The 57,671-nt window shown below is 38.5% G+C and carries 55 protein-coding genes (2 of these 55 cut by a window edge); 26 read left to right on the top strand and 29 right to left on the bottom strand.

Going from position 1 to position 57,671, the window contains the following annotated elements:
• A protein-coding gene (locus M2408_RS22815) for a hypothetical protein (protein ID WP_259186912.1) crosses the window boundary here: on the top strand, positions 1-37 show its 3' end. 416 nt of this gene lie to the left of the window's left edge; 37 of the gene's 453 nt are visible here — the last part of the coding sequence; the start codon falls outside the window, past its left edge; its stop codon occupies positions 35-37.
• Between the two features lie 13 nt (positions 38-50).
• The gene (locus M2408_RS22820) at positions 51-1,424 is read left to right on the top strand and encodes a S9 family peptidase (RefSeq protein WP_259186913.1); all 1,374 of its coding nucleotides are present in this window, start codon (positions 51-53) and stop codon (positions 1,422-1,424) included.
• A 320-nt stretch (positions 1,425-1,744) separates the two neighbouring features.
• Here M2408_RS22820 and M2408_RS22825 read toward each other — a convergent pair whose 3' ends face one another.
• The 3 genes from M2408_RS22825 to M2408_RS22835 form a co-directional block, all read right to left on the bottom strand.
• On the bottom strand, positions 1,745-2,452 hold the full coding sequence (locus tag M2408_RS22825) for an SDR family oxidoreductase (protein ID WP_259186914.1): 708 nt from the start codon (positions 2,450-2,452) through the stop codon (positions 1,745-1,747).
• 2 nt (positions 2,453-2,454) lie between these two features.
• A complete protein-coding gene (locus tag M2408_RS22830) occupies positions 2,455-3,369 on the bottom strand; it encodes a lysylphosphatidylglycerol synthase transmembrane domain-containing protein (protein WP_223584539.1) in 915 nt (304 codons plus the stop codon).
• Positions 3,370-3,457: 88 nt separating this feature from the next.
• Positions 3,458-3,790, bottom strand: a complete 333-nt coding sequence (locus tag M2408_RS22835) for a hypothetical protein (RefSeq protein ID WP_120261712.1) — start codon at positions 3,788-3,790, stop codon at positions 3,458-3,460.
• A gap of 54 nt (positions 3,791-3,844) precedes the next feature.
• Between M2408_RS22835 and M2408_RS22840 the strand changes: the two genes are divergently transcribed.
• The 3 genes from M2408_RS22840 to M2408_RS22850 all read left to right on the top strand — a co-directional run bounded on the left by M2408_RS22840 (position 3,845) and on the right by M2408_RS22850 (position 6,788).
• Positions 3,845-4,408 (top strand): lipocalin family protein, encoded by a 564-nt coding sequence (locus M2408_RS22840; RefSeq protein ID WP_223584541.1) that lies wholly within the window; start codon positions 3,845-3,847, stop codon positions 4,406-4,408.
• A gap of 198 nt (positions 4,409-4,606) precedes the next feature.
• Positions 4,607-5,758, top strand: coding sequence for a GDP-mannose 4,6-dehydratase (gene gmd, locus M2408_RS22845; protein ID WP_120261711.1), 1,152 nt, complete (start codon positions 4,607-4,609; stop codon positions 5,756-5,758).
• Between the two features lie 103 nt (positions 5,759-5,861).
• Positions 5,862-6,788 carry a hypothetical protein gene (locus tag M2408_RS22850; protein WP_259186915.1) on the top strand — a complete coding sequence of 309 codons (927 nt, stop codon included), beginning with the start codon at positions 5,862-5,864 and terminating at the stop codon, positions 6,786-6,788.
• A gap of 621 nt (positions 6,789-7,409) precedes the next feature.
• Here M2408_RS22850 and M2408_RS22855 read toward each other — a convergent pair.
• The 5 genes from M2408_RS22855 to M2408_RS22875 all read right to left on the bottom strand — a co-directional run bounded on the left by M2408_RS22855 (position 7,410) and on the right by M2408_RS22875 (position 15,563).
• Positions 7,410-11,156 carry a HAMP domain-containing sensor histidine kinase gene (locus M2408_RS22855; protein ID WP_259186916.1) on the bottom strand — a complete coding sequence of 1,249 codons (3,747 nt, stop codon included), beginning with the start codon at positions 11,154-11,156 and terminating at the stop codon, positions 7,410-7,412.
• A gap of 87 nt (positions 11,157-11,243) precedes the next feature.
• Positions 11,244-12,017: a succinate dehydrogenase/fumarate reductase iron-sulfur subunit gene (locus M2408_RS22860; RefSeq protein WP_199768744.1), complete on the bottom strand. Its 774-nt coding sequence runs from the start codon at positions 12,015-12,017 to the stop codon at positions 11,244-11,246.
• Positions 12,018-12,031: 14 nt separating this feature from the next.
• Complete coding sequence (locus M2408_RS22865) at positions 12,032-13,966, bottom strand: fumarate reductase/succinate dehydrogenase flavoprotein subunit (RefSeq protein ID WP_259186917.1); 1,935 nt, start codon at positions 13,964-13,966, stop codon at positions 12,032-12,034.
• A 58-nt stretch (positions 13,967-14,024) separates the two neighbouring features.
• Positions 14,025-14,795 (bottom strand): succinate dehydrogenase cytochrome b subunit, encoded by a 771-nt coding sequence (locus tag M2408_RS22870; protein ID WP_120261707.1) that lies wholly within the window; start codon positions 14,793-14,795, stop codon positions 14,025-14,027.
• A 171-nt stretch (positions 14,796-14,966) separates the two neighbouring features.
• Positions 14,967-15,563: a porin family protein gene (locus tag M2408_RS22875; protein ID WP_223584546.1), complete on the bottom strand. Its 597-nt coding sequence runs from the start codon at positions 15,561-15,563 to the stop codon at positions 14,967-14,969.
• Between the two features lie 88 nt (positions 15,564-15,651).
• Between M2408_RS22875 and M2408_RS22880 the strand changes: the two genes are divergently transcribed.
• From M2408_RS22880 to pruA, 6 genes are all read left to right on the top strand, one after another.
• Entirely contained in the window at positions 15,652-15,861 is a 210-nt protein-coding gene (locus tag M2408_RS22880) for a hypothetical protein (RefSeq protein WP_120261705.1), read from the top strand.
• On the top strand, positions 15,858-16,199 hold the full coding sequence (locus tag M2408_RS22885; protein WP_259186918.1) for a tRNA-binding protein: 342 nt from the start codon (positions 15,858-15,860) through the stop codon (positions 16,197-16,199). Before M2408_RS22880 ends, M2408_RS22885 begins: the two co-directional genes overlap by 4 nt.
• 9 nt (positions 16,200-16,208) lie before the next feature.
• Complete coding sequence (locus M2408_RS22890) at positions 16,209-16,676, top strand: nucleoside deaminase (protein ID WP_259186919.1); 468 nt, start codon at positions 16,209-16,211, stop codon at positions 16,674-16,676.
• A gap of 101 nt (positions 16,677-16,777) precedes the next feature.
• On the top strand, positions 16,778-17,386 hold the full coding sequence (locus M2408_RS22895; protein WP_120261702.1) for a superoxide dismutase: 609 nt from the start codon (positions 16,778-16,780) through the stop codon (positions 17,384-17,386).
• Positions 17,387-17,587: 201 nt separating this feature from the next.
• A complete protein-coding gene (gene msrA, locus M2408_RS22900; RefSeq protein WP_259186920.1) occupies positions 17,588-18,241 on the top strand; it encodes a peptide-methionine (S)-S-oxide reductase MsrA in 654 nt (217 codons plus the stop codon).
• A 90-nt stretch (positions 18,242-18,331) separates the two neighbouring features.
• The gene (pruA, locus tag M2408_RS22905; protein ID WP_259186921.1) at positions 18,332-19,969 is read left to right on the top strand and encodes an L-glutamate gamma-semialdehyde dehydrogenase; all 1,638 of its coding nucleotides are present in this window, start codon (positions 18,332-18,334) and stop codon (positions 19,967-19,969) included.
• Between the two features lie 113 nt (positions 19,970-20,082).
• Here the strand turns inward: pruA and M2408_RS22910 are convergent, their stop codons facing one another.
• The 6 genes from M2408_RS22910 to M2408_RS22935 form a co-directional block, all read right to left on the bottom strand.
• Entirely contained in the window at positions 20,083-21,264 is a 1,182-nt protein-coding gene (locus M2408_RS22910) for a metallophosphoesterase (RefSeq protein ID WP_259186922.1), read from the bottom strand.
• A 6-nt stretch (positions 21,265-21,270) separates the two neighbouring features.
• Complete coding sequence (locus tag M2408_RS22915) at positions 21,271-22,038, bottom strand: endonuclease/exonuclease/phosphatase family protein (RefSeq protein WP_259186923.1); 768 nt, start codon at positions 22,036-22,038, stop codon at positions 21,271-21,273.
• Positions 22,039-22,240: 202 nt separating this feature from the next.
• Positions 22,241-23,266: a recombinase RecA gene (gene recA / locus M2408_RS22920; RefSeq protein WP_259186924.1), complete on the bottom strand. Its 1,026-nt coding sequence runs from the start codon at positions 23,264-23,266 to the stop codon at positions 22,241-22,243.
• Between the two features lie 67 nt (positions 23,267-23,333).
• The gene (nth, locus tag M2408_RS22925) at positions 23,334-24,011 is read right to left on the bottom strand and encodes an endonuclease III (RefSeq protein ID WP_259186925.1); all 678 of its coding nucleotides are present in this window, start codon (positions 24,009-24,011) and stop codon (positions 23,334-23,336) included.
• A 215-nt stretch (positions 24,012-24,226) separates the two neighbouring features.
• Complete coding sequence (locus tag M2408_RS22930; RefSeq protein WP_147420472.1) at positions 24,227-24,418, bottom strand: hypothetical protein; 192 nt, start codon at positions 24,416-24,418, stop codon at positions 24,227-24,229.
• Between the two features lie 83 nt (positions 24,419-24,501).
• Positions 24,502-26,127 carry a S8 family peptidase gene (locus M2408_RS22935; protein ID WP_259186926.1) on the bottom strand — a complete coding sequence of 542 codons (1,626 nt, stop codon included), beginning with the start codon at positions 26,125-26,127 and terminating at the stop codon, positions 24,502-24,504.
• A 295-nt stretch (positions 26,128-26,422) separates the two neighbouring features.
• On the opposite strand from M2408_RS22935, the gene M2408_RS22940 reads away from it, so the two are divergent.
• The gene (locus tag M2408_RS22940; protein ID WP_259186927.1) at positions 26,423-28,513 is read left to right on the top strand and encodes a S9 family peptidase; all 2,091 of its coding nucleotides are present in this window, start codon (positions 26,423-26,425) and stop codon (positions 28,511-28,513) included.
• 46 nt (positions 28,514-28,559) lie between these two features.
• Here the strand turns inward: M2408_RS22940 and M2408_RS22945 are convergent, their stop codons facing one another.
• Positions 28,560-28,823 (bottom strand): hypothetical protein, encoded by a 264-nt coding sequence (locus tag M2408_RS22945; RefSeq protein ID WP_120261693.1) that lies wholly within the window; start codon positions 28,821-28,823, stop codon positions 28,560-28,562.
• A 575-nt stretch (positions 28,824-29,398) separates the two neighbouring features.
• Between M2408_RS22945 and M2408_RS22950 the strand changes: the two genes are divergently transcribed.
• From M2408_RS22950 to M2408_RS22975, 6 genes are all read left to right on the top strand, one after another.
• Positions 29,399-30,115 carry a GNAT family N-acetyltransferase gene (locus M2408_RS22950; protein WP_120261691.1) on the top strand — a complete coding sequence of 239 codons (717 nt, stop codon included), beginning with the start codon at positions 29,399-29,401 and terminating at the stop codon, positions 30,113-30,115.
• Positions 30,116-30,257: 142 nt separating this feature from the next.
• Positions 30,258-31,442 (top strand): argininosuccinate synthase, encoded by a 1,185-nt coding sequence (argG, locus tag M2408_RS22955; RefSeq protein WP_259186928.1) that lies wholly within the window; start codon positions 30,258-30,260, stop codon positions 31,440-31,442.
• Positions 31,443-31,521: 79 nt separating this feature from the next.
• On the top strand, positions 31,522-32,535 hold the full coding sequence (gene argC, locus M2408_RS22960) for an N-acetyl-gamma-glutamyl-phosphate reductase (RefSeq protein WP_259186929.1): 1,014 nt from the start codon (positions 31,522-31,524) through the stop codon (positions 32,533-32,535).
• Between the two features lie 343 nt (positions 32,536-32,878).
• Positions 32,879-33,376 (top strand): DUF1648 domain-containing protein, encoded by a 498-nt coding sequence (locus M2408_RS22965; protein WP_259186930.1) that lies wholly within the window; start codon positions 32,879-32,881, stop codon positions 33,374-33,376.
• Between the two features lie 22 nt (positions 33,377-33,398).
• Positions 33,399-34,130, top strand: a complete 732-nt coding sequence (locus tag M2408_RS22970) for an AAA family ATPase (RefSeq protein ID WP_259186931.1) — start codon at positions 33,399-33,401, stop codon at positions 34,128-34,130.
• A 197-nt stretch (positions 34,131-34,327) separates the two neighbouring features.
• Positions 34,328-35,623, top strand: coding sequence for a DUF3472 domain-containing protein (locus M2408_RS22975; RefSeq protein WP_259186932.1), 1,296 nt, complete (start codon positions 34,328-34,330; stop codon positions 35,621-35,623).
• Positions 35,624-35,711: 88 nt separating this feature from the next.
• On the opposite strand, the gene M2408_RS22980 is transcribed toward M2408_RS22975, so the two are convergent.
• Positions 35,712-36,548, bottom strand: a complete 837-nt coding sequence (locus tag M2408_RS22980) for a hypothetical protein (RefSeq protein WP_259186933.1) — start codon at positions 36,546-36,548, stop codon at positions 35,712-35,714.
• A 380-nt stretch (positions 36,549-36,928) separates the two neighbouring features.
• Between M2408_RS22980 and M2408_RS22985 the strand changes: the two genes are divergently transcribed.
• Genes M2408_RS22985 through M2408_RS23000 form a run of 4 tightly spaced genes read left to right on the top strand, consistent with a single transcriptional unit; the run spans position 36,929 to position 39,284 of the window.
• Positions 36,929-37,444, top strand: coding sequence for an RNA polymerase sigma factor (locus M2408_RS22985; protein ID WP_259186934.1), 516 nt, complete (start codon positions 36,929-36,931; stop codon positions 37,442-37,444).
• Between the two features lie 38 nt (positions 37,445-37,482).
• Positions 37,483-38,172: a hypothetical protein gene (locus tag M2408_RS22990; RefSeq protein WP_259186935.1), complete on the top strand. Its 690-nt coding sequence runs from the start codon at positions 37,483-37,485 to the stop codon at positions 38,170-38,172.
• A gap of 6 nt (positions 38,173-38,178) precedes the next feature.
• Positions 38,179-38,700 (top strand): DUF4252 domain-containing protein, encoded by a 522-nt coding sequence (locus M2408_RS22995; protein ID WP_259186936.1) that lies wholly within the window; start codon positions 38,179-38,181, stop codon positions 38,698-38,700.
• Between the two features lie 5 nt (positions 38,701-38,705).
• Positions 38,706-39,284, top strand: coding sequence for a DUF4252 domain-containing protein (locus M2408_RS23000; RefSeq protein WP_120261680.1), 579 nt, complete (start codon positions 38,706-38,708; stop codon positions 39,282-39,284).
• An 87-nt stretch (positions 39,285-39,371) separates the two neighbouring features.
• On the opposite strand, the gene hemL is transcribed toward M2408_RS23000, so the two are convergent.
• From hemL to M2408_RS23025, 5 genes are all read right to left on the bottom strand, one after another.
• The gene (hemL, locus tag M2408_RS23005) at positions 39,372-40,682 is read right to left on the bottom strand and encodes a glutamate-1-semialdehyde 2,1-aminomutase (RefSeq protein ID WP_259186937.1); all 1,311 of its coding nucleotides are present in this window, start codon (positions 40,680-40,682) and stop codon (positions 39,372-39,374) included.
• A gap of 277 nt (positions 40,683-40,959) precedes the next feature.
• Positions 40,960-41,928, bottom strand: coding sequence for a porphobilinogen synthase (gene hemB, locus M2408_RS23010; RefSeq protein WP_120261678.1), 969 nt, complete (start codon positions 41,926-41,928; stop codon positions 40,960-40,962).
• Between the two features lie 99 nt (positions 41,929-42,027).
• Positions 42,028-43,614 (bottom strand): hydroxymethylbilane synthase, encoded by a 1,587-nt coding sequence (gene hemC / locus M2408_RS23015; RefSeq protein WP_259186938.1) that lies wholly within the window; start codon positions 43,612-43,614, stop codon positions 42,028-42,030.
• Positions 43,615-43,857: 243 nt separating this feature from the next.
• Positions 43,858-45,099 carry a glutamyl-tRNA reductase gene (gene hemA, locus M2408_RS23020; protein WP_259186939.1) on the bottom strand — a complete coding sequence of 414 codons (1,242 nt, stop codon included), beginning with the start codon at positions 45,097-45,099 and terminating at the stop codon, positions 43,858-43,860.
• A gap of 219 nt (positions 45,100-45,318) precedes the next feature.
• Entirely contained in the window at positions 45,319-46,161 is an 843-nt protein-coding gene (locus tag M2408_RS23025) for a hypothetical protein (protein WP_259186940.1), read from the bottom strand.
• 250 nt (positions 46,162-46,411) lie between these two features.
• On the opposite strand from M2408_RS23025, the gene M2408_RS23030 reads away from it, so the two are divergent.
• On the top strand, positions 46,412-46,810 hold the full coding sequence (locus M2408_RS23030; RefSeq protein ID WP_259186941.1) for a hypothetical protein: 399 nt from the start codon (positions 46,412-46,414) through the stop codon (positions 46,808-46,810).
• A gap of 36 nt (positions 46,811-46,846) precedes the next feature.
• On the opposite strand, the gene M2408_RS23035 is transcribed toward M2408_RS23030, so the two are convergent.
• Genes M2408_RS23035 through rbfA form a run of 4 tightly spaced genes read right to left on the bottom strand, consistent with a single transcriptional unit; the run spans position 46,847 to position 49,632 of the window.
• On the bottom strand, positions 46,847-47,497 hold the full coding sequence (locus M2408_RS23035) for a hypothetical protein (RefSeq protein ID WP_120261673.1): 651 nt from the start codon (positions 47,495-47,497) through the stop codon (positions 46,847-46,849).
• A 2-nt stretch (positions 47,498-47,499) separates the two neighbouring features.
• On the bottom strand, positions 47,500-48,588 hold the full coding sequence (locus M2408_RS23040) for an aminotransferase class V-fold PLP-dependent enzyme (RefSeq protein WP_259186942.1): 1,089 nt from the start codon (positions 48,586-48,588) through the stop codon (positions 47,500-47,502).
• On the bottom strand, positions 48,572-49,228 hold the full coding sequence (gene aat, locus M2408_RS23045; RefSeq protein ID WP_259186943.1) for a leucyl/phenylalanyl-tRNA--protein transferase: 657 nt from the start codon (positions 49,226-49,228) through the stop codon (positions 48,572-48,574). The genes M2408_RS23040 and aat overlap by 17 nt, the downstream gene beginning before the upstream one ends.
• Positions 49,229-49,257: 29 nt before the next feature.
• Entirely contained in the window at positions 49,258-49,632 is a 375-nt protein-coding gene (rbfA, locus tag M2408_RS23050; protein ID WP_120261670.1) for a 30S ribosome-binding factor RbfA, read from the bottom strand.
• 797 nt (positions 49,633-50,429) lie between these two features.
• Here rbfA and argH point away from each other — a divergent pair.
• Entirely contained in the window at positions 50,430-51,761 is a 1,332-nt protein-coding gene (gene argH, locus M2408_RS23055) for an argininosuccinate lyase (RefSeq protein WP_259186944.1), read from the top strand.
• A gap of 115 nt (positions 51,762-51,876) precedes the next feature.
• Here the strand turns inward: argH and M2408_RS23060 are convergent, their stop codons facing one another.
• A complete protein-coding gene (locus tag M2408_RS23060) occupies positions 51,877-52,935 on the bottom strand; it encodes an aldose epimerase family protein (RefSeq protein ID WP_259186945.1) in 1,059 nt (352 codons plus the stop codon).
• Between the two features lie 139 nt (positions 52,936-53,074).
• On the opposite strand from M2408_RS23060, the gene M2408_RS23065 reads away from it, so the two are divergent.
• Positions 53,075-54,433 carry a deoxyguanosinetriphosphate triphosphohydrolase gene (locus M2408_RS23065; protein ID WP_259186946.1) on the top strand — a complete coding sequence of 453 codons (1,359 nt, stop codon included), beginning with the start codon at positions 53,075-53,077 and terminating at the stop codon, positions 54,431-54,433.
• Positions 54,434-54,616: 183 nt separating this feature from the next.
• Positions 54,617-56,728, top strand: a complete 2,112-nt coding sequence (locus M2408_RS23070; RefSeq protein ID WP_259186947.1) for a type IA DNA topoisomerase — start codon at positions 54,617-54,619, stop codon at positions 56,726-56,728.
• 120 nt (positions 56,729-56,848) lie between these two features.
• Here M2408_RS23070 and M2408_RS23075 read toward each other — a convergent pair whose 3' ends face one another.
• The 3 genes in view from M2408_RS23075 to M2408_RS23085 are tightly spaced (at most 4 nt apart) and all read right to left on the bottom strand, a layout consistent with a single transcriptional unit that may run on beyond the window.
• Positions 56,849-57,226, bottom strand: coding sequence for a hypothetical protein (locus tag M2408_RS23075; protein ID WP_259186948.1), 378 nt, complete (start codon positions 57,224-57,226; stop codon positions 56,849-56,851).
• Positions 57,227-57,230: 4 nt separating this feature from the next.
• Positions 57,231-57,593 carry a hypothetical protein gene (locus M2408_RS23080; RefSeq protein ID WP_259186949.1) on the bottom strand — a complete coding sequence of 121 codons (363 nt, stop codon included), beginning with the start codon at positions 57,591-57,593 and terminating at the stop codon, positions 57,231-57,233.
• A 4-nt stretch (positions 57,594-57,597) separates the two neighbouring features.
• A protein-coding gene (locus M2408_RS23085; RefSeq protein WP_120261913.1) for a GbsR/MarR family transcriptional regulator crosses the window boundary here: on the bottom strand, positions 57,598-57,671 show its end. 433 nt of this gene lie beyond the right edge of the window; only the last 74 of its 507 coding nucleotides appear in the window; its start codon lies off the right edge, out of view; the stop codon is at positions 57,598-57,600.

A 57,671-nucleotide genomic window follows, 5' to 3' on the forward strand; every position in this document is an offset into this window, starting at 1 on the left:
TTTTATGCTTGATTTGGGTATACAGTTTTATTTTTAACGGATAGAAAACTATGAAGAAAATTCTCTACTTATTTTTGATCTTTTTACATTTTTCATGTGCTGATGCGCAAACCTTTGATGGCTCGTGGAAGGGTGAAGTGAATGTGTCCGGACAGAAATTACTTTTGGTGTTCAACCTAAAGAAGGATAGTAATGCAAATTGGGTGGGGACCTTTGAAAGCCCAATGCAGACCTCATTGAAGTTTCCAGTGAATACAATAAAAGCACATAAGGATTCGATCTCAATGGATGTCAAAGCAATTGGGTTATCGTATACGGGCTATCTGGATCGGGATAAAGATGTAATGAAGGGTGTTATGAAACAGGGGAATTTTGAGTCTGCGATGATATTAGTGCGTAGTGAGAACGAGCAAAGTGGGCTTTCACGCAAGCAAGATGTTTTTCCTCCGTATGATTATATTGAACAGGACGTTTCATTTCAAAATGCAAAAGGCAATGCTTCTCTAGCCGGTACCCTGACTTATCCAAAAGGAGGGGGATCTTTTCCCGCTGTCATTTTGGTTAATGGGAGTGGACAGCAAAATAGAGATTCGGAAGTTTTTGGTCATAGACCATTTAAGGTATTAGCGGACTATCTTAGCAAAAATGGCTTTGCTGTTTTACGTTATGATGACCGCGGTATTGGCGGTTCGAAAGGTGAAGTTAACTTGGCAACAACGATTGACTTTGCGTCAGATGCAAATGCAGCAGTAGATTTTCTGAGTAGGCAGCAGATGGTCAAAACCGGTAAAATTGGTGTCATTGGTCATAGTGAAGGTGCTTTGATAGCGGAAATAGTCGCCGCTGAAAACGATAAGGTCAATTATATTGCTTTGTTGTGCGGACCTATCCTCAAAGGTGATTCTATATTGATCTTGCAGAGCTACGCCTTGGGAAAAGTGGCAGGACTATCTGAGCCGGCGTTGGAGGCAAATAAGCTCAACAACAGAAAGCTATATGACATTCTGCTAAGGGACGAGCCGCCGAGGGTTTTGGCAGAATTATTGGAAAAAGAGCTTATCCGTCAAAACAATGGAAATGCATTAACATCTGATATGAAAGTTAAACTGAGCCCAATGTTGATCCCATGGTTCAAAACTTTCCTGCGTATTGATCCCGCCTATTATCTGAAACAAGTGAAAGTACCCGTTTTCGCTTCTTTTGGCGGTAAGGATATTCAGGTTCCTGCAAATGAAAATATCTATGCACTTCAACGCTTGCACTTGAATACGACAGATGTTACAATTAAAGACTATCCAAATTTGAACCATCTGTTTCAAAATGCCCAAACAGGGAAAATTGAGGAATATTTTGAAAATCCGGAAAGTTTCAATGAGCAACTGATGGATGATCTGACCAAGTGGCTTAAATTGAAAACAAAATAATCGAATCTTGATGTTTGTAGCTATGAGATGTGCTTTTGCACAACTTGGAATAACTTCTCGCTTTAAATGGGAGAATTAAAGGGATTGTCTCAAAATTAAAAACCCTGATTATAAGTCAGAATTAAATTTTGGAGATCGCTTTAAAAGTAAGATCTAAAAAAAATGACCAAAATTCATTAAGAACTTGGTCATTTTTCATTTGATCTAATGAAGTCTCAATATTTTATTTGGAGCCATTTGCAAAATCGACTTTTGATATAGCCCTTTCATATATGAATATTTTGATGCTAATCGTTAGACTGCTATCTGGTCGCTATTTGTTATGGTGTTGTATTGGCAACAGGTAGGATCTTGCCGTTAAAGTATTTGTGCCCATTCTGCGCAAAATCCGCAATATATCGGCCCATTTCAAAAGCTAGCGTACCTGCTTCCATACCTGGAAAAGCGGCTTCAAACATTTCAGTTTGCGATGATCCCAGTGCCAAGCAGTTGACTTTTATTCCTTTTTCCTTAAATTCTTCAGCCAGACATTCCGTTAAAATTGCCAATGCACCTTTACTGGTAGAGTAGGCGGATAGACCTGGAAACTTCATCGAGCCTTGAAACCCACCCATACTACTGATGTTGACAATATGTGAACCTTCATGCATGAATGGAACGATATGCTGGATCATATTAACATGTCCCATCACATTTGTTTGGAGCATTTCTGCAAAATCCTGTCCACTGGTTTCCATAAAAGGTTTATTCACTAATGCTCCAGCATTGTTGATCAGGATATCAACAGTATCGAATTTCGATTGAATAAAAGGGACCAATGTTGCGTAGTCGTCATAAACGATATCAAATTGAGCGGGGAAGAGTGTTCCTCCATCATGATTGAGCTGACTTGCAATTTCATGAAGTTTTCTCAATTTGTCCGCTGATCGGGCCAATGCGATAACTTTGTTGTCCTTTTTTGAGGTCAAATCAAGTACTGCTTCAAACCCAACACCGCTACTTGCTCCTGTGATAATAATATTCGCCATGTTTATTCTTCTAATTTTTGACTTTGCTCAACTTCCTCGACAGAAGGGAGTTTATCCTCTCCGATTGCTTTGGGATTGAAGATAAAATAAATTCCTGAAAGAGCGACCATCGCTGAGATAATATAAAATAACAATGTGATCAATACAGCATTGTGTGAATCTACGTGAAATATGCCTGCTCCCCACATGATAACAAGTTCGCGCATACCCAATCCGCCAACTGAAAAAGGAATAATAGATACTAATGAAGATGCTAAAAATAGGAATAAGTATGGTGAAAACTTTCCATTAAATCCTAGGGCGTAAAGAATCAAAATTGCAGCGATTACTTGCATAGACTGTACACCAATTGCTTTTAAATGTGCCTTTAAAAAGGTAGCCTTGTACTCTTTGAAAAATTTTGTGACAATGAAATAATAGAGGATACTACCCAATATAAATAATATGATCGTCAAGTAATTTGGTATGCCCAGTTGTGGCATATAGGTAATTAAAGCCGCAATAATTAAACATAAGGCCCATAAGCCACTTAGTCTATCTAGGAATAATGCCGTAAATAATTTCCTGCCTTTAATACTGAACCTCTTCCGAAGAAAAAAGATCTTGTAGCCATCTCCACCTACTCCACCGGGTAGGATCAGGTTATAGAATAGCCCCAATTGATAGAGCTTTAAATTATATTTTTCAGATACATCTAAGCCGATGGCCCTTAAAAAGGTCAATAAGCGCGAAGAGGATATAAAAATCGATATACTATAAGCTAATAAGGCTAAAAATAAATAGATGGGATTTGAATTAATTACAGCTTCTTTGAGATCTTTGAGTGAAACTTTGCTAAAAACCCAATACAAGGCTCCTACAGTAACAACAATCTTTAGTATGTTTTTTAGGATCTTTAAACCTTTTTTTTTGTCCATAGAAGTTTATTTTTCCAATCTTGATCAATTATAATAGCGATTTTGGAAAATTCAAAGTTAGGAACTTTGTCGAATTGTGCAATTGAACTTAGGCAATAGTTGGGTAAATTCTTGAATACAATAATATCAGGTATAAAATACCGAATATAGTCGCAAGAGAAAATAGCCAATTTAGGTCAATTCTATTATATTTGTGCTTAAGCACAGCAATCATTAATCCGACGATAAAGCAAAATAATAAAATAGGGGCAATGAAAGCAACCTTATTTGTGAAAGCGAGGCTTATTTGGCTTAATTTTGCTTTGGCTTCCTGTCCTAAAAACAGGGGATAGGCAGCGAATGCCAAGAGGATAATAAATAACCGCAAAAGAGTTTTTGCTATTATTTTGCTTATGGTATGATTTTTGGCTGTTACGTTCATGATCTGTGGATTAATTTACCCCAAAAATACAATTTGAAATTAAAATTTATACATATGAATCGATTCGTTTTATCATTAGCAACAATTTTTGCTACGGTGACCTTGTTCTCTTGTGGTGCACAAAAGCAAGGTACATCATCTGGAAATCCTGGTAATGGTTCTTCCAATACAAGTGCAGCTTCGGGACCTAGCGCTTCGGAATGGAAATCTGCGGTGAAAGGTACTTGGACACTAAATTCAATCGATAGAGAAAATTTGCCTTCGACTTTCACTATTAAAAGTGTCTTTGAAGAAGCTCCGGCGGAGTGTTTTGTCGGTAGTAACTGGAACTTTATTGGAAATGGAAAGGGATCAATCACGTTTAATGCTCAAGGTACTTTATGTGCTCCAGGTGCGTCACGTGAGATCTTTTGGTCTATCTATAATCCTGGAAAAGGTTTAGGTGAACCACAATTCCAATTTAAAAAGATCTATGCAGGAGACAAAGCCAAAAACGTAACGACAGGTTACCGTTTGGATTTGTCTTATTCTGATGGTAATAAATTAGTCATGAAAATGCCGTTGACAGTTGCCAATGGTGAAGCATATTTAGTGTTTAATTTTTCCCGTGTAAACTAAGGTCAAACGAGAAAAAAAGAATAACGAAAAGCTATAGGATTTCCTATGGCTTTTTTTGTTGAAAATTTAATACTTTTACAGTCCGAAACGATTTTGATTTATTCAACTCGCTTCATCACCTTTAAAAACAGATTGATCGGATAAAAATAGCATGATCCCCAAGGGTTAGCTTAGGACATGCTTAATATAACTAGAAATATGGCTGAACAAAACACGAAAACTGCATTGATAACAGGTATCACAGGTCAAGATGGTGCCTATTTAGCAGAATTCCTATTGAAAAAAGGTTATAGGGTTCATGGTCTAAAACGCCGTAGTTCTCTGTTCAATACCGATCGTATTGATCACCTTTATCAAGATCCTCATCTTGACAATAGAAATTTTACATTGCATTTTGGTGATTTGACAGATTCAACCAATTTGATCCGTGTCATTCAAGAGACTCAGCCTGATGAAATTTATAATCTTGCAGCTCAATCCCATGTGAAAGTAAGCTTTGATACCCCCGAGTATACAGCCAATGCTGACGGTATCGGTACGCTCCGTATATTGGAAGCAGTCAGATTACTTGGGATGATTGAGAAGACGCGCATTTATCAGGCGTCAACGTCAGAATTATATGGTCTTGTGCAAGCGGTGCCACAAAGTGAGACGACTCCTTTTTATCCAAGAAGTCCTTATGCTGTTGCCAAAATGTATGGTTACTGGATTACAGTTAACTATCGGGAAGCTTACAAGATGTATGCTTGTAATGGAATTTTGTTCAACCACGAAAGCCCTGTCAGGGGGGAAACATTTGTGACCCGTAAAATTACCCGAGCAGTAGCGAAAATTGCGTTAGGTTTGCAGGACAAACTTTACCTTGGAAATCTTTCTGCTCAACGTGATTGGGGACATGCAAAAGATTATGTTGAAGCGATGTGGCTGATCCTACAACAGGAAAAACCTGAGGATTTTGTAATTGCAACCGGAGTTACGACAACTGTTAGAGACTTTGTTCGTTTGGCCTTTGCCGAATTGGGGATAGAAATAGAATTTAGTGGAAAAGGCGAACAGGAAAAAGGCGTGATAATAGATGTCGACGAGGAGCGTTTGGCCGAATTAAATATTGATAAATCGCTTATTAAGTTTGGGCAAACTGTTGTTAAAGTGGATCCTGCTTATTATCGGCCAACAGAGGTTGACTTACTCATTGGAGATCCAACAAAAGCAAATACCAAGCTGGGTTGGATTCCTAAATATGATCTCCAAATGTTGGTAACAGATATGGTACAATCAGATCTTCACTTGATGAGAAAGGAAGAATATCTGAAACAAGGCGGTTTTGAAACCTTGAACTATTTTGAATAATCATAAATAATAGAGGAAAAATAAAACTGGAATAATTTTTGTTTAAACATTTAAATGGTATGAATCAATAAGTTCATATGATGAAAATGACAGTGCATGTATTATGATGAATTCAGAGGTTGTTTCGAGTAAGAAGGAAGATGAGAAGAAGAAAGATTCTTCTAAAGTTTATTTCTTCATCATTGCGATAGCGGCGTTACTAGCAACGAATATATATTTTTATGTTAAGTTTAAGACGAACGGCGAAAAAGTCTATGCCTTAACAGTGGAAAAAGAAAATCTTCAGGTACAGATCGATCGGATAGAAGCCGAATTGGATAAGATTGATGTTGAAAACGTTCAATTGACTCCTGAAATGACTGTACAAAAGGAAGACTCTAGAACTGAGATTGCAGAACTTCGCAAAAAGCTTGAAAATAAGAGTATTACTCCTAAGGATATTGATGACGCTCAACGCAAAATTAACCTGTTAAAAAAACAAGTTGATAACTATCGCGTAGATGTTCAACGATTGATTCAAGAAAATCAAATTTTATCAAAGCAGAATTCTAATTTGAATGAATCGGTAGTCGAGAAAAATAAGCAAATTACTTCTTTGACAACCACTAATTCTGAATTGAAGGAGAAGGTGACAACAGCATCCGCTTTGAAAGTTTCAAGTATCAGTATCAATGGCCTTGAGGTCAAAAGAAATGGGAAGGAATCTGTTGAAGAACGTGCTAAGCGGGTCGATAAATTGAAAATCAATTTCACTATCGCTGATAACTCACTTGCTAAAAGCGGAGAACGTGACATTTTTATAAGAATAATTGATCCTCAGGGAAATCTTGTCGTCCAAGGCGATAATATCTTCCTTGTACACGGCGAGAAATTACAGTATACCTTTAAACATAATATTTTGTTTACGAATAAGGGGGAGGATTATATTGTATATTGGGCTGCTGAGGATGGTTTTACCAAGGGAGCATATACGATATTGCTTTATGAGGACAATGCGATCATGGGTAGATCAACCGTTGTATTGCGTTAGCAATAAATTACATAAAGAATAGAGAAGGGGCAGTTCAGAGTTGGACTGCCTCTTTTGCTTTAATTTTGCATGTTAAAGCCCCTAGAGGGGCTTTAACTATTCAATCCTGATTGGGTTTCACTTTTATTTTTTACAGCCGTCTTTCGTATTTAAAGTCCATTTAGTAATGGTGCTTTTATCCTTAAACTACTCTGCCAAGGCGGGAGAACGATCTCCTTTCAATTATCAGTACTATCTTTATCCTTCCTTTATTTTGGGAAGACCAATCAGAACTGTAGACTTTTTTAATCATTTTACATCAGACCCAATTATTTAGTCTAGGTGATTTTTGATATTTTTCCGATCAGGTTTAGATATTGAATTATCTAGTCCAGCGAAGTCTTTTCCAAGACTCTTATGTCATAGGCCTCGCTTGGTTATATTTGCCCTTTTTTGAGATTGGAGGCTATATATATCAGGACCAATCCGATATAGGCTTTTTGTAAAGTCCCTTAGCAAAGAATCTATTGGAGCTGTCCATACTTCTCATCTGTTCGATGATAACTTGATCCTATTAAATAGAAAGAGCTCTTTGTTAACCAAGGTTCATCTATGAGGTGAGACTCATAACATCCACCACAATTAAGATTCAATTTGTTGCAACGGAAGCAAAATGTGGAATGTCGTACCTTCACCTTCCATTGTCTCAAAATAGATCTGTCCATTACTTGCTTCGATTGTTTTCTTCACGAGTACCAAGCCTAGACCATTTCCTGAACTCTTCGTTGTGAAGTTGATCTGGAATATTTTATCTTTCATTGCTGCGGGGATACCATAACCATTATCCTTGACATCTATTTTGACGAACTTGTCAGAGTATCGTTCGATAGAGATCTCTATCTTCATGTTTTTTCGCCCATATCCTCCTTCAATGGCATTTTTTATCAAATTATTGAACGTCCGTAATAACTCATTCCCATCTGCTTTAACAATCAATGTTTTTTGATCAGCATTGTTTATTAATCGGATGTTGACATTTGGCGTATTATTGTATACCGATATCGACTTCGTTATTTTCTCCACAATATTGATATTTTCCATCACAGTCGTTGGAAATTTTGCAAAGTGGGAAAACTCTGAGGCAATTTGGGTTAAAGCATCTATTTGTTCAATAAATGAAGTTGAAAATTTATTGAAGCGATCAGGGAATTTAGGATCATCATCTTTATATGACCTTCTGAGCTGCTGTATGCCTAATTTCATCGGTGTTAACGGATTTTTGATCTCATGGGCAATCTGTTGAGCCATTTCTCGCCAGGTTGATTCACGTTCGGTGTCCTTTATTTTATTGGCATAGTCTTCCAACTTTATGATCATAAGGTTGTACTCTTTGATCAATGTCCCTATTTCGTCATTTCGCTGCCAGAATAAAGGTTCATTGGGTTGTCCCAATCTTAACTGGGATATTTTTTTACTGATTATACTGAGCGGATTGGTCACACTATTGGCTACGAAAGTCGCATAAAAGCCGAAACCTATGATAATTAAAGAATAAATATTAACAATAGTGTTTAATAATAAGTTCTTATTGATATTCTCTTCCTTTTGAAGGGAAAAATTCGGAATGCCAATATAGGCCAACGTACTATAGTCCTTGTCTCTTATTGTGGCATAACTCGTCTCAAACTGGAACGTTCCGATACGCTCATCTTCAATTGTTTCTGATTTTTTAAGCAGGGAGAGATTTTTGAGGGCGGCTGGATTGATGAACATGGAGAACAGCTCCAGATCATAGATTCTTGGCTGGGAGCTATATAATAATTTCCCCGATTTTGAGTACAAATTGAAATCCTTTGATATCGTTTCGGATAAAGTTTTTAAAATATTGGTGAGCTGGTCTTCATTAGGGATTTCCTCGGTAGAGGTTAACATATTTTCCAACCGTTTTCCCAGTTCGATAATAAAACGCTCTTTGCTATTCCTGTTGTTATTGTAGAGTTGTTTATTGATACTGATATATGAAATCACGGCTGATATCAAAATAGCTAATATAACCGAGGAAATAATCGAGGTCTGGATACGTGTGGAATACTGTATTTTGTTTATGATTTTATAGAACTGATATTTCAAGTTGCGGAAGGTAAGTTTTGTATTCTTGAGAAAGATATAAAATGCCGCTGCATAGTGGAAAATCATGAAAATCATGAAAAATACCAAAAATAAGAAAGAGGTAGTGGCTACATAGTCCCAGAAAGAAGGCTTTTGTTTGCTAATGATATAAGTTGAAAAGGTATTGGCAATATAGGCCATATGCAGGTATGAATCTCGATCAAGCACTTCAATGTATTCTCCGGGGCCACCCTTTAATCCACGAAGGTTATTTTCATAGGTATATTTTCCAAACTGTGTAACCAGCGCACCGCCTTTATATAAGGCAATCGAATACTCTCCCTTATTATAATATTGCGAATTGTTGATGCGCATATCTGTTAATATCTCAGGATAGGGTACCGTGTAGCTGAAATCCTTGTTAGATAGATTGATGATCACGTTAACGATCCTGTTTTGATCGATCGTCACTGGAATGATCGAAAAGTATTCATGGGTTCCGAGTTCAGCACTAGCGCGGTAAAAATTTTGAGTGACCTTTATTGACTTATTGATTACTTTCTCCCGATATTCATTGATTCTGTTTTGCCCATTTGGGTTTAATGGCATATTATTCTGATCATAATAATATGCTTTAAATTCATATTTCGAGAGATATCCACTAAAGTATTTCTTCTTGATGAAGTTATTGATTTCCTCTGTATTGGTATAAGGTAGACTGATGTTAAAGAGGTGTTTTAATTCCTTGTCGTTAGAGATGCCGCTCTCGATGTCCGAAAATAGCGAAACAGCGTTTAAGTCGTCTTCTGACTGCAGATTGTTCAACAAGATCTTCATATCGATAAGATCCCGCTCTTGGTAGAAGCGTGCATGCGTAATTGTACTTATGATAGCCCAGAGGATCAAAACGGCGATATAGTTGGTCAATACGTGCCTGTCGAAATATTTTTCGCCAAAGGATTTGATCAGAATAATTAGTGCCAAAAGCAGATTGACCAAACTGTTCTTCTCAATGTAAATCGAAATAATGAGAATGACAAAGATGACACTGGCTAGTTGAATATTTAATAGTTGAGTGGGCTTTAGTTCTAACTTTTTAAGAATAAATAACACGAGGTCTATGTAAATATTTAATGCTAGAATACCCATACCGACAATGCCAAGATCTACCCAGCTCAGGAAATGCAGATCAACGAGTTTGGTGAAGTCAAAATAGATATTATTTGAATGGGTAATTAATGTCCCGGCGATATCATATAAAAATGCAAAGGATAAATAAATGCTCAATACAAATGCAATTGCGATAGGTAGTTTGAAGAACCGAATGCTTTTTATTTTATCGAAATTGAGTTCCTTTCGGATAGAATAGATAAATAGTATGAGCCAGAGAATCAATATTGTAGTTGATAAAACGGACCAGATATTAGGAAAGAAGCTATTGTAGGCATAGTTGCGCGAATCAAATATGGCGAACGTTGCATTTTCAGAGAGTAGATTCCATTTTAGGTCCGCAAATTTGACAAGGATAAATATACCGGCAAGCAATGCTATCGCCCACCAGGCTCTTTTGGTCTTAGCCATGTGTAGACAGAGGCTATTGAAGAATATCAACAGTGCAATCCATGCCAGCAACCAGCAAAAGAATTGCAGGATGGTATAGATATTTTCATGGTCACCATCTTTGAGCTTCACCGAAAAGAGGTAGGACCCCTCGTTGCTGTAGATGTTTTTGATTGCTACTGTATCTGTATAGGACGCAATATCAATGTTTCGCGTATCGAAGAAATTTCGTCGTAAAGAAGAGTTGAGATACGGATTGTTGTTATTGGTATAGGGCTTAACAAGGATATATGCAAGTATGCTTATATTTCCGATTGTTTTTTTACGAACGACATAGGAACGATTATCGTCCTGGACAAAATTTGACTTTTCCAAAAAGCCCTGATCAGTGATGGGAACAAATAAATGTGTGCTCCACATTTTTGGTTCATGATCCTTAAATAGGAATAAATAAACCTTTTCATCATTTTTATATCTTTCAAAAGCTTGATAGACAGCTATTGGATATTGATCATAATTCTTAAATGTTTTGAGAAGCAAAGAGTCCTTAAAAAGACGATCTACTTTTTTCTCCTGTTTGGTAACATAATCATTGAGGAATTTGGTATCAATGTCGAGTATTTCCTTATTTGTAACAGATTCTTTGATGGTGATAGCTGTTCCTATAAAGCATAGTGTTAAGATCAGTAGAAGTAAACGAATTTTTATACCAGAATTCACGTGCGTCAATTTACATTATTGTAAATATAAAAAAAAGTCCTTGCTTTCTCAGGGCAAGGACTTTTATATTATTTTATTCTAAAATGCTTAAGCGTGCGGTTCTTCTTGTTTGAAAATTTTCGCAGTCAAGTACTCGCGGTTTAAACGCGCGATATTAGTTAATTTAATACCTACTGGACATTCAGCTTCACAAGCACCAGTATTGGTACAGTTACCGAATCCTTCAGCATCCATTTGATCTACCATTGCTTGTGCACGTTCGTAACGCTCAGTTTGACCTTGTGGCAATAATGCAAATTGAGATACTTTAGCAGATACGAATAACATCGCAGAAGCATTTTTACAAGCTGCAACACAAGCACCACAACCGATACAAGTAGCAGATTCGAAAGCTTCGTCAGCGATACGTTTCGGAATAGGAATGACATTGGCATCAGGGACACCACCTGTATTGATATTCACATATCCACCAGCTTGTTGAATGCGGTCAAAAGCAGTACGATCAACAGCAAGATCTTTCAATACTGGAAATGCAGCAGCTCTCCAAGGTTCGATTACGATCGTTTGTCCATCGTGGAAGCTACGCATGTGCAATTGACATGTTGTTGTACCTTCTTTAGGACCATGAGGGCGACCGTTGATAACTAATGAACACATCCCGCAGATACCTTCACGACAATCGTGATCGAAATATACAGGGTCTTCACCTTTACGTGTCAATTCCTCATTCACAATATCAAGCATCTCTAGGAAAGACATATCATCAGCGATGTCGTTTGCCTGATAAGTTACAAATTGACCTTTATCTTTATCATTTTTTTGACGCCAAACTTTCAGCGTTAAATTCATATGTTGTGCCATGATAATTTTCCTTCTTATTTATAACTTCTTTGTGTTAACTGAACGTTTTCGAATACCAAGTCTTCCTTGTGTAATTCCTCAGGTACATTGTCTCCTTTGTACTCCCAAGCAGATACATACGCGAATTCCTCGTCATTACGTTTTGCTTCACCTTCTTCAGTTTGGCTTTCCAGACGGAAGTGACCACCACAAGACTCAGCGCGTTGTAATGCGTCAACAACCATTAATTCTCCCAATTCCAAGAAGTCAGCTACACGACCAGCTTTCTCTAAAGAAAGATTTAATTCTTCATTCTCTCCAAGAACTCTAACGTTAGTCCAGAATTCTTTTTTCAACTCTTGGATCAAACCTTGTGCTTTCTGTAATCCTTCAGCAGTACGTGCCATTCCACAATATTCCCACATGATGAGACCTAATTTTTTGTGGATATCATCGACAGTTTGAGTACCGTTTAGAGATAACAATTTGTTAATTTTCTCCTCAACCTCTTTACGAGTAGATTCAAAAGCAGGATGGCTGTGATCTACTGGCGCGAAAGAACCTAGTTTAGCTAAGTAATCACCCACAGTGTAAGGGATCACGAAATAACCATCAGCAAGACCTTGCATCAATGCCGAAGCACCTAAACGGTTTGCACCGTGGTCAGAGAAGTTGCACTCACCTAAAGCATACAAACCTGGGATTGTAGTCATCAAGTTATAGTCAACCCATACACCACCCATTGTATAGTGAACAGCAGGGTAGATACGCATTGGTTGTTTGTAAGGGTTTTCGTCAGTGATTTGGTAGTACATGTCAAATAAGTTACCATATTTAGCACGTACAGCATCTTCGCCTAGACGACCAATAGCTTCTTTGAAATCCAAGAATACTGCGAAACCAGTTTTACCAACACCACGACCATCATCAACAGCTTCTTTTGCATTACGTGATGCTACATCACGAGGTACTAAGTTACCGAATGAAGGGTATTTACGTTCCAAGAAGTAATCTCTGTCATCTTCTTGGATGTCGTTGGCTTTGATTTCACCTTTACGTAATCTTTCGGACATTTCTTGAGTCTTAGGAACCCATACACGGCCATCGTTACGTAATGACTCTGACATCAACGTCAATTTAGACTGGTGATCTCCAGTTACAGGAATACAAGTTGGGTGAATTTGAGTGTAACAAGGGTTAGCGAAGTAAGCACCACGTTTGTGCGCTCTCCAAGCTGCTGTAACGTTACATCCCATTGCATTTGTAGACAAGAAGAATACGTTACCATAACCACCAGTACACATCAATACAGCATGTGCAGCATGTGTTTCAACTTTACCTGATACCAAGTCACGAGTTACGATACCTTTGGCATGACCATCGATCATGACCAAATCCAACATCTCATGACGAGTATATGATTTTACTTTTCCTTTTTTGATTTGACGGTTCAATGCTGAATACGCACCTAACAACAATTGTTGTCCAGTTTGACCACGGGCATAGAACGTACGGCTTACCTGAGCACCACCGAAAGAACGGTTGTCCAATAAACCACCATATTCACGTGCAAAAGGAACACCTTGCGCAACACATTGGTCGATGATGTTTACAGATACTTCGGCCAAACGGTAAACATTTGCCTCACGTGAACGGTAGTCACCACCTTTAATTGTATCGTAGAATAAACGGAACACAGAGTCACCATCATTTTGGTAGCTCTTTGCCGCGTTAATACCACCTTGCGCCGCAATTGAGTGCGCACGACGAGGTGAATCTTGGTAACAGAAGGTAATTACATTATATCCTAACTCAGCTAAAGATGCTGCTGCAGATGCACCAGCAAGTCCTGTACCAACAACGATAACGGTAAATTTACGTTTGTTAGCAGGGTTAACCAACTTAAGATTAAATTTATGATTTGACCACTTTTGGGCTAATGGGCCCGCTGGTACTTTTGAATCTAACATATCTCTTAATTTTATATTGATCGATAAAGCCTAAGGCCTCATCTTAAAAGATTCTGAATTATTTAAAGAAGAAAAACAATGGCATCATTGCAAAGCCAATTGGAATTAATACCCCAAATACCCAAACTCCGATTGCTCTGATAATTCCAATATATCTTCTGTGGTTGAAACCTAAAGTTTGGAATGCAGATTGGAAACCATGAATTAAGTGGAATGCCAAAGCTGCCATCGCAACAAGATATAAAGCGACTAAAGCTACATTTTTGAAGGCAAAGTCAACTTGTTTATACAAATCTCTTGCTTTTAAGATTTGAACGTTGTTTTCTACCGTTTCTTGGTAGTCGTGGAATTCAGAAGCTTGAAGTTCTCTAGCTGTTGTTTGTCCAGTTGCCAAATCAGTACGGTATTCGATGTACGGAACTTCATCATTGTGAAACTTCCACCAAAAATTAGACATGTGCGTAGCTAGGAATACTAAAATGACAGTACCTAAGATACCCATGTTGCGTGAATTCCATTTACTGTTTGCTTGACCATCATATTTGGCATAACCAATAGGACGGGCGGCTTTGTTTTTCATCGACAATGTAATGGCGTAGATGACGTGAACGATTACCGAAGCGTACAATAAGTAAGAAACAACTTTGATTGGTGTAAAGTGAGTCATGAAATAAGCGTATTTGTTGAACGCTAGACCCGCATCATCTTTAAATAATTGCAAGTTACCAACCAAGTGAACAACTAGGAATAAACATAGGAAGATTCCTGTTAAGCTCATGATTAGCTTCTTCCCAATCGAAGAACTGAAAACTGGCTTTGATTTACTCATTATCCTTGTAATTTAATTTTAATTAGGCAAATCTACTATTTGCTATTAAATATGATACCATTTTGACAAGAAAAAGGAATAATTTAGAACGGTTCTAAAGTTTCTTAAAATAAAAAGTCCGTTTTGGATAAAAACGGACTTTTTAAAGGTATATGTACTCGGGTTAATGTACTATAGAATACTGAATAATCTATAGCCTAAACCAATACTCCACATGTTGATTTTTGGATTTGCCTGACTTTCATTGTTGACCTTGTTCAAGCCCATTTCGTAACGTAGGTCTACACGCAAGCTTGAAATATCAGCACCTACACCAAAAGCCCAAGAGGTACCACTTTTTTTGTAGCTGTTTGGATTCAATTGATCAATGATTTTGTCCTGGTTATCATCCACTTTAAACGAAAAAATTGGACCAGTCTGGATTCTCGCTCCAATTGGGCCTAAGCCAAAACGTTTACCCAATAATACAGGAATATCAACTGTTGTAAACTTAACATCAGTAGTTTCTCCATTTTCTGCTTTTACAGTGGTATTTTTACCTGTTAAATAAACCTCAGGTTGAACATGGAATCCCAATACACCAACACGTCCATAAAGACCTGCTTGGTAACCTGCTTTATTGTCTGAACTGAAATACTTGCCATCGCTTTTAAATTTAGAAAAATTCAAGGCGCCTTTTAAACCGACCTCAAATCCAGGCAATAGCTGCGCTTGTGCTGTTGCTACGCTACCACAAATCAATAGTAATGCTGGTAAAATCTTTTTCATAATTTTTTATTTATGTATATATTGTATCTTTAAACAAACTTTCACAAGTTTGGTAAAGATATACAAATTTTATACCTAAATCATAGTTATGCTGAAAATTAACGAAGAACAATGGCAGGTTGCGAAAGAAAAACTCCGTCGCAAGTATAACCATCTAAGCGATGAGGATCTAGCTTTTCAAGCAGGCGAGGAAGACAAATTGATTCATAAGCTCTCTTCGCGTTTAAAACGCAAACCCTCTTATATTATATTTACAATTGGTAAGGAAATTCAGGACATCGATAGCAATAGATTATGAGTGACACCATTAGTTGGACGGATTTCGAAAAATTAGATTTACGTGTGGGAACTATTTTGGACGTACAGGATTTTCCGAAAGCTAAAAAGCCAGCTTATCAATTGAAACTTGATTTTGGAAGTGAAATAGGAATATTGCAAAGCAGTGCCCAGATTACAGTACATTATAGTAAGGAGGAACTGATCGGAAAACAAGTTGTTGCTGTCGTGAATTTTCCAAAGAAACAGATCGCTAATTTTTTTTCTGAGTGTCTGGTGACTGGATTCGCTGATGCGAATGGTGATATTATTTTGACTTCTGTTGACAGAAAATTACCAAATGGATCGAAACTTAGTTAAGTTTGTGGCATGACATTTATAGATTTTGAAGGAACACAATTAATCGATAGTGATGAATCATTTATGCGCATGGCACTAAATGAAGCAAAGAAAGCTTTCGAAGAAGGGGAGGTTCCGATTGGTGCTGTTATCGTGCATAAAGGACGTATTATCGGTAAAGGGCATAATCTCACACAACGCTTGAATGATGTAACGGCCCATGCCGAAATGCAGGCCTTTACAGCAGCAGCAAATTATCTTGGGGGAAAATATCTGGACGATTGTACATTATATGTGACCATAGAACCATGTATTATGTGTGCTGGGGCAGCATATTGGACACATATCAGTAAAATTGTCTACGGAGCCAAGGATGAAAAGCGGGGTTATTCTCATTTTCATGATAAGATTTTACATCCCAAAACCGTCGTTACCCATGGTGTTTTGCAGGAAGAATGTGCTGATTTGGTAAAATCATTTTTTCGTCAAAAACGCTAACGAAATATTGAATTTATTGTAACACATAAAAACATAACAGGCTATATTGTGTTATATTTGTATATAAAAACGAAGTAATAAACATTTAAATTAAAATAGATATGGCATTTGAATTAGAAGCGTTACCATACGCAGCCGACGCATTAGAACCACATATTGACAAGACTACAATGGAAATCCACCATGACAGACACCATCAGGCATACGTGGACAACTTAAATAAAGCAATCGCAGGAACAGATGCAGAGAACTTATCTTTATTAGATATTATCAAGAATGTGAGCAAATATTCAGCAGCTGTTCGCAACAATGGTGGTGGTCATTTCAACCACTCTTTGTTTTGGAAAGTTTTAGGTCCAAATGCTGGTGGAGCTCCAACAGGTGAATTGGCGGAAGCTATCAATGCAACTTTCGGTTCTTTTGATGAGTTAAAAAAACAACTTCAGGCTGCTGGTGCTACGCGTTTTGGATCAGGCTGGGCATGGTTGATCGTAGGAGCTGATGGTAAATTAGCGGTAACTTCTACACCTAATCAAGACAATCCATTGATGGATGTTGCTGAAGTAAAAGGAACACCAGTTTTAGGTATTGACGTTTGGGAACATGCGTACTACTTGAAATTCCAAAATAAACGTCCAGCTTATTTGGAGGAAATCTTTAATGTTATCAATTGGGATGCCGTAGCACAAAATTATGCTGCAGCAAAATAATTGACCATTTTGATAGGTACAAAAGGAAGCGACAATAAATTCTTATTGTCGCTTCTTTGTTTTAGGGGATACAGGGTCAAAACGGTAGGTGTTTTTGCAATTTGTTGCCGTCTATATTAATCCGGATATATTAATATAGACGCATAGACGAATCACTGACCATCAGGATCCTTTATCAATCCACAAAGTAATGATATGCCCATGAAAGATATTATTATAATTTTTGCAGTTATTTTTTTGTTGAGTTCTTGTCGAGCTCAAGAGCCAAAGACTGCGAAAACGGACTTTTCTAAACTACCGGAGAAAAGTGTAGGGAGCTTGGATACAGCAACATTTGCTGCAGGTTGTTTTTGGTGTACTGAAGCACAGTTTAAGGAGTTGAAAGGTGTACACAAGGTTGTTTCCGGATATACAGGCGGATGGGTAGCAAATCCCAGCTATGCTCAGGTCTGTACAGGTAATACGGGGCATGCTGAGGCAACCAGTATTATTTTTGATCCGAAAGTGATCAGTTACGATAAATTATTGGAGGCCTTTTTTGTCGCGCACGACCCTACACAACTCAACCGTCAGGGGGATGATGTAGGGACACAATACCGCTCGGCCATATTTGTCCATAGCAAGGAGCAGTTGGATAAAGTGCAGTTTTATATCGCGGCTCTAAATAAGGAGAAAGTATATAATGAACCGATCGTAACCGAGGTCGTACCAACAGCTGTATTTTATCCCGCAGAGGACTATCATCAAGACTATTATAGGTTAAATGGGAAGGAACCATATTGTCAGTTGGTTATTAAACCGAAATTGGAAAAATTTAAACGTATCTTTTCCAAGGTGCTCAAAGAAGGAGAGTAACTTTGGGTATTCATAAAATTTAAGGTAATTTTACTCATGTTGGCACCATTTAGTGTGGTGCTAATAAGTTGAAAAATAAATAATTGTAATATGTCTAAAGGATTTTTTACAGTTCCTGTTCCTGCAAATGAACCGGTGTATACTTACGCTGTCGGAACGAAAGAACGTAAGTTGTTGAAAGCAGCAATTGATGAAGCACGTTCGAAACAAATCGATATCCCAATGTATATTGGTGGTAAAGAAATAACTACTTCTAAAAAAGTAACCCTAGCTCCTCCACATGACCATCAACATATTTTAGGTCAATACAATCAAGGCGATAAATCTCATGTAACAGATGCAATCAATGCTGCTTTGGCAGCTAAAAATGATTGGGAAAATCTAGCATGGGAAGATCGTGCGGCGATATTCTTGAAAGCAGCTGAATTGATTTCAGGGAAATACCGTTATGAGTTAAATGCTGCGACAATGTTGGGTCAATCGAAGAACCCATATCAAGCGGAAATTGACTCTGCTTGTGAGATTATAGATTTCTTGCGTTTCAACGTGCAATATATGAGCGAAATCTATAAGCAACAACCTCCTGTATCTGGAAAAGGTGTATGGAACCGTGTAGAACAACGTCCTCTTGAAGGCTTTGTGTTTGCGTTGACACCATTCAATTTCACAGCTATTGCAGGTAACTTACCTTCATGTGTTGCTATGATGGGAAATGTTGTTGTATGGAAACCATCTAATACGCAGATCTACTCAGCTAACGTACTGATGAAAATCTTCCGTGAAGCTGGACTTCCGGATGGTGTCATCAATTTAGTGTATGTTTCGGGACCAGATGCTGGTGATGTGATTTTCCAGCATCCTGATTTTGCTGGTATCCACTTTACTGGTTCAACAGGTGTATTCCAAGATATCTGGAAAACTATTGGTGATAATATCCACCGTTATAAAACTTATCCACGTATCGTCGGTGAGACAGGTGGTAAAGATTTTATTGTTGTACACCCTTCAGCTGATCTAAAAGCTGCAAATACAGCTTTGGTACGTGGAGCATTTGAATACCAAGGTCAAAAATGTTCAGCAGCCTCACGTGCATATATTCCTAAATCATTGTGGCCAGCATTGAAGGAATCTATGACTACGGATGTGAAGTCATTTACAATCGGTGGAACTGAAGATTTTACAAATTTTTTCAATGCAGTTATCGACGAGAAATCATTTGATAAATTAGCGAAATACATCGACCGTGCGAAAGAATCCAACGAGGCTGAGATCGTAGTTGGTGGTACTTATGATAAGTCTAAAGGCTATTTCATTCATCCAACGATCATTGAAGCTTCAAAGCCAGATTACGAAACAATGGTCGAAGAATTGTTCGGTCCAGTATTGACCGTATACGTTTATGAAGATGCTAAGTTCGAGGAAACATTAGATATCGTTGATACAACTTCTATCTATGCATTGACTGGTTCAATTATCGCACAAGACCGCTATGCTATTAATTTAGCTACAGATAAATTAAGACATGCTGCGGGTAACTTCTATGTGAATGATAAATGTACTGGTGCTGTAGTAGGTCAACAACCATTTGGTGGTGCGAGAGGTTCAGGTACAAACGACAAAGCTGGATCTATGATCAACTTGTTGCGTTGGGTATCTCCACGTACAATCAAAGAAACGTTCAATCCAGATACAGATTACAGATACCCTTTCTTAGAAAAAGGCGAATAAAATAAGTCGAATTATCCTGCGCGTACGGTAGCCATAGCTTGGTTGCAAGTTCTATCGACGATAGCGGATACATTCAACATAATAAAGGCACTCCGCTATGTGGAGTGCCTTTGTTATTTTTTAAACTGTCCCAGTTCAGTTCCATCGTCTCGGGTCATCCGAATAGCCAGTGATTTGGCAGATCCCGAAATATCGATAATGGTTCTTTTTCCAGCTTTTGGGCCACCGCCTATAAATACAGGATAATTGTGGTCTTTGTCTGCCGGATAGTATCCATATTGATGCGTATGGCCAGAGACCATTGCATCTATTTTATATTTCTGAAACAAAGGATGGAAGCATTCCCGATTATGCAATGTGCCATGCCATTCATCTGAATGGAATATAGGGATATGGCTGATAACTACTGTGTGTTGGGCAGACTTTCTTTCTTTAGATTGTAATACAGTTTCCAGCCACTTTGCCTGTTCTTTTCTGTAATTGTCGTAATCTACTGTACCAGCATACACTTCATGGCTGTCTGGTTTATCCTCACCACTGTCCAGCATAATCCAAAAAATAGGTCCCCTTTTGAAAGCTTGGTAATATTTATTGTTGGGATAACCGAAATACCGTTTGAAATTACGGGCAAAGGAACCTCTCGTTTCATGGTTTCCACGGTTCATAATGAAAGGTTTGCTTGTCGCAATGAATTCGATAGGCTTCAGTAATTTTTCTGTAATGTCCTCCTGATTGCTCACATAATGAAAAGAGTCTCCATTCAGGACAAAGAAATCATAGATTGAGGTGTCTTGATTGGGTACAAGATCACGATAACTACTTTTTTCTTCATGGACATCATTATAGACTAGGCAACGAATTTGTTCTTGATTATTTTTTGCCAGCTTGGCCTCAAAGATTGGCGTTTCGATTTCTTGTGCATAGACAATCTTATAGGGATCGAATTTTTGAATTTCTTTTGCTTTGATGCGATAGCGGAATGATCGGGGAGCCTCTTCGACAGTAAAATGAAAGAAATCTGTATTTGCATTAATCATACCATCTTCGGATTGATGGATGGTTTGCTGTACATTACCTGCATTGTCAAGGATTTCCAACCAAGCTAGAGCAGGTTTGCTCAAGATCGTAAAGATGCTGATGCCTTTCTCTGTCTGATTCTGTAAATAAGCGGGTACTATAAAACTAAAATCTCCTTCTAGATTTTCTGTTTGTTTTTCTTTAGCGACGCTGATATTGGGTAATGTAATTCCGGCCAGCGCTAAAGCTTCTAGAAATCTTCTTCTATTAAAATTCATAATGGGTTATTTAATTTCGATTTCAACATATAATGGTCGATGGTCGCTTGCATATTTCTCCTCAAGGACACGATGGTTGAAGAATTTTGGATGTGATGAAGTATTGACCATAATATAGTCTATTTCGGTATTAGGCTTATCTTGTGGAAAGGTTAAGCCATTTTGGCTCGTCGTTTTTGAGAATATTTTACCAAGTTCTACGATTGCAGGATCAGTGGGTTTGGAGTTTAAATCGCCGACGAGAATCGTCGGTAGCTTTTCATTTTTGAAACGGGATGTAATGAACTTAGCCTGTGCGATTTTGTTTTTGTCTTTTAGATCCAGGTGGGTGTTCGCAAATAAGATCTTCCTATTGTTGATACGCACTTCAACAATGGATAAGCTTCGACGTTCGCTTTCGACGGGGGAAGGTAGAAAATGTTTTTCTACTCGTTCTATTGGATGTTTCGATAATATTGCGGTACCATATTCACCTTTTTCAAGGTCTATTCCTTTTGAAAAAATGTAGTGCATTCCTGTTAGTTCAGCTAGTTTTTTCGCTTGATCCTCGTTGTAAGAGCGCCCTAGGTTGACATCAATTTCTTGCAATCCGACTAGGTCGGCATTACTGTTTTTAATAATTTGAGCGATGGTATCGAGATTGACAACAGATTCCTTTTCTGAGGGTGGATTCCCATGATGAATATTGAAGGAAAGTACGCGGATTTTTTGTGCACTGAGATGGAATACTGATCCAAAAAGTATCAAAAGAAATGCAATTAGCTTACGGTTCATTTTTCAAAGTTAAGTTTAGAATGAAGTCAGCGATTTATGTTCGCTTCGCTAAAAATACTAAAATCATAGCGTACAAACTCAAAACTTTGGACATGTAACAAAATAATCATTTAAACTTAATCGGAGCTTTGGGGAGGGAGGGGTAAAAAAATAGCCATCCCAAAAAGGATGGCTACCTACATTATACTAATTTTTACAGCAACTAGTCTTCATTTTCCTCTGTATGAAGCATCGGATCTTCTCCTGTTACTTCAGTACGGATTTTTGCCTCAAGTTCATCCATTAGATCTGGATTGTCAAACAATAAGGCTTTTACAGCATCTCTACCTTGTCCTAATTTGGTTTCACCATAGCTAAACCAAGAACCCGCTTTTTTGATGATGCCATATTCAACACCTAAGTCAATAATTTCACCGACTTTTGAGATACCTTCACCAAAGATGATATCAAACTCCGCAATACGGAATGGAGGTGCTACTTTATTTTTTACAATTTTAACTTTTACACGGTTACCAGATACCTCGTCAGAATCTTTAATCTGTGATGTACGACGGATATCCAAACGTACAGAAGCATAGAACTTCAATGCATTACCACCAGTTGTTGTTTCTGGATTACCGAACATCACGCCAATTTTTTCACGCAATTGGTTGATGAAAATACAACAACAGTTTGTTTTGGAAATTGTTCCAGTCAACTTACGTAATGCTTGAGACATTAAACGGGCTTGAAGCCCCATTTTTGAATCACCCATTTCACCTTCAATCTCACCTTTAGGTACTAATGCAGCTACAGAGTCAATTACAATAACATCAATGGCACCTGAGCGAATTAAATTGTCGGCAATTTCTAAACCTTGTTCACCGTTATCTGGCTGAGAAATTAATAAGTTCTCAACATCAACACCTAGCTTTTGTGCATAATATTTATCAAAAGCGTGTTCCGCATCAATAATTGCTGCAATACCGCCTTTTTTCTGTGCTTCAGCAACAATGTGTGTTGCTAATGTCGTTTTACCCGAAGATTCAGGTCCATATATTTCAATGATACGTCCTTTTGGAACACCGCCAATTCCCAAAGCGATATCCAATCCTAAGGATCCTGTAGAAATCGCTTCGATAGGCTCAACAGCTGTATCTCCTAATTTCATAATCGAACCTTTTCCAAAGCTCTTTTCCAATTTATCTAACGTCAGCTGTAACGCTTTTAATTTATCTGTGTTGCTCATATTTTTAGTATATATTTATCAAAATTAAAAATAAAAAATAATAAACCAAATATTTTCACTAAAAAAATTAGTTTTTTATTTCTGTCGCGCTTGGAGCACTTTTTATGTGATGGGTTTTCTCAAAGTATTTACACATGTAGGTAATCGGGCATTTTTCGCAGAGTGGTTTTCGGGCCAGACAAATATATCGTCCATGTAAGATCAACCAATGGTGCGCAACAGCAATGGTTTCTTTCGGGAGATTTTTGACTAATTGTTTCTCCACCGCCAATGGAGTTGTTGCACGGTAGGTTAAGCCAAGCCGGTTAGCCACACGGAATACATGGGTATCGACGGCCATCGCAGGGTTATGATATACCACAGACGAAATGACATTGGCCGTTTTTCTACCTACGCCAGGGAGCTTGACCAAATCTTCAATCTGCTCAGGCACGATATTGTTAAATTTTTCAATAAGCATTTGTGCCATTCCTACCAGATGCTTGGCTTTGTTATTTGGATAGCTTACCGAGCGGATATAACTAAATACTTCATCGACGCTTGAAGCGGCCAAAGTATGTGCATCCGGGTAACGTTCAAATAGCTTTGGTGTTACCTGATTAATTCTCTTGTCTGTGCATTGGGCAGACAGAATAACAGCCACGAGTAATTCATAAGGATTACCATAGTTGAGCTCTGTTTGCGCATCGGGATTATTTTTGGTGAAATATTCCACAAAAGCCTTGTATCGTTCTTGTTTTAACATCACTCCAAAACTAGCCAAAATTTCCATTAAAAAAGAAAACTCGCGGCTTACTCAGTGCTTATCAAATTGATTTTTACAGTATAAATAGATAATGAAAATAATTCACATAACATGAGGCTGATGGCTTATTTTAGGAATGCTATGACGCGATTTATCGACTTAAATGATGGGGATGGGGTTGATTTTATTCCAATAAATAAGGCCTAATCTCAGGATTAGGCCTTTCTTTTTTCCATTTGTTTGGAATATGCCATGATATTCGCAATACATTTCTTGCTTGGATTAAGCAACATTTTGGGTAATTGAAGTTTCAATTCATTTTCTATATCCTCATCAGTCATTACTTTCTCGTTTTGGGTTAGTAAATTTTGAACTTCGTTTTCTGATTGGGTAAAGTTTTCTACCATAAGCATCTTAAGTTTTGTCCCTGTAAGTTAATTAATTAAACGGACAAAAGATAGTTTTGGTATACGAAAAATGAGAATATTATTTATTTTTTCTTTTTATTACTAAATTCTTCGGCCTTTATGATGGCGTTATATGCATTGACAATCCCTCCAGTTACAGAAATATCCGCAAACTTGACCGTTTTTGTAGCCTCTTCACTAATTTTTACCTGGACCGTTTGTTCCGGTTTTACAACAGATTCCAGAATAATCTGCTTGGTTTCTGTTGCAGAGAGGTTAGGGTAATAAGAACGTATCATAGCTGCTAGTCCCGCAACGACAGGGGCAGCCATACTTGTACCTTGCTCTTCTTTATATTTTGAATCTGGAATAGTAGAGTTAATCCGAACCCCCGGAGCAAAAACATCAACTGTTTTTTTGCCATAATTGGAAAAGTCTGCTAGAAGTTCGTTGTCCGGATGTAAACCACTTGCGCCAACAGTGATCCAGTTATTTGCTATTCCTGTGGTATCCCCCTTAGCATTCGTATAGTATTTCATTGGAAAATTGGGCTCCACATCATTATCCTCACTGTCATTTCCGGCAGCATGTACCAGTAGGACATCTTTGGATTCAGCATATTTAACAGCGTCATCCACGGTTTGCTTGTTGTGTGAATAGCTTTTTCCAAAGCTCATATTGAGCACTTTCGCTCCATTGTCTACTGCATAACGGATCGCATTTGCGACATCTTTATCACGTTCATCGCCATCCGGAACCAAACGTACAGTTAGTATTTTGACATTGTCTGCAACACCGTTTATACCAATGTTATTGTTACGTTTAGCACCGATGATTCCTGCAACATGGCTTCCGTGGAGCGCATCAGGTCCCTTTACATCCGCATTTCCGTAATGACGTTCGGAAGCATCCTCGTAATTGTCGCCAATAATGGGACGGGAGTCATATTCTTTATTTAAATGGTAGTCAACTTGATTGTTGAAATACTTCGCTCCCTCGGTGATATCGTCAAAAAATTTTACAAAACCATTCGTTTGAATTTCGTCTTTTGCATAACCCAGAGCGATACGTTGATTGTTCGATTTTGGATTGAAATTCTCTAGATCAGCCAATGTGATTTCTTCAGGTTTTTTGCCGATTTCACGAACCACAGCGTCCAAATTGCGTTTAAGGGCATCATAGGAAAACTGGCCCATTTTGGCCTCTTCCAGCTTATTCTTGTATTTTGCCACCATTTCTTGATACGCTAAAAATGCCTTTCTGTCCGCTTCATTCAGCTCAGTGGTTGGGGTAACATGGGCAAATTTTTTGTCTAAAATCCGCAATTGCCTTGTTAATTCCAGATTGTCAAATTGAACATCTTTTCCATCGGCGTTACCAATAAAGTTCCAGCCATATTTGTCATTGATATAGCCGTTACCATCAGTATCTTTCCCGTTGGAAACACTGTCTTTTGTGTTGATCCAAACGACATCCTTCAGATCTTCGTGGAAAACATCCACACCACCGTCTAATACACCGACAATAATGGGTGTTGATTTTTTACCCTTTAATAAAGTTTTATACGCTTTCTCCGTACTGATACCCATTACACCATCCGTGTTGTAATCTAAGTTATACCAATTCAGAGGAACAGCCTCAGCCTGAGCAAACGAGGTCATCGGTAAAGCACCCAAGGCAATCAGATATAGTGATTTCTTTAAATTCATAAAATTTTCTCCTAGCACAGTAGCAAATATAGTATTATTGACCCTGTTGAATTGTTAATTTTTATTAAAAGTGACTTTTTATACAGATAATGAAGGATGCCGAATAGATAAGTATTGTAATATATATCAAAATGAAGGGCATATTTACAGTCGATCTGTTCCTGTTTATATATAGTTTTGCTATTTCTCTAGAAATGCATTAAATTCAATGTTCTGGGGAGTGATGATGAATAGCAAAATACAAGTCGTATTTGTTTTTATTAAAAAAAGAGATTTAGCGCATTCATATTAATATATGCAACATAACAAAAATATACAGTGGCCCGAAGTTTCGGCCCCGATAGCAGCAGCACATCCACGCAAAAGACAAATTCATGGAGATACTGTCATTGACGATTATTACTGGATGATTGACTATTTCAAAAAAGGACCACGATCGGCAGAAGTTATCGACTATCTGACTGCGGAGAATACCTATACTGCTGTGATGTTAAAGGAGACGGAATCTTTTCAGGAAGACTTATTCCGGGAAATGAAATCCCGCATCAAGGAAAAAGATGAGTCTGTACCCTATTTTAAAAATGGTTACTATTATTACAGTAGAACAGAGGAAGGGAATCAATATTTCAAATTTTGCCGTAAGAAAGGGACCTTGGATGCTGACGAAGAGCTATTATTGGATATAGATCATCTCGCAGAAGGTTATGCCTATTACGCAGCAAAAGGCTTTTCGATCAGTCCTGACAATCGCTTGTTAGCTTTTAGTGTGGATACGGTTTCCCGAAGGGAATACACGGTATATATCAAGAATCTGGAGACAGGTGAGATCTACCCCGATCGGATAGCTAATACCGAAGGTGCCGCAATTTGGGCTAATGATAACCAGACCCTGTTTTATACAGCCAAGAACCCAGTAACATTACTGAGTGAAAAAATTATGCGGCATACACTGGGAACTGATACCTCTACAGATGTGTCTGTGTATGAGGAAAAAGATAACACAAATTATATCGCAGTTGGTAAATCAAAAAATGGTAAATACATTATTATCAGTTCGGAAGGTACCCTGTCCTCCGAAATATGGTTGTTGGATGCCGATCTTCCCAATAATGATTTTAAGGTTTTTCAACCACGTCGAAATGATGTGCTTTATACCATAGTTCCTTTGCAGGATCGTTTTTTAATATTGACTAATGATGATGCTATTAATTTCCGAATTATGCAATGTCCATTGGACAAAACAGATCGGGAACATTGGACCATATTTATAGCGCACCGGCCAGATGTCCTCGTAAGCGATATTGAGGAATTCAGATCATTTTTGGCAATAGCTGAACGAAAAGATGGATTGACACAGTTGGCAATTTATGATCTGAACAGCCAAGAGCAGCATTATCTGGATTTTGGAGAGGTGGCCTATACGGTATATCCAGGGATAAATGTTGAATACAATTCCGAAAAACTGCGTTATGGATATACTTCATTGGTAACACCTAGTTCCGTATACGAGTATAATATGGGGGATCGCAGCAAAACATTGTTGAAACAACAGGAAGTTTTGGGCGGCTATGACCAAAGTGCCTATAAGACTGAACGTATCTACGCCGTGGCGAGGGATGGAGTAAGGGTGCCTATTTCTCTTGTTTATAAGGAGGGTATTCAATTAGATGGTACAGCTCCCTTATTGCAATATGCCTATGGTTCTTATGGAGCATCTATGGATCCTAGTTTTTCCAGTAATCGCTTGAGTTTATTGGATCGTGGTTTTATATATGCACTGGCCCATATTCGTGGCGGCGAAGAAATGGGGCGTCAGTGGTATGAGGATGGGAAGATGATGTGTAAAATGAATACTTTTTATGATTTTGTGGATTGTGGTAAGTATCTTATTGAACAGCGCTATACAATGCCAGACCACCTTTATGCGCAAGGAGGCAGTGCTGGAGGACTTCTGATGGGCGTGGTTGCGAATATTGCGGCGGCGCAATATCAGGGGATTATAGCACAGGTGCCATTTGTGGATGTTGTGAATACCATGTTAGATGAGACAATACCATTAACAACAAATGAGTATGACGAATGGGGCAATCCCAATGAGTCTGATGCCTATTTTTATATGAAAAGTTATTCACCTTATGAGAATATCGAATCGAAAGAATATCCAAATATACTGGTTACAACGGGATTGCACGATAGCCAGGTTCAATATTTTGAGCCCGCCAAATGGGTCGCGAAATTACGGACGGTAAAAACCGGGAATTCCATTTTACTCTTGAAGACGGATATGGATTACGGACATGGAGGTGCCTCGGGCAGATTTGACTATCTGAAAGAAATTGCGATGGAATATGCTTTTCTGTTTAAACTGGAAGGGATCAACCACTAAAATAGAATATGATGACAACAATAAAAAAGCGGCTTTTGCCGCTTTTTTATTGTTGAGCATGATTAATGCTATCCTGCTGTTTTTGTAAACGTTCTTCACGTTCGATTTCTCGAGAATCGATTTGATGTTGCTGATAGTTGTCCATCGCAACTTTGCTTGCTTTCTGTGATACATAGATCGCCAATATGGCAACTATGGTAATGATTGCAAGCCCCCAAGCATATTTACGTTTGTCCTGTTTGACAAGCCAATACATAAAGATGATATAAGGCACAGCAAAAATAATATAGAAAATTAAACTCGGTGACATGCTATTTTCCTCTAAATGATGTATACAAAAGTATCGTTTTTGTCTAAAAATAACGAACTCATAGAAAAAACACCGCTTTTCAATTGACAAAGCCTTAAACCTTTATCAGTTTTATTGTCAAATTAATATCGGTTGTAGTGTGGGGGCATGCCCCAGTTATAGTTGATTAATTGCTTGAAAATGAAGGTTACAGGGTGGTTTTGATGCTTGATTGTAATTTTTTAATTTTTGCAAAAAATCCATGATAATATTGTGGAAAAGAAAAAAATATTTTTATACATTTGCATCGTCAGAAACAATTGACAGAGAAATAAAATGAAACAGAGCAAAAAGAACGACTATTCTTATACTCAAACTTTTGAGAAGTTTATGAGAAAGGTCTTCTGTGCTTTCATTTTCGTAGAAATGCCTGTTTTACGCTTCCGACGACCCATACTACCTCGGGCTTGATTTGAGGTAGTGAATCTTTCCAAGCAAAACCATGATTGTCCGATGGTTTTTTGAATCTATTATTTTATTTATTCAGTAACAAAACGCAGCAATAGTTGTTGTTTTATTATTAGGGTCGTAAGTCAATGACTATATCAGATTTTTTAATTATTCCAGCTAAACCTGAGCATGCGCACTATGCGGAGGTTATTTGCAACGAAATGTTCGAGTCTGCAAAGGCTCGTGGTACTGGTATTGCACGTCGTAAACCAGAGTATGTTGCCAAGAAAATGAATGAAGGTAAAGCAGTGATTGCTTTGCATAAAGACGGTCGATGGGCTGGGTTTTGCTATATTGAAACTTGGGGGCACGGCGATTACGTCGCAAATTCAGGACTTATTGTCAATCCCGAATTTCGAAAAGTTGGTTTAGCAAAAGCCATTAAGAAAAGGGTGTTTGATTTGTCTCGTGAGCAATATCCCAAAGCGAAGATATTTGGTCTGACCACGGGTTTTGCTGTCATGAAAATTAATTCAGAGCTGGGATACGAGCCAGTACCTTATTCAGAATTGACGACCGATGACGAATTTTGGAAAGGATGCCAGAGCTGTGTTAATTACGAGATCTTAATGAGCAAGGACCGTAAGAACTGCATGTGTACAGCTATGCTTTGGGATCCCGAGGAAAAAGAACGTGAACTGAGAGAAAAGATTCAGCGCAAGCATGAAGCAAAGGAACGTTTGGAAAGAATCACACAAAAACAATCGTTATTAAAACGTATACAGGCAAAGTTTTGGAAGTCGGCAAATAAGTTTATTGCGGTCAATTTTCCAAAGCATAATAAAGTTGCCAAAGGATTTTAATAAGAATCATACATAGCATGTCAACTGGCGTAGCAGCCATTGAAAATAAGTAATGAACAGGGGATGAAACGGTCAATTTAAGGTTTGAATAGAGCCGGATTGGTTCATAATCGTTTCACCACATTAAAAACAATTTATCTCAATGAAAAAAGTAGTTTTAGCATTCAGCGGAGGATTAGATACTTCGTTTTGTTGTATTTATCTGACGCAAGATTTAGGTTTAGAGGTTCATTCCGTCGTCGTAAATACAGGTGGTTTTTCGGATGAAGAATTGAAGAATATTGAAGCACGTGCTTATGCATTAGGCGTGAAATCACATACAGCGATTGACGAAACAGCAGACTATTACCGCGAAACTATTAAATACTTGATCTTTGGTAATGTGTTGAAAAATGCAACATACCCATTGTCAGTATCCGCTGAACGTGTATGTCAGGCTACTGCCATTGCAAACTATGCGAAAAAAATCGGAGCTGAATGTGTGGCACATGGTTCTACTGGTGCTGGAAATGACCAGGTACGTTTTGACATGATTTTCCAAACCTTGATACCAGGGGTTGAAATTATTACACCTATTCGTGATCTACAGTTATCCCGTGAAGCGGAAATAGAATACTTGAATAAACATGGTGTTGAATATTCGGCGGAAAAAGCCAAGTATTCGATCAATAAAGGTCTTTGGGGTACTTCCGTCGGTGGAGCAGAAACATTGACATCCAATCAATATTTACCGGAATCAGCATGGCCAACGCCAGTGACTTCTTCAGAACCCCAACAGATCACGATAGATTTTGAAAAAGGTGAGCCAGTAGCTTTAAACGGAGAGAAAACGGCATCTGTGAAAGTCATTCAGGAACTGCAGGCAATTGCGCAACCTTATGGCATCGGTCGTGATATTCACGTAGGTGATACAATCATTGGTATCAAAGGTCGTGTAGGTTTTGAAGCCGCAGCTTCAGTGATTTTAATTAAGGCACACCACACCTTGGAAAAACATACGCTGACTAAATGGCAATTATCATGGAAAGATCAAATCGCTGCTTTCTATGGAAATTATATGCACGAAGGACAGATGCACGATCCTGTGATGCGTGATATAGAAGCATTCTTACAGTCTTCACAAGACACTGTAACGGGCCGTGTGATCGTCGAATTGTACCCTTATCGTTTTGTGGTGATTGGTATTGAGTCGGAGCACGATTTAATGTCCAATAAATTCGGTAGCTACGGTGAGATGAATAAAGGCTATACGGGTGATGATGTGAAAGGTTTCTCGAAAATTTTCGGAAACCAGACTATTATCTGGCATAAAGTAAATCAAAAATAAAGAAATAAGGATACTTCTGTAAGCCAAAGGCTTGCAGAAGTAACTTCTTAATACTAGCTACTCAATACGAAATAAAAATATGATAAAAGTAGGAATTGTTGGTTCAGCAGGATATACTGGCGGAGAATTATTGCGGGTATTGATTTATCATCCTGAAGTAGAAATTGTATTTGCTAACAGTGCATCTAACGCAGGAAACAAATTATATGAAGTTCACAATGATCTGTTCGGTGATACAGAACTGACCTTCTCTTCTGACTTTCATAATGATATTGACGTCTTGTTTCTATGTGTAGGACATGGTGATGCACGTAAGTTTTTAGACGCGAATCCCGTAGTATCAGCTGTAAAGATTATCGACCTTTCGCAAGATTATCGACTTCGGGCAAATACAATGTATCAAGGGCAGCAATTTGTATATGGACTTCCAGAACTAAACAAGGAAGCGATCAGATCTGCGCAGTATATTGCCAATCCGGGTTGCTTTGCCACCAATATTCAATTGGCATTATTGCCGTTGGCGAGTAAGGGGTTATTACCCGATCAGATTCATGTTAATGCAACGACGGGATCTACCGGTGCCGGACAGAAGCCTGGGGCGACCACGCACTTCTCTTGGCGTAATAACAATCTTTCTGCATACAAATCTTTTGAACATCAACACCTACAGGAAATTTCGGAGTCCTTGGATCAATTGCAAAGTGGATTTTTGCCAGCATCTGATGATTCGTTGTTAGCGCGCGCTGCTGAAAAGATAAATTTCGTTCCACAGCGTGGTGATTTTGCAAGGGGAATTTTCTCGGCAATATATGTTGACTCCGATTTGACGGAGGAACAAGCTTACGAGTTGTATGAAGCGTATTATGCAACACACCCATTTACACACGTTAGCCGCAGCAATATCGACCTCAAACAAGTTGTAAATACCAATAAAAGTATTATCCATCTGGAGAAACATGGGAATAAGTTGCTGATCTTAAATGCTACAGATAATTTGTTGAAAGGAGCATCTGGACAAGCCGTGCAAAATATGAACTTAATGTTCGGATTGAATGAGCGTACAGGATTAAATTTAAAGAGTGTTGGTTTTTAGTTATTTATGACTTATTCAACAGCTGTATTAACAGAATGTGAATAAGCTGAATAGGTGAAAACTCCATAAAATACAGTTATCAACATAGTTGTTAACACTGTGTGGAAAAGTGAAGGGGATAACCTCTTCACTTTTTTTATGCCGCTGCGGTTTGTATAAAGAATAATATGGATACGCTCAATGACTGTTTAGGTATTAGGCCGATTTTAATGGAATATTGGGGTAGTTAGCAGTCGGTTTATGCATTGTATTGTTACCGTATGTTTCTTACCTTAGTAAGTATAAAATCGAGTTTAATTCGATCTTGTTTGGCCAAATCAATGTAGCGGTAACCAATTTCAAAATGGAAAAAAGACCACGCATAAAACTCATACCGACGCTCGGCGATATCATATTGGAATTAATTGGTTACCTGTCCTTATTCACCTTATGGTATCTGGTTGCTATAAATTATTATAAACTACCCGAAACTATTCCCGTGCATTATAATACAGCAGGAAATGCGGATAATTTTGGTGGGAAAGAGACTATTTTTGCTTTGCCAATTATTGCCACAATACTATTTATAGGGATGACCATCCTCAATCGATTTCCACATATTTTCAACTATCCGGTTCGGATAACTGAAGAAAATGCCCTCCGGCAATATGCAAATGCAAGTTGTATGATACGGTATTTGAAATTTATTATTGTAGTTATTTTTGGTGTAATCACGTTCAAGGCTATTCCAAATTCGGTAGGAACTTCAGATGGGTTGGGTGTCTGGTTTCTGCCGTTGATACTGGGATTTATTTTTATTCCTGTGATCTATTACATTGCACAGGCATTCCGGAAGGCTTAGTACTTAATTGCTATCACATTCTATGCACTATATTCATTCCATAAGAAATACTAAACCAATCGAGGATCGAATAGCTTATCCATTTAATATTGCTTCAATATTGAATTTAAATGAATTACGTTTTAGATCCCCCGTAACCTTTATCATTGGCGAGAATGGTTCAGGTAAGTCCACTTTGGTGGAGGCTATTGCTATTAATGCTGGTTTCAATCCCGAAGGAGGGACTAAGAATTTTAATTTCCATACGAAAGATTCCCATTCTGAGCTTTTTAATGACCTGCAGGTCATAAGAACAGCTTTTCGTGAAAATGATGGGTTTTTCTTACGAGCCGAGAGCTTTTATAATGTAGCAACTGAGGTTGATGATGTATTTGAAGATGATTTGGGAGCTCTCGAGGCAAATTATGGCGGTTCATTGCATGAGTGCTCTCATGGAGAGAGTTTTCTTAATTTAATGCATAAACGCTTTTCGGGACGTGGACTGTATCTGCTTGATGAGCCTGAATCGGCACTTTCCATCAATAGTCAATTTCGGTTGCTAACGAGAATAAACCAATTGGTCAACAATAGGTCCCAATTTATTATTGCTACCCATTCACCAATTTTGCTGGCCTATCCAGATGCAGAGATTTACACGGTGTCTGAATTCGGTTTGCAACAGGTGGAATATGAAGAAACGGAACAGTTTAAACTCTATAAGTATTTTCTGAATAACTATCAGAAGATGGTTGCCGAACTCGGTTTACATGAATAGGTATTGATTTAATACTATTTTTTTTACACAATCGATTGATGTACATTTGGTTTCTTTTCATCACAATCTAAGTTCTATCTTCATAAAATAATCCAGTTTCCCTGAACAATTATAAATCTGCGTTAGAATCTAGAGGCAGGGTCAGGAATGATGATTATAAAAAAGAAACGGGCAGTAGCCCATTAGATTATACCCAAATGGAAAGAAAACATTTTATTAAGTATTTTTTTTTAGGTGCCTTATCTTGCCTTTCATTAGGTGGAACTGCGCAGACCTCTACGAAACCTTATTCTGTTCCGCTAGCGGGCAATGCTTTTATTACTAACGGACAAGATGATGGTGCAGAAATTTCAGGACGCAATGGATTGGTGAAATGGGCGAGTGATCAAAGCATTGCATCGGTATATTTCAGAACGGAGAAAACCGGAAACCTTGAATTGAAGCTCAAAGCAAAAGCCGATGCTGGAAATTCCTCCAAAATAGAGATTTCTGCCTTGGGAAAAAAGAGCTCCTTAGATATCAAAGGGGCTGAGCTATCCGAAACAGCAGCCTTGTCTATTCATGTCAAAACACCGGGCTACGTACAGGTGAATTTAAAAGGATTAAGTAAGTCGGGTGATACCTTTGCCAATGTAACAGAATTAATCGTTAGTGGAGAAGCTGCATCTGAAGGTCTTACCTACTCAAATGATCCTGATTATTACTATTGGTCGCGTCGTGGTCCTTCGTGCCACTTAAATTATACAATCCCGAGTGAAGGGAATGTCAGCTATTATTACAATGAGGTCACTGTACCAAAAGGAGAAGATAAAATCGGCTCATATTTTATGGCTAATGGTTTTGGAGAGGGCTACTTCGGGATACAGGTGAACTCGGAGACAGAACGACGTATTCTTTTTTCAGTTTGGAGCCCCTTCCATACAGATGATCCCAAAAGTATCCCGGAAGATCAAAAAATCCATTTATTGAAGAAGGGAAAAGACGTGCATACAGGAGAATTTGGCAACGAGGGATCCGGTGGGCAGAGTTACCGTAAATATTTCTGGAAAGCGGGTGAAACCTATAAATTCTTGTTGAAAGGTGTTCCAGATGGAAAAGGAAATACAGACTATACCGCTTGGTTTTTTGTGCCTGAGGAAAATGCATGGAATGTAATCGCTAGTTTCAAACGTCCGCAAACAAATACATATTTAAAAAGATTTCATAGTTTCTTAGAGAATTTTAGTCCGAATCAGGGGTATCTAGGAAGACAAGTGGAATTTAAAAATCAATGGGTTTATGATGGTCAATGGCGCCCTGTTCAATCCGCTTCATTTAGTGTTGATAATACCTACCGTGCACATCAACGTATTGATGCTATGGGTGGAACGACAAAAAATGGCTACTTTTTAAGAAACGGAGGCTTCTTTAGTGAGATTGTTAAACCGGGCAGCAAGTTTGACCTTGTCAATAAAAATACTGCACCGAAAATTGATTTTGAGAAATTACCGTAGCTAAGATTGTAATACAATAATCCACTAATGTACTGTTAAAAAAAGTAAGCGCCTGATATTTTAATATCAGGCGCTTACTTTTAAATGACTATTTTTCGGAGAGTTTAATATCTCTTTCTACTGATACATTATCGCCAGTAACGGCATTTCCCTCTTTATCTACCAAGGTTAATTTTACTTTGTTATTCCCCATAGGTAAGCCCTTAATCTCATAGGGACCCCATTTGTCCAAAGTAAAAGTTTGACCGTTAATATCTGCGCTAATCTTGTTACCGTCCGGAGCGATACTTGTGTTGACTAGATAGAAATCCAAAAGGACATTTTTGGTTTCATCACCTTTGTATTCTCCTTTTGGACGAGAATAGAATAAGGATGCTTCTTTAGGTGTTGGCTCCTGTGTCAATTTTCCCGTTGCATCTATTTTGAATTTAATCAATTTTGAGGCCTCAGCCGTTTTAATGGACTCGTGATAAGACCGCGACAAGAACGATAGGAGATAATGTTCTGAATTTAAAGCCAAAGTAACACTATGTTCCGGTTTGTATAAGGCAGTATATGGTTTATTGTCCAAAATAAAGTGGATATGCTGTCCATCATGCGAGTTCGCCATGTGAGCTGCATGCTCGTCCGTTGTCATTTCAGTAAGCTTAAAGTTGCTAACATTATATTTCACGGTAACTTTTGCGGAGTCTGTACCAACTTTTTCAGCGGTTACCGAAGCGATTCCTAGACTCGCTCCTGGAAATTGTTTTGAATCTGCAATTGGACTAACGGAAATGGAATCCATTTTCTGTGCAATACTCGTATCGGCATCACCCATTGAATCTGTATGGTCGGCGCCCTTTTTGGTTGAATTATTACATCCAATAGCCCCGATTAATAAAGTTAATGCGGCGGTAATGCCGGTAATTCTGTAGTATTTCATGATCTTTTTGTTTAAATTTTTAACACTCAGCATCTTAAATAACAATTGTACGGGATCTTTTGTTTGTAGTAATGGTAAAACAACGTTTTGATTGTAGGAATATGGTATATTCAGCTGGAATAAAACTTGTTTAATTGTTCTTGGGAGCACGTAAGAATCCAAAAAAATCAGAACCTATTATTTGAACAAATAAATATTTTAAAAAAATATTCATATTAGATGTAATAAATAGGAAGCTTGAGATGTCTTGCTTATATAGAATGCAAAAATGGTAAAGGAAATGATATAGGGCGTATCTAAAAACGAATAAAGAAAAATTGGGTAAGCTGCAGGTTTGTACAATCAAAATCAAATCTAGCATCTCGATACTAAATACTAAGATGAACCAAGAGCAATTTAAAAATACCGTTTTCGTCCATAAGGATAAGCTATTTCGCTTTGCGAAACGGATCTTGGTTGATGACGATGAGGCGTTTGATGCGGTTCAAAATGTAATGATGCGTCTATGGCAGGGGAAAGATAAATTGCATCAATATAAGAATTTGGCGGCATTTTGCATGCAGAGTGTTAAAAATGAGGCATTAAACCGGATAAAAAGAGATAAGGTCCGTACAGATTTTGCCGAACAACATCAGATTATTTCAACAACAGAAAATTCTGTAGGAAATACGAAAGAAATAATTTTGGAGATGATCAACTCGCTGCCTGAGAAGCAGCGTCTTGTAATGCACCTACGCGATGTGGAGGATTATGATATAGAGGAGATTGGTGAAATATTGGAAATGGGGGAGTCTGCTGTTAGAGTTAATCTGATGCGGGCCAGACAGAAAGTAAAGGAGCAGTTGACAAAATTATTTGATTATGAAAGCTTCCGGATTTATTCAAATAAAAAATAGATCCAATAGCTTCATTAACAGTGAAACTCAAATTTGTAATGATGAAAAACAGAAGATTAGAGGAATTGAAAGATAAATACTTTGATGGCAAGTCGTCATCGGAGGAAGAAAGGGAACTGAAAAAATCGGATGAACTGTTCTTTCAGCTATTGGATCAGGAAAAGGATGTGAAAATGGACTGGTCGTTTGAGGATTTTGAAAGTCAAGTCAAAGCGGATAAGAAAATCATCAGATGGCGAGATAATATATGGATAAAATATGCTGCTGCGGCAATTCTCCTGGCGGTTATGGGATTAACCTTTTATCTAAATCAAGAGCCAGCTATACAGCCGTCGGTACTTGCTAATAATGAGATAAAAGAACCTCAAAAACCGTCAACGAAGGAGGTAACGGAAAACAATGAAGCAACAGTACATTCAGATGTGGAGACCGTAGCAAGCCGAGATAGGAAACGAAGTACAATGCTTACGGCGAATACTTCGACGCATTCCAATCGGCGCGTGCAATCAAAGAGACTGATGGCTAAAAAGAAGAAGGTTGTTCAATCTTTACAACAAATGGAGGAAGGCTATCAAGCGGATTATGTTGTATTAAACGGTAAACCTGTTGCTAACGAAGAGGAGGCTGTAGAACTGACGCTCCGTTCATTGGGATTATTGGCAAATAATCTGGGAAATGGAGTAGATAAAGCGCTGAATATAAAACAAATGTCAATATCGATTAACTAAAATAGTATGAAAGGATTATTAATAGCTTGCCTATTACTTGTAGCAAGTATGGCAAATGCACAGATTTCCAAGTTAGATAAACTTTTCGAACAATATCAAGGGAAAAAAGGAGTAACGACGCTTAAAATTGGCGCCCCTATGTTCAAATTGTTGGGAAATTTAAAAATTGATGATGAGGATATGGAAACGATTACGCCACTACTCAAGAATGTTAAATCTTTACGTATGTTAATTGTAGAAGATGGTGAAGATAAGAACTTAACAGGTATCATTCGTGGTGCGGTTTCAAATTTAAAATATGAGGAACTTATGTCGCTCAACAGTGAAGGTCAAGATATTCGATTCATGGTGGAGAATATGTCTGCGAATGCAGATATCCTAAACAATTTGTTGCTTACAATAAATGGAGATGGACAAAATTTATTTATGATTCTTGATGGGGCAATACCTTTGAAAGACGTGACTAACTTGGTCAATGAGGGAAACAACAAAGGGAATAAGGACAAACAGAATAACAATAAAAAGTAGATATTATGAAAAGATTACTAACATTGTTATGCCTAATTGGAGTGCTATTTTCATTGCAATCCTGCATCATCAAAAAAGGCTCCAACATGGATTTCGTCAGGGGATCCAATGTTTCGAATAATGCAGAGATCGTTGCCATTAATTTGCCAATGTGGTTGACAAAACCATTTATCAAAAAGGCATTGCAGGATGAGAACGACGAGGATGCACAGGTCATGGCGGGCATCGTCAAAAAGTTGAAAAAATTCAGGATGATGACATTATCAAACAATGATCGTGAAAAGAATATGTTGATATTGGAAGATTACCATAAGTTTTTAAAGAAGAATAAATTTGAGGAGCTACTGGTGATCAACAGTGAAGGGGAGGAGATCTCGATTAATGCGCGCATTGATAAAGATAATGTGATCAGCCGGGTTTCGCTATTGGTCCATGATGAAGGAGATGAAAGTGTATTTATGGATATAAAAGGTAAGTTTTCGCTTGATGAGCTTGTTCAGGGATTGAATAAGATAAAATCGAAGGATAAAAAGCTCGCCACTAAATTGGCTGATACCCATACTGTAGTTCAACAGGAGCTTTAGTTCAGATAGCGGTTCTTGATTAAACAGCATATAAATGCCCCAAAAACTATCTTAGCTTTTGGGGCATTGTTGTATTATACTTTCCTTTTATGATTGAAAGACGATGTCCAAGGCATCGAAAATATGCTTCTTGGCGGTATTTAAATCCGCTTCGGTATGCGCAGCAGAAACAAAACCAACTTCATAGCCCGAAGGACCAAAGTAAACTCCTCTATTTAGGAGTTCGCGGTGCATGATTTTGTATGATTCCATGGAAGAGTGATCAATTTCACTTGCTTTTTTGATATCTTCTTGCTCAGTAAATGCAAACCAGAAAATAGAGGCAACATGAAATAATTGTACTTGATAGCCTTTTTCAGCGATATATTCACGAAGATCCTGAACGAATGCTGTAGTTTTGGCATTTAAGTTTGTGTAGAAATCATCTTGCGCCAAAATAGTCAAGGCCGCAATACCTGCTGCCATAGCTACAGGATTCCCTGATAAGGTACCGGCTTGATAAACGGCGCCGTCGGGTGATATACATGCCATAAGCTCTTTGGATGCTCCATAGGCTCCCACTGGCATACCACCGCCTATGATCTTGCCATAGGTGATAATATCTGGCTGTATTTCGTAGTATGCAGAAGCTCCTTCAAAGCCGATCCGGAATCCGGTGATGACCTCATCCATGATGAGCATGCTCCCATTTTCTTTTGTGATATCACGTAGGAAATGCATGTATTCTTTGGATTGCATTAATAGACCATTGTTGGCTGGAATACCTTCAATGATCACTGCAGCAATTTGATCTTTAAATTCTGTAAAAGCAGCTCTCAGTGCATCTTTGTCATTTAACTCGATGACGATTGTTTCCTCTGCAAAAGCTTTGGGAACGCCTGCCGAAGAAGTTTCTCCGAAAGTAACCAATCCCGAGCCAGCCTTCACTAACAGAGAATCCGAATGACCATGGTAACATCCGTCAAATTTGATAATCTTATCGCGTTTGGTATATCCTCTTGCCAAGCGGATTGCGGACATCACAGCCTCGGTTCCTGAACTGACGAAGCGGATTTTTTCGATATATTTATTTTTTTCAATAATCAATTCGGCGAGTTGATTTTCCAGAGCAGTAGGTGCCCCAAAACTCAATCCTTTACCTAATTGTGCGGCAACGGCCTCGCGAACTTGATCGTTATTGTGCCCCAAAATCAAAGGACCCCACGAACAGCAGAAATCGATGAACTCATTGCCGTCGGCATCCCAAAGACGTGCTTTGTCTCCTCGCTCTATAAATAATGGGGTACCAAATACGGATTTAAAAGCGCGGACCGGAGAATTCACACCGCCGGGGAAATATTGTTTTGCTTTTTCAAATAATTCAGCAGATTTTGCTCTTGAAATATCAGGTGCTTGCATAGTCATTATATTTGAATGCGAAGTTATCTTTTTTTGTGAAGATAAGTCTCATGGAAACGTAAGGAATCAAGAATTCAGTGATATTCCTTATTTAGATGTCGGGGTATTCTCTTTTTTTGCAATAGTATTTCTTGTTTATTGATAAATAAAGTAATCTCGTTTGTTGAGTTTATTTGACCAAAAAAAGGTTCGAAAACTTAATTTCGAACCTTTTTTAATATTTATTTTTGTCTTTAAGCAATTCGTTGTTTTATAGCGAACCTCCGATCTTATTTGCCTAAATAAAACCTTTTTCCAGAACTTCTTTGGCATGGTAGGATAAAATTGCTGTTGCGCCTGCACGTCTGAAACTTAATAACGTTTCCAGGATCACACGTTCATCCAGCCAACCATTTTGAATGGCAGCTTTTAACATGGCATATTCACCACTGACATTATACACCGCGATTGGGAGATCAAAATTATCAGCGAGAAGTTTCACAATATCTAAATATGGAAGCCCCGGTTTAACCATTAGAAAATCTGCACCTTCTTGCGCGTCTAGCTGGGCCTCGATAAGTGCTTCCTTTGCATTTGCAGGGTTCATCTGATACGTTTTCTTATCCCCATGTTTAGGAGCAGAACCCAAAGCATCTCTGAAAGGACCGTAATATGCTGATGCATACTTCGCTGTATACGACATTAAAGACACATTTGTGAAACCATTGTGGTCCAATAGCTCACGAATATACCCAATACGTCCGTCCATCATATCCGATGGTGCGATAATATCTGCACCGGACTGCGCATGTGCGAGTGCCATCTTGCCCAATACTTCCAATGTTTCGTCGTTTAGGATCTCGCCATTTTCGACAATTCCATCATGACCATCGCTGCTGTAAGGATCCATCGCTACATCGGTAACAATACAGGCTTCGGGGAAGTTTTTCTTTACCGCTGCAATGGCGCGTAAATACAAACTTCCATCACGGTAACTCTCCGTCGCGTATTTGTCCTTCAATGATTCTTCGATATTGGGAAATAGGTCAAATGAACGTAAGCCTAATTTGAGGCAGCTCTCCACTTCTTTCAATAAATTATCTATTGAATAGCGGTAGATACCCGGCATTGATTTAACCTCGGTTTTTTGATTTTGGCCATCTACAATAAAAAGTGGAAAAATCAAATTCGACGCGTCTAAACGTGTCTCTTGAATCATGTCGCGAATCACGGCAGATTTACGATTTCTTCTCGGACGTTGTAACATTATATTTAATTTATTTATTATTTAGTGATCCAGTGTTGTTCAATTGCAAAGGCAGTAAATCCGTTTGCCAACTACTCAATACTAACTACGCAATACTATTTAATATTCTAAGCCAAAAACAGCCTCTGAGAGACCGATCTCGTCTGGTGAATAGGGAAGTGTATAAGGAACATTCATCTCATCAAACTTGGCACCGGTTGAACGACCGATGCAGATGACTTTTTGTCCCGGTTCTAGAAGATTGTCCGCAAAATAAGCCTCTACATTACTAGGGCTTGTAAATACCAGCACTTCTGCATTGGATGGATCGACATCCTCTTCCAATACAGTCTCATAGACTGGGATATTAATGATTTTAGTTTCTGGACTTAATGCTTTCTGAATAGTCTCAAGCGATTCCTTTGCGCGCGGGATAAGTACCGTTCCACCATTTGCCAATTCGGCAAATTTCTTGGCGATTTCATCCATGTTAATACCTTCGCTGTCACCGGAAAAATCCGCTACGCGATCGTACTTACGTAATATTTCTTCCGAACCACGGCCGATAACGCCTATTTTGGTCTTTTTACTTAACCGCGGCTCCAGATTGAAGAAATGCTCAATCCCGTTCTTACTTGAAAATATGATCCAATCGACATGTTTTAAGATAAAAGGATCTAATTTATTGATGATCGGAAATATTTTGATCAATGAGCGGCCTTCGATAGTAATATTATGTTTGGCCATCGCACGGGCGAAGTAGGAATTTTCGTCTACCTCCCTGGAAATAAAGACAGATTGCGGCAACTTACGATCTTTTGCGTACTTGCTGAAAATACGCTCAGCCAATCGGGTTGGATCGGTATCTCTCAGGTATACACGGTCAGGAAAGTCTTCACTTGTATCAGCAATGGAAGCCCAAGCTTCATATTCATCACCACTTTTACGGCAATAACATCCGAGTGGTGCATGACATCCAGCGTCAAATTTGTTCAATACCAAACGTTCTACAGCGATGGTTTTAGCGACCTCATTGTTATTTAGTGGTTGCAATGCCGCCAAGAGTTCTTTATCGACTTCACGGATCTGAATAGCTAATACACCTTGTGCCGGAGCAGGGATAATTTCTACCGGTGGAATTTCTTCGACATGAAAGTCTGTGATATCCATTTCGATACGGCTGATACCGGCTTTTGCCAGCACAATCGCATCGTATTGCTCGTCCCGCAGCTTCTGCATTCTCGTCTGGAGGTTGCCTCTTAGATCGTCGAATTCCAGGTCTGGACGTAAAGCCGATATTTGTGCTTTTCTACGGTTGGAAGATGTTCCGATAGTTGCGTTATGTTTTAGAGATAGACGCTTCTTGATATCTACACAATCCTTGTGGATAATCAATAATTCGGAAGGATCCTCCCGTTCAGAAACAGCCGCAATAATCAATCCCGGCGGATTGATTGTAGGTAAATCTTTGTGTGAGTGTACAGCTAAATCAATGGTCCCATTCAAAAGTTCCTCCTCAAGTTCTTTGGTGAAAAATCCTTTACCTTCCAATTTATCCAGACGGAGGTGCTGAATAATATCACCTTGAGTTTTGATGACTTTTAACTCTGCTTCGATACCGATTTCCTGTAGTCGGTCTTTCACAAAATTTGCCTGCCACATTGCAAGAACACTTCCCCGGGTGCCAATAATTAGTTTTCTATTCACGTTATTTTACTTTACCTATTAAAATGTGTTTAATACCATTTATCGAAGCAAAAATAAATAAATAGGTGGAATATGTTGACACGTTACTGTCATTATCTAAAAGGAAATGATTGATAAACCGAAAATTAGAATAGAGGTAGGGCTATGACAAAAGGAAACGGCATACGAACACCATTGTTGGTTGTATGTTAAGAAAGTAGCACATGTATTTTGTCAGGAAATGATTGCTTGATATGATTGCAATTAGTTTTTCTCAGTCTCAGGTGTTTTAACCAAAATCTCTTTCGCCATAACCATTGGAACTTTGATGTATTTCTTTTCCATATAGTTAATGACTTTTTCCAATACTTCTCTTGCTTCAGGTGTCAAAGCCTGCACTTCTTGTGCAAAGACCTCGTTTAAAGCAAATGATTTGATTTCTTTAATCTTTTCAGGAACTTCACGCATGGCAACCTCTACGCGTCTCTGTTTGATCAGTGGTAAGAATTCCTGGATATTGTCTTGGATGATTTTTTCTGCACTATCCAATTCATTATAACGTTCCTGGATATTTTTCTCCGCAATAGCTTGTAGACTACTGACCTCGATGTAATGAATCGGGTTATTTTTGATTACTTCGGCATCAATATCATTTGGAACAGCTAAATCAATGATAATTTTCTTATCGGTTTCACCATTTAATAGCGATTGGTACAAGGTATTATCAATAATTGATGTTGGTGCACCGGTACATGTAATCAAAATATCAAAACCTTCTTTGTATTCGCCAATGCTAGCAAGCGGATAAGCCTCAGCGTTTAACTCCTCAGCTAATGCTTTTGCGTTTTCAAGTGTGCGGTTAAAAACGACAAATTTGGCTTTTTGATTTTTTTGGAAATATTTCGCTAAGTTTTGGTTTGTTTCCCCTGATCCGATAATGACGATCCTCGGGTTTTCAACTAACTTTAATTCACGTAGCTTGCGGTAGGCTAGGGAGACAACAGAAATTGGGTTTCTGGAAATTTTAGTATAGGTATAAACTTCTTTTGCTGTTTTTACCAATCTGTCCATCATTAGACGAAGGAAATCACCCGTAAAACCAGCTTCTCTACAGCGGTCATAAGCTCTACGCACCTGCGCTAAGATTTCTTTTTCTCCAACAACCAAACTTTCAAGCGAGCAGGACATGCGAAGTAAATGATGTAAGGCATCCATTCCTTCATATTTGTTGACCTGACCCAAATAACATTGAAGTCGCTCTTGCGGAACACAGAAATTCAATTTTCCCATAAACTCCGCAATAAATTCGTTGGTCAATTCGTGAGCTCCATAAAATACAAACTCTACCCGGTTACAAGTACCAATGTAAAAGATCTCCGGAATATCTAGGCTGTGTTTTAAGCTAATGAGGCGACTTTCTAAATCCTCATTGCAGATCACTAGATTACCTAGATCTTTTAATTCGACATGTTTATGAGTAAACGCTAATACTTTAAGATTTTTCAAAGCTCTAATCCCTCGCTTATATTTAACGGTACAAATGTAGCTTAAATGCTTTGTGCTTGTGTCAAAAATCTGTCAAAGGGATTAATTTAGAAAGATTTTAAATAGACGTTTTTTATTATTAATTACCTGTATTTTAGTGTGTTGTATTCTATTTTTCGATTAGATGATTTTCATCACGTATCAGCGTGATGAAAATTTCGGTCTACTGAATGCATTAGACTATTCACTATTGCCTGTATTTGTTTGTGCTGAGTCTATCGTTATGTCTTCCAATTCCTCCATATAAGGACCCTCTTCAGCAGTGGTTGCTTCTTTAATCTCACTGTCACTATACTGATAATAGGTATCGAAAGTTTTTGTTCCTTTATTGTAAATCAAGGCATATTTAGAACTTTTGTTTTTAACAATAATTCCATCGGCTGGAGCGGGCACTAATTTCATCTCATCCATGAAAATCTTCTGCCCTTTTTTAAAACTATTGATCAAAGGAAGCTCACTGGAATATTCTTTCCAGAATAAGATATCTCCTTTTGCTGATATAATCCAGATCGCGCTGCTTTGATAGTCATTTTTTTCCACAAGAAATGCCATTTCTTTGTTCCAATTATCTGCGTCATGACGGTCAGTAAAATTGCCGTAACAGAATACCGACTTTGCACGATCCTGTATACGCGTAAATTTATAGATCGGTTTATCGCCGGAAGGTTCCAGGTAGCTATTCCCCATAAAGATTTTTGTAATGCCTCTGCGGTAACGTAATGGAATATTGTCATATTCAGGGATTGTAAAGATGGCATTGTTCCAATGGGCGTAGTCATCAATGGAGCTCCAGCCATCAGCTTCTTCGAGATCTTTTGGATCTGCATTTTCAAATCCGTCCACGGCTGTTGCTGCACTATCTACAGGTATGGCATCAAGGTCTTGCCGCAGGACAAAATTATAATAACCTCCACCGGCAAGTACGGCCAATAGCAAGACTATTCCAATAATGATATATATTTTTTTCTTTGATTTTGGCGGTGGTACCTGCTCCGCTGCAGTTTCTTCAAACGCTCTTTTCATGTTCAATATCCGGCTTAAATTTAAAATAAACTTTCAGGCAAGAATTCCTTTCAAATGCTCTTCTCACCTAGTTATTATGCAATCAATTTTGTTCACTTTACAGTTATTTTTTGAGATGTAGCTCCATGTTCGGAATTCTGTACGAGAATTTCGTTTTAAAAATAGATTAATTTTTCAGAAAATTGAAGACAAGTTATATAAGTGGCAATATTCAACTTATATTCGTATCAATTTTAAAGTAATTTGAACCATGGTCATCATTAGGAAGTATTTTGCCATTGTTGGGCTTATCATTTGTTTTTTGTCCAGTATGACTCCATTTTTAAAAGTTCCTATCAAAGGTAACTGGAACCTTTATCAGGTGGACGCCTATTTATTTTTTATCACTATGCTGATTTTGGGAATAACAGCATTGTTATTTTTTGTCCGTGCAGTACGCGCCTATCAATGGATGACCAGATTGGCTGCATGTTGGTATCTATTAAGTGTTTCTGCGGTATGGTTTAAAATCAACAATTATTTTGACTGGGGTTTTGCGGACAAACTGCTTTCCAAATCACTCCATATGCGTTGGGGCTGGATAGTATACCTAATCGGGATCCTGCTGTTGTTGTTGAGCACAAAGAAGATTGGGGCAATAAATGAGTAAGGCATTTAAAAAAATAAGCTAGATAATTTATCTAGCTTATTTTTTGTTTGGACGATGTGGTATAAAATGCGTCTTTAGTTTATCTAGTCCTAAATCTTCTTCGATTTTGTCCAATTCATAAGACCAGATTTTTGCATCCAAAATTTCATGAAGCACCTTTGGATTGGTCAGGTCCACCGGACGGACACGCTGTTCCTTATTGATCGGATTAGTTAGTTCCTGCAAGCTGCTGCTATGTCTAATGATTTGAAAACGGAATGTCGGCCATTTTCCCACATTGGCAAAGTTTCCTGTATAGAACTGGATGGAATCATGTGGTGGTATTTTATTGCTAAAAAGCCCTTTCACTTTATTCGCTGTGGCTTCGGAAACCGATACAAGGAGTTCATAACTTGTCTCATTGATGATGTGCAACTTGGCTAATCCATCTTTGTGATCTCCGGAAATGGCCAGTAAAATCCCTTTTTCGATAAACCGGTTTGGGGTCAATGGCGTGGCATGTTGATCAAGCTCGTCATCTGCTCGCCGCATATTTCCAAAAACGAGGGTTATCTTGTCCATTGGAACAGGAATTTCGAACCCTGTTTCATCTGTTACTCCTACAATATTGTTGGCTTGCATGGAGGTGATGTGCCCTTCAATGGGTTCATCCACAAACCTGACTAAGTCGCCTATTCTAAATTTCATGTTTAATTTGCTTTTGTATCTATAATATGTAATAGTTTTTCAAGATCTGCATGGTCATTGTAGAGGTGGAATCCAACACGGATACCAGTGCCGCGAGGAAAACATTTTATACCCTCATCCATCAGGAGTTGAAAATTGTGTGGGTTAATCTGTATATTGAATATATTGCTTTGTGGACGTCTATTGATAATGCTGTCCAGGAGTAGCCCCCTATTGGCCAGTTCAACTCGCGCTTGCGCCACTAGATCTTGTGTGTAGGAAACTGTTTCAGCATAACCCCATTGTTCAAACTGCATCAGAGACTGTTGTAGGGTTCCATGAGCCAAAGTGTCCAAATGCCCCGGTTCAAAACAAAGTTGAACGACAGATTTATTCATCCATTGATTGTTGAGATAACTGTAGTTTTTCTGTATGTCAGCATAGAGGATTTCCTTAAGCCGATCGTTTAACAGGATAAAACCATTTCCGAATCCAGCCATAAGCCATTTATATCCGCTACTTAACACGGCGTCGAAGCCTGAAGTATTAAAATCAAACAAATCGGTTCCTAAAAATTGTGTACCATCACCAATAATTAGCAATTCAGGATGCTGATGTTTTAATTCCTGTATAAAAGAGAGGTCTATTTTTAAACCAGAGATATACTGAACAATGGACAGAATAAGCACATCTGGCTTAGAAGTAGCTACGGCATCCAATATATTAGCCTCAAGCTGCTCGTCCATAGTGACGAAACTGTGTTCAAACCCCGTGATTATTGTGGGGAAATTTACCGACGGATAATCATTGTTTAAAAGTAGGACCTTATAATGTTTAGGTAGACCCGCCAACAATGCGTTGAATGCAAAAGAAAAGCAGCTTGACAGAAACACGTTGTTTCCGGGACAATTGAAGAATTGTCCAAGTGTATTTCTGCAGGAATCCAATGCAACCCCCTGTTGTTCACGAAGTGTTGTGTTTGAATCATGGAATTCTTGATCCCGTTGTGCACGCCATTGCTTTGTTTCACGTGAAAGTAGACCTGAGCCAGGTGTAGTCAAGTAAATTATCGCTGTGTCAATATCGAAATGTTTGCTATAGGGACTGTTCATATCTTGGATCTTTTGTTAGTATTGCTAAATAATCTGATAATGGAAGGTATTCACCGCCCATGCTCTCCAAATGGGGGGTATGAAACTGGCAGTCAATCAATCGTAGGTCTATTTCCTGTGCGAGATAGATCAATGCAGCTTTGGACGCATTTGGTACTTTGGAAAACATGCTTTCACCACAAAATACACCATTGATCAGAACGCCATAAAGCCCGCCTACAAGTATCCCTTCTTGCCGCACTTCAACAGAATGGGCGTAACCCACGGTATATAGGGCTGTATAGGCGCTGATCATGTCTTCTGTGATCCATGTTCCATCTTGATCCTTTCTATTGATCGAAGAACAGGACTTGATGACTTCATTGAAGTTTTGGTCTATGGAGATCGAAAATGTATTCTTCCGTATACAGGAAGCCATACTTTTACTGATCCTTATCTTGGATGGATAGATGACGAAGCGTGGATCAGGTGCATACCATAATATTGGGCTATCATCACTAAACCAAGGAAAAATACCATTGCTATAAGCTAATAATAGCCGTTCAGCCGAAAGGTCACCTCCAATGGCCAATAGACCATCTTTTTCGGCGTAGCTCGGATGTGGAAAATCCAGCTTTTTGCTATCCAGTTCAAATATCATTGATTCTTAGATCAGCCAGTTAAGGTACATTATTCTTCTGGTTGGCGCGGCTCTTTACTTATTTCTTCAAATAATTTGTCCATATGCTCCACATACTCATTGGTGTCATCAAGGAAAAAGTCCAATTGAGGGACAATTTTTACCTGGTTTTTAATTTTTGATCCCAATTTATAGCGTATCTCAGATGTTTTGGTGCGGATAGCTTTAATATCTTCCTGTGCAGTCTTTGTGTTTAGAAAGCTTAAATAAACACGTGCGATAGCTAGATCGGGAGTAACTCGAACACGTGTAACCGTAATGAATGCCCCTGGAGCCCATGCCTTGCCATCGCGTTGAAATAATGCTGCTAAATCCTGTTGAATGACTCCAGCAAAACGTTGCTGTCTCTTGCTTTCTGTTCCCATCGTATACGTTTTATGTTGAATATTCTCAATATGATACACAAAGATAAGTATTTTAGGCAAGAATATATGCTACATGTTAACTAACTCCAGTGGTATGAATACGAAAAAAGGCACATCTTGGTTTGACGTGCCTTTAAATTTCGATTCACAATTGGTTAGGTAATTTCTTGCAAGTTTTAAGACGTTGGGGTCTATCATATTTGGTTCTAAAATTCGGTGTATTTAAAGTGGTAAGTATTTACTAACCTTACCGGCTTTTATTTTTTCATCTCCCTTACACTACAAACATAGGAATACTTAAAAAACTGACAAAATAAGTTTTAAAAATAAAGTGAGTGGTTACTTATAAAATGTGTTTCTCGCGATTTAACAAACTTTTAACATTTGTTTTTTTTTGTAACAGGGTTTTTCCTACGTCAAAAATTCTACTTTTTACCCTTTCCATGAATAATGTTGAACCTAAAACAGCTTGGCATTGATATAACCATTTGCAATTGGTATTTTTGTCATGTTAATAATAGATGTACATATCCGTAATCAAATCGATCGTTTAGAACCGCAGATAGTATAATGAGCCTATGATTGTTTCGTGCGCAAAAGACAAATCGGATATAGCGTGTGATCGGGTGATGGATAGAAGAAAATATCGCTGTAGGCATATAAATGTCTTTAACGCGGGGATGTAATGACATACAAATAAATATTCTAAGGAAATTATTATGGGCTATGATCAGCAGCTAAACCGATATGAATAATCGGCTCATCATAATTTCGTTATCATAAAACAAAATATATTAATGAAAATCTGGCAAAAAAATATAGATGTTGATTCATTTGTGGAATCATTTACTGTAGGTAATGACCGTGTAATGGACCTACAACTTGCAGCAGCGGACGTATTGGGCTCTTTGGCGCATACACGTATGTTAAATAGTATCAACCTCATGACTGATGAAGATCTTGTTGTGGTACAGCAGGAATTGAAAAATATCTATAAGGAAATTTTAGCAGGAGATTTTCAGATTGAAGATTCAGTAGAAGATGTACATTCACAGGTTGAGATGTTACTTACACAGCGTATCGGTGATGCAGGAAAGAAAATTCATTCAGGTCGATCCCGCAATGATCAGGTACTCGTAGATCTGAAATTATACTTCCGTTCCGAAATCCAAAATATTATTCAGAATACGGAGTCTTTTTTCAATGAATTGATTCTGCTTAGTGAGCGTTATAAGCATATTTTGATTCCGGGGTATACGCATCTTCAAATTGCGATGCCTTCATCCTTTGGTTTGTGGTTTGGCGCCTATGCAGAAAGTTTAGTGGATGACCTCGAAATGATGAAAGCTGCATGGAAGGTCTGTAATAAGAATCCGCTGGGATCTGCTGCGGGCTATGGTTCATCTTTTCCACTAAATAGAACGATGACAACGCAGTTATTGGGCTTTGAAGATTTGAATTATAATGTGGTTTATGCACAGATGGGGAGAGGAAAGACCGAGCGTATTCTGGCACAGGGGATGAGTTCTATTGCGGCAACCCTGGCTAAATTTGCGATGGATGTCTGTCTATATATCAATCAAAATTTTGGTTTTATATCCTTTCCGGTACATTTGACAACGGGCTCCAGTATAATGCCACATAAAAAGAACCCTGATGTATTTGAGCTAATTCGGTCCCGTTGTAATAAAATTCAGGCCCTACCCAATGAAATCGCTTTGATGACAACCAACCTTCCTTCAGGTTATCACAGGGATCTCCAGTTGTTGAAAGAAAATCTATTCCCAGCATTTAAGTCACTTAATGAATGTCTTGAAATAGCTACGTTTATGCTGGCAAATATTTCTGTAAAAGACAATATTCTTGATGACCCCAAATACGATTATCTATTCTCGGTAGAGGTTGTAAATAATGAGGTGCTCAAAGGCGTGCCTTTCCGCGAAGCATATCGGACTATTGGTATTGATATTGATGAGGGACGTTTCAAACCATCGAAAGAAGTAAATCATACACATGAAGGTAGTATCGGGAATCTATGTAATGATCAGATTCAGCGCATGTTTCAGCAGGTGAAAGCGACTTTCGAATTCGAAAAAGTAGAAAAGGCTCTCGAAGAACTGGTGAAATAGGGGCGGTGTGTGTCCTTGAGTCTACGAACGAAATTGATGCGTGTTCACTGCGTGGAATGTGCTGTTAAATACAATGAGAAAGGGCCAAATTCTTAAAGAATTTGGCCCTTTCCTGTTATTTCTTTATTGAAAACTTGAAGTGTGTTTCTGAATCAAATTGCGCTCCGGCTTTTATCAAGGTTGAAGGAAATTCAGCTTGATTGGGGCTATCGGGGAAATGTTGCGTTTCCAGACAAAATCCCGCATAGGGCAAATATTTATTTCCTCTTTTACCGATGTCGTTTCCTGTCATCCAATTCCCTGTGTAAAGCTGCACGCCCGGTTCGGTAGTAAATACATCTAGCTGTATTCCTGTGTTTTTTGAATAGACCGTTGCACAGGGCTGCGAGATTGGTTTATTATTGACATAACAATGATCGTAGCCTTTGGCCGAGATGAGCTGCTCATCATTTTCTGTGATATCCTGCGCAATCTTTTTTGGGGTTCTAAAGTCAAAAGGAGTGCCTTCAACGGGTACGATCGCATTGGGTATTTGATTTTCATCAACAAATAGTACCTCATCTGAATTTATTTGAAGCACCTGTTGCAATACATCTCCACTTCCTTCCCCATCAAGATTGAAATAAGTGTGATTTGTTAAATTAACATGTGTGTCCGCATCTGATTGCGCGTGGTATTTGATTACGATTTCGTTGTTTCTGGTTAGGGTATAAGAGACCATTACTTTTATATTCCCAGGGAAGCCTTCTTCACCATCTTTGGAAACATAGTAAAATTCTACATGGGATTGATAGGTAACTCTGCGATCCCAAACTTTATCGTGGAAGCCTGAGATACCGCCATGCAAACAATTGATCCCATTATTTTGAGGAAGTGTATACTGATTCCCATTAATTTCAAATTTGCCATTTGCAATACGGTTTGCAAAACGGCCAGCAGTACAGCCATGGTATTTTTCGTCTGATTCCAGATAGCCCTGAATTGAATCAAAGCCGAGGGCTACATCAACCAGATGACCTTTGTTGTCGGGGACTAAGATACTGACAATGCGAGCGCCATAATCCGTTAAGAGCACCTGCATACCACCCTCATTTTTTAATAAAAGTAAATGGGTGTTTTTTCCATCTATAATGCCTTCAAAATATTTTGGAATAAGTGATTGATATTTAGTCATGATTGTTCCTATTGGTATTGAAAGTTAAAGATACAGAATATAACCTGTATAAAAATGACCTCGGTAACAGCTGCCGGTAAAATTTGTCATTTTGAGATTTGGTTCAAACCAATTATTGGAGAAATGGTATATTTGCGCTATGTCTGAAAAAATGAACTGGAAAGATTTGCTTTCTGCAAAACGCTGGGGGTATGAAGATAGAACAGCTGATAACTACCTTGTGGCTCGATCGGAATTTCAACGGGATTATGATCGGTTGATTTTTTCTTCCCCATTTCGAAGATTACAGAATAAAACTCAGGTTTTTCCGCTTCCAGGGGCTGTGTTTGTACACAATAGGTTGACACATAGCTTGGAAGTAGCCAGTGTAGGCCGCTCACTTGGCCGTATGTTCTATGCACAGTTAAAGGAAGAAAACCCAAATATAGATATCGAATATCCTTTCCTACAAGAGGTTGGAAATATTATCTCAGCGGCCTGTCTCTCCCATGATTTAGGGAACCCTGCATTTGGACACTCTGGGGAGTCTGCGATATCTACCTACTTCACAGATGGAGATGGACGGAAATATCAGGAACAGGTAACGGCAGAAGAATGGGCAGATCTAACCCATTTTGAAGGTAATGCCAATGCCCTGCGAATTTTGACTCACGCTTTTCAGGGAAAAGATCCAAAAGGATTTGCTTTGACCTATACCTCATTGGCATCTATTGTGAAATATCCGTGTTTAGCTATCGATGGGCATGTCAAAAAAAGCCATCATCGCAAAAAATATGGTTTTTTTACAGAGGAGCAAAAAGCTTTTGAGAAAATTGCGGACGAGTTAGGGCTACTAAGAGATCCTTCCAATCCCAAGGGCTATTTGAGACATCCCTTGGTGTATCTTGTCGAAGCGGCCGACGATATCTGTTATAATATCATTGATCTGGAAGATGCGCATCATTTAAAAATATTATCCTACCAAGAAGTAGAAGAACTTTTGTTGCCATTATGTGGTTCCGAAAATCTTCGTGACCGATTGGATGGTTTGCTTGATACACCGAGTCGTGTAGCGCTCTTACGGGCTAAGGCAATTAATACCCTGATCAAAGGTTGTGTCGATGTATTTGTTCGTGAGCAAGAACAGTTTTTAACTGGAACTTTTTCATCCGCATTGATGGATGCACTGGATGACAGTATTGTAAAGCAAATGAACAAGATCTCGAAAATTTCTATAGCGAAGATCTATAATGCGCCAACTGTAGTCCAGATTGAGATTGCAGGCTATCGTGTCATGGATGCCCTGTTAAAAGAGTTTGTACCTGCATACCTCAAAAAGAACAAAAATAATTACGACAAGAAATTAGTTGCTTTGATTCCGGAGCAGTTTTATACAGACAAACAGGACTCCTATTCCAAAATCCGTTGTGTGCTGGATTTTGTTTCTGGAATGACCGATGTATATGCCATCGAACTCTATCGTAAGATTAAAGGAATAACGATTCCGAGTATCGAATAAGTTTGCGAACAATTTAGTTTGTTAACTAGTGATCCTGGTTATCGATTTGTTAAGATCATGCTTACTTTTGTAAGTTATCTTGTCAAAGTAAAAATGAAAGTACTCGATAAGCTAAGGGCATGTACATGTAGCGTCTCAAATCTCAATACTCAAATCTCAATACTCAAATCTCAATACTCTAAAATGAAGGTTGTAATAGCTGAAAAGCCCTCCGTGGCTCGTGATCTGGCCCGTGTGATGGGAGCGAAGGAAGTCAAAGATGGCTATATCGCCGGAAATGGCTATGCTTTTACCTATGCTTTTGGTCATTTGGTTCAATTGTGTACGCCTCAGGCTTACGGTTATAATAGCTGGACTATTTCCAATCTTCCTATCATACCTGCAAATTTTAAACTGGAATCGAAGAAAGTTAAACGGGATGGAAAGCAGATGGATGATACCGGTGCGGTCAAACAGCTCAATACGATAAAGTCACTACTAGAACAGGCCGAAGAAATTATTGTAGCGACGGATGCCGGACGGGAAGGTGAGCTTATTTTTCGTAATATCTATTACTTCTTGGGGTCAAAAGTGCCGTTTAAACGGCTTTGGATTTCAAGTCAGACGGATAAGGCTATCAAAGAAGGTTTTGCAAACTTAAAAGAGGGTACTGAATACGATAGTTTATATATGTCTGCCCGGTCGAGATCAGAATCGGATTGGTTAATCGGGATCAATGCCACACAGGCAATTACTTTGGCTGCAGGCAACAAAGGACTTCTTTCTTTGGGAAGAGTACAGACACCTACTTTGGCGATGATCTGCTCGCGATACCTCGAAAATAAAGATTTTAAGCCGCAGGCATTTTATAAAATCCAGGCGGGCTTTGAAAAAGATAATATCAGCTTTAAAGCCACTTCAAACAAAATAGATAAAAAAGATGTTGCCGAACAGACAATCGCTCGATTGACTGTTGGGACAAATGCGCGTGTTGCTAAAGTAGAGGCCAAAGAGATAAAGGAACAACCCCCTTTATTGTTCGACTTAACCTCCCTGCAACAGGATGCGAACAAAAAATATGGCTACTCAGCCGACCAAACCTTGAGTATTGCGCAGACGCTTTACGAGAAAAAGGTTATTACCTATCCCCGTACGGGATCCCGTTATATCGGTGAGGATGTTTTCGAACAGATCGAAGCGCTTTTTCAGCATCTCTCGGATCATGCAGAGGAATCTATTGCATCCATTGCTAAGAATTTAATCGGGGCAAAGTTAAATAAGCGTTCTGTAGATGATAAAAAGGTAACCGATCACCATGCGCTATTGGTTACTGATGAGAAGCCCGGCCACATGTTGAAAGAACAGCAAAATATTTACAACATGATTGCTAAGCGTATGGTGGAGAGTTTCTCGGAAGTCTGTATCAAGGATATCACCACAGTTACGATAGATGCGCAAGGTGTCGAGTTGATCGCAAAAGGGACGGTCATCAAACAATACGGCTGGCGCCTTTCTGCTGAGCAGATAGAAGCTCCAGATGAAGATAAGAACAACGATGACCAAGACAATGAGAATGCTCAGTTACCTAAATTACTGGCTGAGGAATTACTGCAAATATTGACTTTGGAACTTGCTGAGCGTTTTACCAAGGCACGCCCGATCCATACCGAAGCTTCTCTCTTAAAAGCGATGGAAACATCCGGTAAAGAAATTGAAGACGATGAAATGCGTCAGGCGATGAAAGACTGCGGTCTGGGAACACCAGCTACCCGTGCGGCCACGATAGAGACACTTTTTCAGCGCGACTATATCAAACGGGATAAGAAAAAACTGATTCCGACTGAAAAAGGACTGGCTGTGTATAACCTAGTTAAAGATCGTTCGATTGCGAAGGTAACATTGACTGGAAAATGGGAGCAAAAGCTGGAGGAAATGCGGGCCAATAAGGTTTCTTATGATGTTTTTATGAAACATATAAAGGACTACACTGCGAAAATCACCAAGGAATTATTGACACTGCGAATTTCATTGGCGCAAGAGGAAGTTAAGCCACAACAAAAGGGGAAAATCAAATGCCCTAAATGTGAGAAAGGCTTAATCCTCCTCTATGATCGGGTGGCACAATGTGATCACTATGCCCGCGGTTGTGATTTTAAGATCTGGCGAACATTGAACGGTATTTTTCTGGAAGAAAAGGAGATGAAGAATCTTTTGGAAAAAGGGAAGACCTCGGAGTTTAAGGGTGTTAAAAACAGTGAGGGTGCTATTGTAAATGCTCCACTGGTATTCGAAAACTTTAAAGTTAACGTGGGATAGGTCGACCTATCCCACGTTGTAGCTAGCATTGTAGCTGTTTATTGCAAAATTAGAATATCGTCTAAAGCTTTTCCAACAAGCATTGCGGTTAGGGGAGACCAATGTTAGAGGTCGGTTTTACTAGCTAATTGTTGTTGGCATATTTCTTCTTTGTTTTGCGATTCTTTTGCCCCGGAAGAATAGAAACATATTCAGAAAAAGCATGACACCTAAATAAATGCTGAATCCACCGATTTTATAACTGAGCCGCTCAATGAGTGCCTGTACACTTGATTCATATAAGCTAATCTCAAGGATATACAAAGCGAATCCCAGGTTCAGGAGATAGAAACCAATCCGGAAAAGATTGTTTGTCGCATTGGCGACCTCCGGTCGCCCCGCAAAAATATCATTCATGTACACGATGCTATTTTTGAAAAGCACATACGCAACATAATAGGTCAGTGCAATTGCAATGGGTAGATAGATGAAATACCCGATAACTGTTAGATTTCCCATGATATTATGATTTAATGGTGAATGAATTTGTTTTTTTAGCGAAGAAATAAATACCGAGCATATTGAAGTAGTGCATGCAGACAAGTACAAATAGCAATGTTCCTGTTTTTAACGCAATACTGCTGATAAGATCCTCAAATGTTTGGATTTGTTTCCAGTAGCTGAATTGAATGACGGCATAACCAATATTGAGCAAATAATATCCCATAAGCAATAGATCGTTTGTCGTGTCTGTTAGTGCAACATTGTTTTTAAACAGTGAAAGAATAAAAATCCGACCATTTTTGTGAAACAAGCGGCCTACCCAAAGGATAATGTAGCAGGTTAGCAAACCATATGTCGCGTAAGCAAGGATATTAAAGTTCATAAGATTACATCATTAGTTTGATCAATTTTAGTAACAGATCCCCGCCGCTGGTATTGAATAATTTGTTTGCGATGGTTT

Source organism: Sphingobacterium sp. BIGb0165 (assembly GCF_024810095.1).
In the GTDB taxonomy this organism is placed as follows: domain Bacteria; phylum Bacteroidota; class Bacteroidia; order Sphingobacteriales; family Sphingobacteriaceae; genus Sphingobacterium; species Sphingobacterium detergens.

Coding starts and splice junctions, on each gene's coding strand:
- M2408_RS22820 (WP_259186913.1), top strand. CDS start 51: ATGAAGAAAATTCTCTACTTATTTTTGATCTTTTTACATTTTTCATGT.
- M2408_RS22825 (WP_259186914.1), bottom strand. CDS start 2,452: ATGGCGAATATTATTATCACAGGAGCAAGTAGCGGTGTTGGGTTTGAA.
- M2408_RS22830 (WP_223584539.1), bottom strand. CDS start 3,369: ATGGACAAAAAAAAAGGTTTAAAGATCCTAAAAAACATACTAAAGATT.
- M2408_RS22835 (WP_120261712.1), bottom strand. CDS start 3,790: ATGAACGTAACAGCCAAAAATCATACCATAAGCAAAATAATAGCAAAA.
- M2408_RS22840 (WP_223584541.1), top strand. CDS start 3,845: ATGAATCGATTCGTTTTATCATTAGCAACAATTTTTGCTACGGTGACC.
- gmd (WP_120261711.1), top strand. CDS start 4,607: ATGGCTGAACAAAACACGAAAACTGCATTGATAACAGGTATCACAGGT.
- M2408_RS22850 (WP_259186915.1), top strand. CDS start 5,862: ATGATGAATTCAGAGGTTGTTTCGAGTAAGAAGGAAGATGAGAAGAAG.
- M2408_RS22860 (WP_199768744.1), bottom strand. CDS start 12,017: ATGGCACAACATATGAATTTAACGCTGAAAGTTTGGCGTCAAAAAAAT.
- M2408_RS22865 (WP_259186917.1), bottom strand. CDS start 13,966: ATGTTAGATTCAAAAGTACCAGCGGGCCCATTAGCCCAAAAGTGGTCA.
- M2408_RS22870 (WP_120261707.1), bottom strand. CDS start 14,795: ATGAGTAAATCAAAGCCAGTTTTCAGTTCTTCGATTGGGAAGAAGCTA.
- M2408_RS22875 (WP_223584546.1), bottom strand. CDS start 15,563: ATGAAAAAGATTTTACCAGCATTACTATTGATTTGTGGTAGCGTAGCA.
- M2408_RS22880 (WP_120261705.1), top strand. CDS start 15,652: ATGCTGAAAATTAACGAAGAACAATGGCAGGTTGCGAAAGAAAAACTC.
- M2408_RS22885 (WP_259186918.1), top strand. CDS start 15,858: ATGAGTGACACCATTAGTTGGACGGATTTCGAAAAATTAGATTTACGT.
- M2408_RS22890 (WP_259186919.1), top strand. CDS start 16,209: ATGACATTTATAGATTTTGAAGGAACACAATTAATCGATAGTGATGAA.
- M2408_RS22895 (WP_120261702.1), top strand. CDS start 16,778: ATGGCATTTGAATTAGAAGCGTTACCATACGCAGCCGACGCATTAGAA.
- msrA (WP_259186920.1), top strand. CDS start 17,588: ATGAAAGATATTATTATAATTTTTGCAGTTATTTTTTTGTTGAGTTCT.
- pruA (WP_259186921.1), top strand. CDS start 18,332: ATGTCTAAAGGATTTTTTACAGTTCCTGTTCCTGCAAATGAACCGGTG.
- M2408_RS22910 (WP_259186922.1), bottom strand. CDS start 21,264: ATGAATTTTAATAGAAGAAGATTTCTAGAAGCTTTAGCGCTGGCCGGA.
- M2408_RS22915 (WP_259186923.1), bottom strand. CDS start 22,038: ATGAACCGTAAGCTAATTGCATTTCTTTTGATACTTTTTGGATCAGTA.
- recA (WP_259186924.1), bottom strand. CDS start 23,266: ATGAGCAACACAGATAAATTAAAAGCGTTACAGCTGACGTTAGATAAA.
- nth (WP_259186925.1), bottom strand. CDS start 24,011: ATGTTAAAACAAGAACGATACAAGGCTTTTGTGGAATATTTCACCAAA.
- M2408_RS22930 (WP_147420472.1), bottom strand. CDS start 24,418: ATGGTAGAAAACTTTACCCAATCAGAAAACGAAGTTCAAAATTTACTA.
- M2408_RS22935 (WP_259186926.1), bottom strand. CDS start 26,127: ATGAATTTAAAGAAATCACTATATCTGATTGCCTTGGGTGCTTTACCG.
- M2408_RS22940 (WP_259186927.1), top strand. CDS start 26,423: ATGCAACATAACAAAAATATACAGTGGCCCGAAGTTTCGGCCCCGATA.
- M2408_RS22945 (WP_120261693.1), bottom strand. CDS start 28,823: ATGTCACCGAGTTTAATTTTCTATATTATTTTTGCTGTGCCTTATATC.
- M2408_RS22950 (WP_120261691.1), top strand. CDS start 29,399: ATGACTATATCAGATTTTTTAATTATTCCAGCTAAACCTGAGCATGCG.
- argG (WP_259186928.1), top strand. CDS start 30,258: ATGAAAAAAGTAGTTTTAGCATTCAGCGGAGGATTAGATACTTCGTTT.
- argC (WP_259186929.1), top strand. CDS start 31,522: ATGATAAAAGTAGGAATTGTTGGTTCAGCAGGATATACTGGCGGAGAA.
- M2408_RS22965 (WP_259186930.1), top strand. CDS start 32,879: ATGGAAAAAAGACCACGCATAAAACTCATACCGACGCTCGGCGATATC.
- M2408_RS22970 (WP_259186931.1), top strand. CDS start 33,399: ATGCACTATATTCATTCCATAAGAAATACTAAACCAATCGAGGATCGA.
- M2408_RS22975 (WP_259186932.1), top strand. CDS start 34,328: ATGGAAAGAAAACATTTTATTAAGTATTTTTTTTTAGGTGCCTTATCT.
- M2408_RS22980 (WP_259186933.1), bottom strand. CDS start 36,548: ATGAAATACTACAGAATTACCGGCATTACCGCCGCATTAACTTTATTA.
- M2408_RS22985 (WP_259186934.1), top strand. CDS start 36,929: ATGAACCAAGAGCAATTTAAAAATACCGTTTTCGTCCATAAGGATAAG.
- M2408_RS22990 (WP_259186935.1), top strand. CDS start 37,483: ATGATGAAAAACAGAAGATTAGAGGAATTGAAAGATAAATACTTTGAT.
- M2408_RS22995 (WP_259186936.1), top strand. CDS start 38,179: ATGAAAGGATTATTAATAGCTTGCCTATTACTTGTAGCAAGTATGGCA.
- M2408_RS23000 (WP_120261680.1), top strand. CDS start 38,706: ATGAAAAGATTACTAACATTGTTATGCCTAATTGGAGTGCTATTTTCA.
- hemL (WP_259186937.1), bottom strand. CDS start 40,682: ATGCAAGCACCTGATATTTCAAGAGCAAAATCTGCTGAATTATTTGAA.
- hemB (WP_120261678.1), bottom strand. CDS start 41,928: ATGTTACAACGTCCGAGAAGAAATCGTAAATCTGCCGTGATTCGCGAC.
- M2408_RS23025 (WP_259186940.1), bottom strand. CDS start 46,161: ATGAAAAGAGCGTTTGAAGAAACTGCAGCGGAGCAGGTACCACCGCCA.
- M2408_RS23030 (WP_259186941.1), top strand. CDS start 46,412: ATGGTCATCATTAGGAAGTATTTTGCCATTGTTGGGCTTATCATTTGT.
- M2408_RS23035 (WP_120261673.1), bottom strand. CDS start 47,497: ATGAAATTTAGAATAGGCGACTTAGTCAGGTTTGTGGATGAACCCATT.
- M2408_RS23040 (WP_259186942.1), bottom strand. CDS start 48,588: ATGAACAGTCCCTATAGCAAACATTTCGATATTGACACAGCGATAATT.
- aat (WP_259186943.1), bottom strand. CDS start 49,228: ATGATATTTGAACTGGATAGCAAAAAGCTGGATTTTCCACATCCGAGC.
- rbfA (WP_120261670.1), bottom strand. CDS start 49,632: ATGGGAACAGAAAGCAAGAGACAGCAACGTTTTGCTGGAGTCATTCAA.
- argH (WP_259186944.1), top strand. CDS start 50,430: ATGAAAATCTGGCAAAAAAATATAGATGTTGATTCATTTGTGGAATCA.
- M2408_RS23060 (WP_259186945.1), bottom strand. CDS start 52,935: ATGACTAAATATCAATCACTTATTCCAAAATATTTTGAAGGCATTATA.
- M2408_RS23065 (WP_259186946.1), top strand. CDS start 53,075: ATGTCTGAAAAAATGAACTGGAAAGATTTGCTTTCTGCAAAACGCTGG.
- M2408_RS23070 (WP_259186947.1), top strand. CDS start 54,617: ATGAAGGTTGTAATAGCTGAAAAGCCCTCCGTGGCTCGTGATCTGGCC.
- M2408_RS23075 (WP_259186948.1), bottom strand. CDS start 57,226: ATGGGAAATCTAACAGTTATCGGGTATTTCATCTATCTACCCATTGCA.
- M2408_RS23080 (WP_259186949.1), bottom strand. CDS start 57,593: ATGAACTTTAATATCCTTGCTTACGCGACATATGGTTTGCTAACCTGC.